General features: G+C 72.5%; 57 protein-coding genes and 1 pseudogene (1 of these 58 only partly in view). 25 read left to right on the forward strand and 33 right to left on the reverse strand.

Annotation, left to right across the window (positions count from 1 at the left end; genetic code table 11):
- A partial coding sequence (locus tag ACLQ22_RS20420; protein ID WP_425693689.1) for a HAMP domain-containing protein occupies positions 1 to 1,546 on the reverse strand: 1,546 nt, incomplete at its 3' end.
- Between the two features lie 300 nt (positions 1,547 to 1,846).
- On the opposite strand from ACLQ22_RS20420, the gene ACLQ22_RS20425 reads away from it, so the two are divergent.
- Positions 1,847 to 3,922 (forward strand): SpoIIE family protein phosphatase, encoded by a 2,076-nt coding sequence (locus tag ACLQ22_RS20425; protein ID WP_425693690.1) that lies wholly within the window; start codon positions 1,847 to 1,849, stop codon positions 3,920 to 3,922.
- A gap of 208 nt (positions 3,923 to 4,130) precedes the next feature.
- Positions 4,131 to 4,562 (forward strand): hypothetical protein, encoded by a 432-nt coding sequence (locus ACLQ22_RS20430; RefSeq protein ID WP_425693691.1) that lies wholly within the window; start codon positions 4,131 to 4,133, stop codon positions 4,560 to 4,562.
- Between the two features lie 57 nt (positions 4,563 to 4,619).
- On the opposite strand, the gene ACLQ22_RS20435 is transcribed toward ACLQ22_RS20430, so the two are convergent.
- Positions 4,620 to 5,969, reverse strand: a complete 1,350-nt coding sequence (locus ACLQ22_RS20435; RefSeq protein ID WP_425693692.1) for an FAD-binding oxidoreductase — start codon at positions 5,967 to 5,969, stop codon at positions 4,620 to 4,622.
- A 90-nt stretch (positions 5,970 to 6,059) separates the two neighbouring features.
- Between ACLQ22_RS20435 and ACLQ22_RS20440 the strand changes: the two genes are divergently transcribed.
- Positions 6,060 to 8,156 (forward strand): S9 family peptidase, encoded by a 2,097-nt coding sequence (locus tag ACLQ22_RS20440; protein WP_425693693.1) that lies wholly within the window; start codon positions 6,060 to 6,062, stop codon positions 8,154 to 8,156.
- A gap of 49 nt (positions 8,157 to 8,205) precedes the next feature.
- Here ACLQ22_RS20440 and ACLQ22_RS20445 read toward each other — a convergent pair whose 3' ends face one another.
- Positions 8,206 to 9,147, reverse strand: a complete 942-nt coding sequence (locus ACLQ22_RS20445) for a threonine ammonia-lyase (RefSeq protein WP_425693694.1) — start codon at positions 9,145 to 9,147, stop codon at positions 8,206 to 8,208.
- A 37-nt stretch (positions 9,148 to 9,184) separates the two neighbouring features.
- Complete coding sequence (locus ACLQ22_RS20450) at positions 9,185 to 10,405, reverse strand: alpha/beta hydrolase (protein ID WP_425693695.1); 1,221 nt, start codon at positions 10,403 to 10,405, stop codon at positions 9,185 to 9,187.
- Positions 10,406 to 10,562: 157 nt separating this feature from the next.
- Between ACLQ22_RS20450 and ACLQ22_RS20455 the strand changes: the two genes are divergently transcribed.
- Positions 10,563 to 10,754 (forward strand): hypothetical protein, encoded by a 192-nt coding sequence (locus ACLQ22_RS20455; protein WP_425693696.1) that lies wholly within the window; start codon positions 10,563 to 10,565, stop codon positions 10,752 to 10,754.
- A gap of 12 nt (positions 10,755 to 10,766) precedes the next feature.
- Here the strand turns inward: ACLQ22_RS20455 and ACLQ22_RS20460 are convergent, their stop codons facing one another.
- The 6 genes from ACLQ22_RS20460 to ACLQ22_RS20485 all read right to left on the reverse strand — a co-directional run bounded on the left by ACLQ22_RS20460 (position 10,767) and on the right by ACLQ22_RS20485 (position 16,875).
- Positions 10,767 to 12,902, reverse strand: coding sequence for a bifunctional polysaccharide deacetylase/glycosyltransferase family 2 protein (locus ACLQ22_RS20460; RefSeq protein WP_425693697.1), 2,136 nt, complete (start codon positions 12,900 to 12,902; stop codon positions 10,767 to 10,769).
- Between the two features lie 3 nt (positions 12,903 to 12,905).
- Entirely contained in the window at positions 12,906 to 13,334 is a 429-nt protein-coding gene (locus ACLQ22_RS20465; protein ID WP_425693698.1) for a hypothetical protein, read from the reverse strand.
- A 120-nt stretch (positions 13,335 to 13,454) separates the two neighbouring features.
- Positions 13,455 to 14,975 carry an FtsX-like permease family protein gene (locus tag ACLQ22_RS20470; protein ID WP_425693699.1) on the reverse strand — a complete coding sequence of 507 codons (1,521 nt, stop codon included), beginning with the start codon at positions 14,973 to 14,975 and terminating at the stop codon, positions 13,455 to 13,457.
- Positions 14,972 to 15,673 carry an ABC transporter ATP-binding protein gene (locus tag ACLQ22_RS20475; RefSeq protein WP_425693700.1) on the reverse strand — a complete coding sequence of 234 codons (702 nt, stop codon included), beginning with the start codon at positions 15,671 to 15,673 and terminating at the stop codon, positions 14,972 to 14,974. The genes ACLQ22_RS20470 and ACLQ22_RS20475 overlap by 4 nt, the downstream gene beginning before the upstream one ends.
- Positions 15,670 to 16,206: a PadR family transcriptional regulator gene (locus tag ACLQ22_RS20480; protein ID WP_425693701.1), complete on the reverse strand. Its 537-nt coding sequence runs from the start codon at positions 16,204 to 16,206 to the stop codon at positions 15,670 to 15,672. Before ACLQ22_RS20480 ends, ACLQ22_RS20475 begins: the two co-directional genes overlap by 4 nt.
- Before the next feature lie 93 nt (positions 16,207 to 16,299).
- Positions 16,300 to 16,875 carry a TIGR03086 family metal-binding protein gene (locus ACLQ22_RS20485; protein WP_425693702.1) on the reverse strand — a complete coding sequence of 192 codons (576 nt, stop codon included), beginning with the start codon at positions 16,873 to 16,875 and terminating at the stop codon, positions 16,300 to 16,302.
- 31 nt (positions 16,876 to 16,906) lie between these two features.
- On the opposite strand from ACLQ22_RS20485, the gene ACLQ22_RS20490 reads away from it, so the two are divergent.
- Entirely contained in the window at positions 16,907 to 17,740 is an 834-nt protein-coding gene (locus ACLQ22_RS20490) for a DUF6597 domain-containing transcriptional factor (RefSeq protein WP_425693703.1), read from the forward strand.
- A gap of 68 nt (positions 17,741 to 17,808) precedes the next feature.
- Here ACLQ22_RS20490 and ACLQ22_RS20495 read toward each other — a convergent pair whose 3' ends face one another.
- The 6 genes from ACLQ22_RS20495 to ACLQ22_RS20520 are packed head-to-tail and all read right to left on the reverse strand — an operon-like array spanning position 17,809 to position 23,409.
- Positions 17,809 to 19,347, reverse strand: coding sequence for a SpoIIE family protein phosphatase (locus ACLQ22_RS20495; RefSeq protein WP_425693704.1), 1,539 nt, complete (start codon positions 19,345 to 19,347; stop codon positions 17,809 to 17,811).
- A 1-nt stretch (position 19,348) separates the two neighbouring features.
- Positions 19,349 to 20,677, reverse strand: a complete 1,329-nt coding sequence (locus ACLQ22_RS20500) for an ATP-binding protein (RefSeq protein ID WP_425693771.1) — start codon at positions 20,675 to 20,677, stop codon at positions 19,349 to 19,351.
- A 29-nt stretch (positions 20,678 to 20,706) separates the two neighbouring features.
- Positions 20,707 to 21,735, reverse strand: coding sequence for a SpoIIE family protein phosphatase (locus tag ACLQ22_RS20505; RefSeq protein ID WP_425693705.1), 1,029 nt, complete (start codon positions 21,733 to 21,735; stop codon positions 20,707 to 20,709).
- A complete protein-coding gene (locus ACLQ22_RS20510; RefSeq protein WP_425693706.1) occupies positions 21,723 to 22,142 on the reverse strand; it encodes an ATP-binding protein in 420 nt (139 codons plus the stop codon). Before ACLQ22_RS20510 ends, ACLQ22_RS20505 begins: the two co-directional genes overlap by 13 nt.
- Positions 22,139 to 22,552 (reverse strand): STAS domain-containing protein, encoded by a 414-nt coding sequence (locus ACLQ22_RS20515; RefSeq protein WP_425693707.1) that lies wholly within the window; start codon positions 22,550 to 22,552, stop codon positions 22,139 to 22,141. Before ACLQ22_RS20515 ends, ACLQ22_RS20510 begins: the two co-directional genes overlap by 4 nt.
- Entirely contained in the window at positions 22,552 to 23,409 is an 858-nt protein-coding gene (locus ACLQ22_RS20520; RefSeq protein ID WP_425693708.1) for an STAS domain-containing protein, read from the reverse strand. The genes ACLQ22_RS20515 and ACLQ22_RS20520 overlap by 1 nt, the downstream gene beginning before the upstream one ends.
- Before the next feature lie 162 nt (positions 23,410 to 23,571).
- On the opposite strand from ACLQ22_RS20520, the gene ACLQ22_RS20525 reads away from it, so the two are divergent.
- Positions 23,572 to 23,928: an STAS domain-containing protein gene (locus ACLQ22_RS20525; RefSeq protein WP_091624489.1), complete on the forward strand. Its 357-nt coding sequence runs from the start codon at positions 23,572 to 23,574 to the stop codon at positions 23,926 to 23,928.
- A 10-nt stretch (positions 23,929 to 23,938) separates the two neighbouring features.
- Here the strand turns inward: ACLQ22_RS20525 and ACLQ22_RS20530 are convergent, their stop codons facing one another.
- The gene (locus ACLQ22_RS20530; protein ID WP_425693772.1) at positions 23,939 to 25,093 is read right to left on the reverse strand and encodes an MFS transporter; all 1,155 of its coding nucleotides are present in this window, start codon (positions 25,091 to 25,093) and stop codon (positions 23,939 to 23,941) included.
- A gap of 209 nt (positions 25,094 to 25,302) precedes the next feature.
- Here ACLQ22_RS20530 and ACLQ22_RS20535 point away from each other — a divergent pair, with 209 nt between their 5' ends.
- From ACLQ22_RS20535 to ACLQ22_RS20550, 4 genes are all read left to right on the forward strand, one after another.
- On the forward strand, positions 25,303 to 25,986 hold the full coding sequence (locus ACLQ22_RS20535; RefSeq protein ID WP_425693709.1) for a FadR/GntR family transcriptional regulator: 684 nt from the start codon (positions 25,303 to 25,305) through the stop codon (positions 25,984 to 25,986).
- Between the two features lie 39 nt (positions 25,987 to 26,025).
- The gene (gene mscL / locus ACLQ22_RS20540; protein ID WP_121397153.1) at positions 26,026 to 26,499 is read left to right on the forward strand and encodes a large conductance mechanosensitive channel protein MscL; all 474 of its coding nucleotides are present in this window, start codon (positions 26,026 to 26,028) and stop codon (positions 26,497 to 26,499) included.
- Between the two features lie 82 nt (positions 26,500 to 26,581).
- Positions 26,582 to 26,830: a hypothetical protein gene (locus ACLQ22_RS20545; protein ID WP_425693710.1), complete on the forward strand. Its 249-nt coding sequence runs from the start codon at positions 26,582 to 26,584 to the stop codon at positions 26,828 to 26,830.
- A 105-nt stretch (positions 26,831 to 26,935) separates the two neighbouring features.
- On the forward strand, positions 26,936 to 27,310 hold the full coding sequence (locus ACLQ22_RS20550; protein WP_425693711.1) for a hypothetical protein: 375 nt from the start codon (positions 26,936 to 26,938) through the stop codon (positions 27,308 to 27,310).
- 285 nt (positions 27,311 to 27,595) lie between these two features.
- On the opposite strand, the gene ACLQ22_RS20555 is transcribed toward ACLQ22_RS20550, so the two are convergent.
- Entirely contained in the window at positions 27,596 to 28,888 is a 1,293-nt protein-coding gene (locus ACLQ22_RS20555) for a benzoate/H(+) symporter BenE family transporter (protein ID WP_425693712.1), read from the reverse strand.
- 149 nt (positions 28,889 to 29,037) lie between these two features.
- On the opposite strand from ACLQ22_RS20555, the gene ACLQ22_RS20560 reads away from it, so the two are divergent.
- Complete coding sequence (locus tag ACLQ22_RS20560) at positions 29,038 to 29,505, forward strand: helix-turn-helix domain-containing protein (RefSeq protein ID WP_425693713.1); 468 nt, start codon at positions 29,038 to 29,040, stop codon at positions 29,503 to 29,505.
- Positions 29,506 to 29,551: 46 nt separating this feature from the next.
- Here the strand turns inward: ACLQ22_RS20560 and ACLQ22_RS20565 are convergent, their stop codons facing one another.
- A complete protein-coding gene (locus tag ACLQ22_RS20565) occupies positions 29,552 to 30,589 on the reverse strand; it encodes an AAA family ATPase (RefSeq protein ID WP_425693714.1) in 1,038 nt (345 codons plus the stop codon).
- A gap of 63 nt (positions 30,590 to 30,652) precedes the next feature.
- On the opposite strand from ACLQ22_RS20565, the gene ACLQ22_RS20570 reads away from it, so the two are divergent.
- The 5 genes from ACLQ22_RS20570 (at position 30,653) to ACLQ22_RS20590 (ending at position 34,561) form a co-directional block, all read left to right on the forward strand.
- Entirely contained in the window at positions 30,653 to 31,372 is a 720-nt protein-coding gene (locus ACLQ22_RS20570; protein ID WP_121397158.1) for a PP2C family protein-serine/threonine phosphatase, read from the forward strand.
- 80 nt (positions 31,373 to 31,452) lie between these two features.
- On the forward strand, positions 31,453 to 31,791 hold the full coding sequence (locus ACLQ22_RS20575) for a PadR family transcriptional regulator (protein ID WP_366641275.1): 339 nt from the start codon (positions 31,453 to 31,455) through the stop codon (positions 31,789 to 31,791).
- On the forward strand, positions 31,788 to 32,606 hold the full coding sequence (locus tag ACLQ22_RS20580; protein ID WP_425693715.1) for an ATP-binding cassette domain-containing protein: 819 nt from the start codon (positions 31,788 to 31,790) through the stop codon (positions 32,604 to 32,606). Before ACLQ22_RS20575 ends, ACLQ22_RS20580 begins: the two co-directional genes overlap by 4 nt.
- Entirely contained in the window at positions 32,603 to 33,295 is a 693-nt protein-coding gene (locus ACLQ22_RS20585; RefSeq protein ID WP_425693716.1) for a hypothetical protein, read from the forward strand. Before ACLQ22_RS20580 ends, ACLQ22_RS20585 begins: the two co-directional genes overlap by 4 nt.
- 81 nt (positions 33,296 to 33,376) lie before the next feature.
- A complete protein-coding gene (locus ACLQ22_RS20590; RefSeq protein ID WP_425693717.1) occupies positions 33,377 to 34,561 on the forward strand; it encodes a GNAT family N-acetyltransferase in 1,185 nt (394 codons plus the stop codon).
- Positions 34,562 to 34,722: 161 nt separating this feature from the next.
- Here ACLQ22_RS20590 and ACLQ22_RS20595 read toward each other — a convergent pair whose 3' ends face one another.
- The 3 genes from ACLQ22_RS20595 to ACLQ22_RS20605 form a co-directional block, all read right to left on the reverse strand.
- Positions 34,723 to 35,805 (reverse strand): NAD-dependent epimerase/dehydratase family protein, encoded by a 1,083-nt coding sequence (locus tag ACLQ22_RS20595; protein ID WP_425693718.1) that lies wholly within the window; start codon positions 35,803 to 35,805, stop codon positions 34,723 to 34,725.
- A 94-nt stretch (positions 35,806 to 35,899) separates the two neighbouring features.
- Complete coding sequence (locus tag ACLQ22_RS20600; RefSeq protein WP_425693719.1) at positions 35,900 to 36,202, reverse strand: hypothetical protein; 303 nt, start codon at positions 36,200 to 36,202, stop codon at positions 35,900 to 35,902.
- Between the two features lie 85 nt (positions 36,203 to 36,287).
- The gene (locus ACLQ22_RS20605) at positions 36,288 to 36,779 is read right to left on the reverse strand and encodes a DUF1772 domain-containing protein (RefSeq protein WP_425693720.1); all 492 of its coding nucleotides are present in this window, start codon (positions 36,777 to 36,779) and stop codon (positions 36,288 to 36,290) included.
- A gap of 235 nt (positions 36,780 to 37,014) precedes the next feature.
- Here ACLQ22_RS20605 and ACLQ22_RS20610 point away from each other — a divergent pair, with 235 nt between their 5' ends.
- A complete protein-coding gene (locus ACLQ22_RS20610; RefSeq protein WP_425693721.1) occupies positions 37,015 to 38,337 on the forward strand; it encodes a M23 family metallopeptidase in 1,323 nt (440 codons plus the stop codon).
- A gap of 30 nt (positions 38,338 to 38,367) precedes the next feature.
- Here the strand turns inward: ACLQ22_RS20610 and ACLQ22_RS20615 are convergent, their stop codons facing one another.
- Together ACLQ22_RS20615 and ACLQ22_RS20620 are read right to left on the reverse strand one after the other, a co-directional pair.
- Positions 38,368 to 38,622 (reverse strand): flavin reductase, encoded by a 255-nt coding sequence (locus tag ACLQ22_RS20615; RefSeq protein WP_425693722.1) that lies wholly within the window; start codon positions 38,620 to 38,622, stop codon positions 38,368 to 38,370.
- The gene (locus ACLQ22_RS20620) at positions 38,619 to 38,879 is read right to left on the reverse strand and encodes a hypothetical protein (RefSeq protein ID WP_425693723.1); all 261 of its coding nucleotides are present in this window, start codon (positions 38,877 to 38,879) and stop codon (positions 38,619 to 38,621) included. Before ACLQ22_RS20620 ends, ACLQ22_RS20615 begins: the two co-directional genes overlap by 4 nt.
- Before the next feature lie 240 nt (positions 38,880 to 39,119).
- On the opposite strand from ACLQ22_RS20620, the gene ACLQ22_RS20625 reads away from it, so the two are divergent.
- From ACLQ22_RS20625 to ACLQ22_RS20635, 3 genes are all read left to right on the forward strand, one after another.
- A complete protein-coding gene (locus tag ACLQ22_RS20625) occupies positions 39,120 to 39,647 on the forward strand; it encodes a helix-turn-helix domain-containing protein (protein WP_425693724.1) in 528 nt (175 codons plus the stop codon).
- 346 nt (positions 39,648 to 39,993) lie between these two features.
- Positions 39,994 to 40,695 (forward strand): hypothetical protein, encoded by a 702-nt coding sequence (locus tag ACLQ22_RS20630; RefSeq protein WP_425693725.1) that lies wholly within the window; start codon positions 39,994 to 39,996, stop codon positions 40,693 to 40,695.
- Positions 40,692 to 41,810, forward strand: a complete 1,119-nt coding sequence (locus ACLQ22_RS20635; RefSeq protein WP_425693726.1) for an XRE family transcriptional regulator — start codon at positions 40,692 to 40,694, stop codon at positions 41,808 to 41,810. Before ACLQ22_RS20630 ends, ACLQ22_RS20635 begins: the two co-directional genes overlap by 4 nt.
- Before the next feature lie 76 nt (positions 41,811 to 41,886).
- On the opposite strand, the gene ACLQ22_RS20640 is transcribed toward ACLQ22_RS20635, so the two are convergent.
- The 5 genes from ACLQ22_RS20640 to ACLQ22_RS20660 form a co-directional block, all read right to left on the reverse strand.
- Positions 41,887 to 42,729, reverse strand: a complete 843-nt coding sequence (locus tag ACLQ22_RS20640; protein WP_425693727.1) for a hypothetical protein — start codon at positions 42,727 to 42,729, stop codon at positions 41,887 to 41,889.
- Positions 42,730 to 43,062: 333 nt separating this feature from the next.
- On the reverse strand, positions 43,063 to 43,347 hold the full coding sequence (locus ACLQ22_RS20645) for a replication-relaxation family protein (RefSeq protein ID WP_425693728.1): 285 nt from the start codon (positions 43,345 to 43,347) through the stop codon (positions 43,063 to 43,065).
- A 273-nt stretch (positions 43,348 to 43,620) separates the two neighbouring features.
- A complete protein-coding gene (locus tag ACLQ22_RS20650; protein ID WP_425693729.1) occupies positions 43,621 to 43,755 on the reverse strand; it encodes a hypothetical protein in 135 nt (44 codons plus the stop codon).
- Complete coding sequence (locus ACLQ22_RS20655; protein ID WP_425693730.1) at positions 43,691 to 44,536, reverse strand: IS3 family transposase; 846 nt, start codon at positions 44,534 to 44,536, stop codon at positions 43,691 to 43,693. The genes ACLQ22_RS20650 and ACLQ22_RS20655 overlap by 65 nt, the downstream gene beginning before the upstream one ends.
- On the reverse strand, positions 44,523 to 44,825 hold the full coding sequence (locus ACLQ22_RS20660) for a transposase (RefSeq protein ID WP_425693731.1): 303 nt from the start codon (positions 44,823 to 44,825) through the stop codon (positions 44,523 to 44,525). The genes ACLQ22_RS20655 and ACLQ22_RS20660 overlap by 14 nt, the downstream gene beginning before the upstream one ends.
- A gap of 548 nt (positions 44,826 to 45,373) precedes the next feature.
- On the opposite strand from ACLQ22_RS20660, the pseudogene ACLQ22_RS20665 reads away from it, so the two are divergent.
- From ACLQ22_RS20665 to ACLQ22_RS20685, 5 genes and pseudogenes are all read left to right on the forward strand, one after another.
- Positions 45,374 to 45,818, forward strand: a pseudogene (locus ACLQ22_RS20665) (IS1380 family transposase); the annotation flags it as partial.
- A gap of 149 nt (positions 45,819 to 45,967) precedes the next feature.
- On the forward strand, positions 45,968 to 46,399 hold the full coding sequence (locus ACLQ22_RS20670; protein WP_425693732.1) for an HIT family protein: 432 nt from the start codon (positions 45,968 to 45,970) through the stop codon (positions 46,397 to 46,399).
- Between the two features lie 164 nt (positions 46,400 to 46,563).
- Positions 46,564 to 47,439 (forward strand): helix-turn-helix domain-containing protein, encoded by an 876-nt coding sequence (locus ACLQ22_RS20675; RefSeq protein WP_425693733.1) that lies wholly within the window; start codon positions 46,564 to 46,566, stop codon positions 47,437 to 47,439.
- Entirely contained in the window at positions 47,439 to 47,651 is a 213-nt protein-coding gene (locus ACLQ22_RS20680; RefSeq protein WP_425693734.1) for a DUF397 domain-containing protein, read from the forward strand. The genes ACLQ22_RS20675 and ACLQ22_RS20680 overlap by 1 nt, the downstream gene beginning before the upstream one ends.
- Positions 47,611 to 48,912 carry an MFS transporter gene (locus ACLQ22_RS20685; protein WP_425693735.1) on the forward strand — a complete coding sequence of 434 codons (1,302 nt, stop codon included), beginning with the start codon at positions 47,611 to 47,613 and terminating at the stop codon, positions 48,910 to 48,912. The genes ACLQ22_RS20680 and ACLQ22_RS20685 overlap by 41 nt, the downstream gene beginning before the upstream one ends.
- Here the strand turns inward: ACLQ22_RS20685 and ACLQ22_RS20690 are convergent.
- The 4 genes from ACLQ22_RS20690 to ACLQ22_RS20705 all read right to left on the reverse strand — a co-directional run.
- On the reverse strand, positions 48,905 to 50,248 hold the full coding sequence (locus ACLQ22_RS20690) for a hypothetical protein (protein WP_425693736.1): 1,344 nt from the start codon (positions 50,246 to 50,248) through the stop codon (positions 48,905 to 48,907). The two genes, ACLQ22_RS20685 and ACLQ22_RS20690, sit on opposite strands and share 8 nt — an antisense overlap.
- Positions 50,245 to 51,378: a 3-phosphoserine/phosphohydroxythreonine transaminase gene (serC, locus tag ACLQ22_RS20695; protein ID WP_425693737.1), complete on the reverse strand. Its 1,134-nt coding sequence runs from the start codon at positions 51,376 to 51,378 to the stop codon at positions 50,245 to 50,247. Before serC ends, ACLQ22_RS20690 begins: the two co-directional genes overlap by 4 nt.
- A gap of 99 nt (positions 51,379 to 51,477) precedes the next feature.
- Positions 51,478 to 53,940 carry a valine--tRNA ligase gene (locus ACLQ22_RS20700; protein ID WP_425693738.1) on the reverse strand — a complete coding sequence of 821 codons (2,463 nt, stop codon included), beginning with the start codon at positions 53,938 to 53,940 and terminating at the stop codon, positions 51,478 to 51,480.
- Positions 53,941 to 53,958: 18 nt separating this feature from the next.
- Positions 53,959 to 54,641 carry the 3' portion of an NUDIX domain-containing protein gene (locus tag ACLQ22_RS20705; RefSeq protein ID WP_425693739.1) on the reverse strand. 559 nt of this gene lie beyond the right edge of the window, so 683 of the gene's 1,242 nt are visible here — the last part of the coding sequence; its start codon lies beyond the right edge, outside the window — the gene reads right to left on this strand; it ends in the stop codon at positions 53,959 to 53,961.

Below are 54,641 nucleotides of genomic sequence, written 5' to 3' on the forward strand. Positions count from 1 at the left end.
TCAACTCCAGGATCTCGCCCCGGGCGTCCACGGTGATCTTCTGCGACAGGTCGCCCTTCGCCACCGCCGTGGTGACCGAGGCGATGTTGCGCACCTGCGACGTCAGGTTCGACGCCATCGAGTTCACGTTGTCCGTCAGGTCCCGCCACGTACCCGAGACGCCCTTGACCTGGGCCTGCCCGCCCAGCTTGCCCTCCGTGCCCACCTCGCGCGCGACGCGCGTCACCTCGTCGGCGAACGACGACAGCTGGTCCACCATCGTGTTGACGGTGTTCTTCAGCTCCAGGATCTCGCCCTGGGCGTCGACCGTGATCTTCTGCGACAGGTCGCCCTTCGCCACGGCGGTGGAGACCTGGGAGATGTTGCGCACCTGGCTGGTCAGGTTGCCGGCGAGCTGGTTGACGTTCTCGGTCAGGTCGCGCCAGGTGCCGGAGACGCCGCGCACCTGGGCCTGGCCGCCGAGCTTGCCCTCGATGCCGACCTCGCGGGCCACCCGGGTCACCTCGTCGGCGAACGACGACAGCTGGTCCACCATCGTGTTGACGGTGTCCTTCAGCTCCAGGATCTCGCCCTGCGCCGCCACGGTGATCTTCTGCGACAGGTCGCCCCGGGCCACCGCCGTGGAGACCTGGGCGATGTTACGGACCTGGGCGGTCAGGTTCGACGCCATCGAGTTGACGCTGTCGGTCAGGTCCTTCCAGGTGCCGGCCACGTTCGGCACCTCGGCCTGCCCGCCGAGCTTGCCCTCGGTGCCCACCTCCCGGGCCACCCGGGTGACCTGCTCGGCGAAGAGCCGCAGGGTGTCGGTGAGGTAGTTCATCGTGTCGGCCAGCTCGGCGACCTCGCCGCGTGCGCTGACCGTGATCTTCTGCGACAGGTCGCCCTTGGCCACCGCCGTCGCCACCTGGGAGATCGACCGCACCTGACCGGTCAGGTTCGACGCCATGGTGTTCACCGAGTCGGTGAGGTCCTTCCAGGTGCCGGCGACGCCGCGCACGTCGGCCTGGCCGCCGAGCTTGCCCTCGGTGCCCACCTCCCGGGCGACCCGAGTGACCTCGTTCGAGAAGGACGAGAGCTGGTCGACCATCGTGTTGACCGTGCGGCCGATCCGCAGGTACTCACCGCGCAGCGGCCGGCCGTCGATCTCCAGGGCCATGTGCTGCGAGAGGTCGCCGTCGGCCACCGCGACGATGACCCGGGCGATCTCGGTGGTCGGCCGGCCCAGGTCGTCGATCAGCGAGTTGACCGCCCGCTGCCCCTCGGCCCAGGAGCCGTCCAGGCCCTCGTCGTCCAGGCGCTCGGTGAGCCGGCCGTCCCGGCCGACGATCCGGCTGATCCGCCGCAGGTCGAGGTACTGCCGTTCCTGGAGCGACACGACCTCGTTGAAGGCGTCCGCGACCTCGCCGGCCCGGCCCGCCCGGCGGGGCAGCCGGACCTTCAGGTCGCCCCGACGCACCCGCCGCAGCGCCTCGGTCAGCTCGCCGAGGAGCGCCTCGTGGTCGGGCGCGGACTGGTCCACGGTCGCCGACTGTTTCGTGGTCATCATTCCTCGCTCAGCTCGGGGCCACCGGCTCCTGCCGACACCGGCCATCCCACCATTGTGCCCGTGGCCTCGTCCGCACCACGTCCACGCGCCCGACCCACCTCTCTCCGAACTACCCCCACCGTGCCGGGCCGGGCCACGCCCCGAGGGCCGATCATGCAGTCGTGATGCCCGACGAAACGGGTCGAACGTCGCCGACCGCCCACCACAACTGCAAGATCGACGAGGCGGGAGGGCGGGGGGCGGGGCGCCCGTACGGGGATCGGCTTGGCACCCGCGCGGGTGGCGGTGGAGGATACGGGGGTGTCAGCGGAGGCGGGGCCCGCGGCGACCAGGGGCCGAGACGAGCACGTCCGGCGCGTCCGGCTCCCCGCAGACCGGCGTACGCCAGCCGCGGCGCGGGCCCTCGTGCGGTCCGTCCTCACCGAGGCCCACCTGGACGAACTGGCCAACGAGGCCATGCTGCTCACCACCGAACTCTCCACCAACGCGGTGGAGCACGCCCGCACCGAGCTGGACGTCGAGGTGGTCGCCGACCCGGTCGGGATCACCGTCACCGTGTCCGACTTCGCTGCCGGCCCGGTGGAGGAGCTGACCGTCGGGGTACGCAACGACGCCACCGACATCGACGAGGTCTCCGAGCGCGGCCGAGGGCTGCTGCTGGTCGACCACTTCGCCAGCCGCTGGGGCACCACCTACCTGCCCACCGGCAAGGGGGTGTGGTTCCGGCTGGACCTGCCCGGCCCGGCCACGGCCGCCCGGCACCCCGGGGTGCCCGCCGCGGCGACCGCCGGGGGCGGGGCACCGGCGACCACGGAGAGTTCCGCGCCGAGCGCCGGGGCCATGAGCGAGCTGATGCAGACCACCCCCGACCCGTACGCCGAGGACCCGCTGCCCGACTTCGCGACCAGCCTGCTCACCCGGGTGGCGGAGATGGTCGGCGCGGCGGGCGGGGTCGTGCGGCTGGACCGGGGCGACGGGCAGGGCACCCAGGTGCTGGCCCGGTACGGTCGCCAGCCCCGGCCCGGCAACGAGCTGCTCCGGGTGGCGCTGGCCGTGCACCGGCCGTACGTCGGCGAACTGGAGCTGGACGCGGCACCGTCGGCGTACGCGCGACCGCTGGCCGTGCTGATGGCCGAGCGGCTCTCGCTGCACCTGGAGAACGACCGGCTGCGCCGGGCGGACGTCCGCCGGCAGGCCTGGCTGACCTTCCTCGCCGAGGCGAGCGAGCTGCTCGCGCAGTCGCTGGACGTCGAGTTGACCATGGCGCTCGTCCCCCAGCTCGTGGTGCCCCGGCTCGGGCAGTGGTGCGCGGTGCACACGACCGACGAGTGGGGCCGGCTCCGCCTCGCGGCGGCCAGCCACGCCGACGAGTCGGTGCTGCCCCAGCTGCACCAGGTGCTCGCGGAGACCGGCCCGGACTCGGTCCAGGCCCGGCTGCGTGAGGCGTCCCGCAACGGCACCCAGATGCCGCTCGGCGCGCCGATGGAGGGCTTCGCCGTCCCGTTGATCGCGCGGGGGCAGCGGCTGGGCACGCTGGCCGTCGGCCGGCACCAGCGGCACCGGCACGACCCGGACGAGGTCGCCGTGCTGGAGGACGTCGCCCGGCGGGCGGCGCTGGCGATCGAGAACGCCCGGATCCACGCCGAGCGCCGGCGCGTCGCGCACACCCTCCAGCAGTCGCTGCTGCCGCCGGTGCTGCCCGTGGTCGAGGGCATCGGCTTCGCCGCCGAGTACGTCCCGACCGGCGGCGACGTCGACGTCGGCGGCGACTTCTACGACGTGGTGCCCCTGCCGGACGGCCGCTGGCTGGTGGTGATCGGCGACGTCTCGGGCAAGGGGGTGCAGGCGGCGACGGTCACCGGCCTGGTCCGCGACGTCATCCGGGTGCTGGTGGGCGACGGCAAGCCGCTGCCGGAGGCGCTGGCCCGGGTCAACGAGACGCTGATCGAGCGGGGCGGTGGGCGCTACTGCACGCTGGCCCTGGCGGCGGTCGGCCCCGGCGACGGCGACCAGCTCGACGTCTCCCTGCACCTCGCCGGCCACGACCGGCCGGTGCTGCTGCCCGCCGGCGGCGGGGCGCGCTTCGTCGGCACCGGGGGCACCGCGCTCGGCCTGCTCGACTCGATCGCCTCCCCGACGGCGGAGGTGCCGCTCGACCCGGGCGACTCGCTGGTCTTCTACACCGACGGGGTCACCGAGCGGCGGCGCGGCCGGGAGCTGTTCGGCACCGACCGGCTGCGCGACGCCGCCGCCCCGCTGGCCGGCTACCCGGCCGACGTGATCGCGGCCCGGCTCCGCTCGACGGCGATCGGCTTCTCGATCGAGGCGCCCCGCGACGACATCGCCATCCTGGTGCTCCGCAACGACGTCACCTGAGGGCCGGTGTCAGCGCCGGCACGGGTCGCGGCACCGTGCGGCGTCGACGCCACAGGCCGACACGCGCGGGCCGGCTCCGACAGCTCGCCCCGGTGCCGCGCGATCCGGTCGGACGACCACGCCGGCGGGCACCGCTACGGACGGCCGGTCGAGCGGACACTTCTTCGGGCCGGCCGGCGCCACCGGGCCAGTTCGCTAGGTTGACCGCATGTCGAGCACCGTCCATGGAGCCGCCGAGCGTCCGCCGCTGCTGCGCAGCGTCGTCGCCGCCCAGTCGGCGCTCACCGCCGCCTTCGTCGTCGTCCTCACGCTCTGGATCGGCCGGATGGTCGCCGCCGGGGTCGGCCCCGAGGAGATGCGCAGCGGGGCGTACGACCCGAAGGATCTGGTGCCGTTCGGCCTGGGCGGGGCGAACCCCCTCACCTGGCTGTACGGCGCGGTGTCGCTGCTCTACCTCGCCGGCCTGGTCGCCGGGCCGCTGCTGGCGGTCCACGCCGTGGTGCTGCTGGCCCGGGACCGGTCGGCGATGTCCCGCCGCACGTGGCGGATGCTGCTCGCCCTGACCGTGGGCGCGGTGATCGTGGCCGCGAGCCGCTTCACGCCGATCGGCGCCGACCTGCACCGATGGTGGATGGACTGAGCCGCGCGCGACCCCGGCCGCTCCCCGCCGCGCTCGCGCCGCTAGCTGCCCGGACGGTCAGAGGCCGCCGGGCAGGCGGCCCGGGGCGAGGCGGTGGTGCGGGTCGAGGTGCTCCTTGGCCGCGCGCAGCCGGGCCAGCCCGGCCAGCTCGCCCCACAGGTCGACGGCCCGCCGGACGGCCGGCGGCGCGGAGACCACCACGCACCGGCCCTGCCGGGCGAGGAGCACGCCACGGACGGCGGCCAGGATCGACGCCACCCGGTCGGGCGACATGGCGCCGGGCAGGGCCGCGTGCACCACGCCGAGGCCGGCGGAGCCGCGCACCGGGACGGGGCCGCCGGCGGCGTCCCGCAGCGCGTAGACGGCGGCGTGCAGGTCGGCGATCGGCACCTCGATCCGCAGCGCCGTGTCGCCGGGGCCGAACGGGTAGCGCCGCCACCACTCGGGCGCGGCGTGGCTGACGGCCGTGCCCGGGCCGAGGAGCGCGACGAGCCGGTCGGCGCGCTCGGCGACGTCGGCCGGGCCGCCCTCCAGCAGCACCACCAGCCGCCCGGCACCGGCCGGGCCGCCGCGGACGCGCCCCGCCATGGACGGGTGCGCGGCCATCGCGGCGGCCCGGCTGCCCTGGCGCGGCCGGGGTCCCGCGCCGGCCGGCAGGTCCAGCTCGACCGCCGCCGGGTCGAGGCGCGCGGCGAGCACGGTGCGGATCAGGTCGTGCACCTCCAGCGGGGTCCACACCGGTCGGCTGACCCAGATCCGGCCGGCCGGGACGGCCTGCACCCGCAGGGTCGCGGAGACCAGCACGCCGAGCGCCCCCTGCGAGCCGCAGAGCAGCCGGGCCAGCTCCAGGCCGGCGGCGCCGCCCCCGGCGTCGACGAGTTCGCCGTCGGCGTCGAGGTAGCGCACCCGGACGAGCTGGTCGCAGGGGCTGCCGTGGCGGTGCCGCAGCGGCCCCGCCTCGCCGGCGGCGAGCACGCCGCCGAGGGTGGCGCCGGGCGAGGGGGCGTCGAGCGCCAGGCGCTGCCCGGTGCGGTCCAGAGTGGCCTGCACCGCGCGCAGCGGGGTGCCCGCCCCGACCTCGGTGGTGGGCGCGCCGACCGGCTCGTGCCCGATCCCGGCGAGCCGGCCGGTGTCGAGCATGATGTCGACCCGGTCGGGGGCGGCACCCCAGTCGATCTTCGTGCCGGCGCCGCGTGGCACCACCGTCAGGTCGTGCCGGGCGGCGAGCCGCAGCACCTCGGCCGCAGCGTGCGCACCGCCCGGGACGGCCACCCAGCGGGCCGGGCGGCCGGCCACCTCGTCGGCGGGGCCGGCGAAGCGGGCGAACGGCGGGCCGCAGATCTCGGTCAACCGCCGGGTGATGTCGAGGGCTCCGGGCCGGTCGGTGGAACTCGCTGCAGCCGCCATGCCGGCCATCGTACACATGTTCGAAAGGTGTGACGGCGGGTCGCCGACGAGGCCGCGCGTCGGGCGGCGCGCGGCCGGTAACGTGGCGCCGTGACCACCGAGACCCCCGCGCCCACGGCGAAGCGGGTGCCCAGCGAGCGCACCCACCACGGCGACACCGTCGTCGACGAGTACGCCTGGCTCACCGCCAAGGACGACCCGGAGACGATCGCCTACCTGACCGCCGAGAACGCGTACACCGCGGCCCGGACGGCGCATCTCGAAGGGCTGCGCGCCGACCTGTTCGAGGAGATCCGCCGGCGCACCCAGGAGACCGACCTGTCGGTCCCCGGCCGCAAGGGCGGCTACTGGTACTACACCAGAACGGTCGAGGGCCAGCAGTACGGCGTGCAGTGCCGCCGGGCGGTCCGGGACGGCGAGACCGAGCCGCCGGTCAGCGCGGACGGCGCGCCGCTCGACGGCGAGGAGGTGCTGCTCGACGGCAACCTGCTCGCCGAGGGGCACGACTTCTTCGCGCTCGGCGCGTTCGACGTCAGCCCGGACGGGCGGTGGCTGGCCTACTCCACGGACTTCTCCGGCGACGAGCGGTTCACGCTGCGGGTCAAGGACCTCTCCACCGGCGAGCTGCTGCCCGACGAGGTGCCCGACACGTTCTACGGCACCGCCTGGTCCGCCGACGCCTCCGTGCTGTTCTACGTGACGGTGGACGAGACGTGGCGCCCGAACCGGGTCTGGCGACACACCCTGGGCACGGCGTCCACCGAGGACGTGGTGGTCTACCAGGAGGACGACGAGCGGTTCTGGGTCGGCGTGGAGCTGACCCGTTCGGAGCGGTTCATCCTCATCGACGTGCACAGCAAGATCACCAGCGAGGTGCTGGTGATCCCGGCCGGCAACCCGACCGGCGCGCCGGCGTCCGTGGCGCCCCGGCGGCAGGGCGTGGAGTACACCGTCGAGCACCACGGGCACCGCTTCCTGATCCTGCACAACGACGGCGCGGAGGACTTCGCGCTGGCCTACACGTCGGCGGACGCGCCCGGCGACTGGGTGCCGCTCATCGAGCACTCGCCCGGCACCCGGCTGGAGGCGGTGGACGCCTTCGCCGACCACCTGGTCGTCTCGCTGCGCACCAACGGGCTGACCGGGCTGCGGGTGCTGCCCGTCGGCGGCGGCGACGCGTACGACATCGACTTCCCGGAGCCGCTCTACAGCGTCGGCCTGCAGGGCAACCCGGAGTACCGCACCGGGCAGATCCGGCTGGGCTACACCTCGCTGGTCACGCCCGACTCGGTCTACGACTACGACCTGGTCACCCGGCAGATGGTGCTGCGCCGGCAGAAGCCGGTGAAGCCCGGGCCGGACGGGCGGGCGTACGACCCGGGCGACTACGAGCAGCACCGCGACTGGGCGCTCGCCGACGACGGGACCCGGGTGCCGATCTCGCTGGTCTGCCGGGCCGGCACGCCGAAGGACGGCTCCGCCCCCTGCGTGATCTACGGCTACGGCTCGTACGAGGCGAGCATGGACCCGTGGTTCTCCGTCGCCCGGCTCTCCCTGCTGGACCGGGGCGTCATCTACGCCGTGGCGCACATCCGCGGCGGCGGCGAGCTGGGCCGCCGCTGGTACGACCAGGGCAAGCTGCTGGCCAAGAAGAACACGTTCACCGACTTCGTCGCCTGTGCCCGGCACCTGGTCAAGGCGGGCTGGACGACCAGCGACCGGCTCGTGGCCCGGGGCGCCTCGGCCGGCGGGCTGCTGATGGGCGCGGTCGCCAACATCGCCCCGGACGCGTTCGCCGGGATCGTCGCGCAGGTGCCCTTCGTGGACGCGCTCACCTCGATCCTCGACCCGTCGCTGCCGCTGACCGTCACCGAGTGGGAGGAGTGGGGCAACCCGCTGGCCGACCCGGAGGTCTACGCGTACATGAAGTCCTACACGCCGTACGAGAACGTGCGTGCGGTGGACTATCCGGCGATCCTCGCGGTGACCAGCCTCAACGACACCCGGGTGCTCTACCACGAGCCGGCGAAGTGGGTCGCCCGGCTGCGGGCGGTCGCCCCGCAGGGCGACTACCTGCTGAAGACCGAGATGGGCGCCGGCCACGGCGGCCCCAGCGGCCGTTACGACTCCTGGCGCGAGGAGGCGTTCGTCAACGCCTGGATCCTCGACCGCCTCGGCCGCGCCTGAACGGGGTCGGGAAGGGCCCTCGCCGACGAGGGTCCTTCCCGGCGCCCGTTCAGCCCAGCACGCCCGCCAGCACCGCCGGGTCGACGTTGCCGCCGGTGACGACGGCGACCGTACGGCCGGGCGGCAGCTCGGCGGCGCGGAACAGCCGGGCGGCCACGGCCACCGCGCCGCTCGGCTCCACCACCAGGCGGGCATCCCGGACCAGCCGGCCCATCGCGGCGCGGATCTCCTCCTCGGTCACCGTGACGATGCGGTCGAGCCGGGCCCGCAGGTGGGCGAGGGTCAGCTCGGACGGCGGCAGGCGCAGCCCGTCGGCCATCGTCCGGTAGGTGCGCTCCTCGCCCCAGACCACCACCGACCCGGCCGCCAGCGACTCCCGGGCGTCGGCGGCGAGTTCCGGCTCGACGCCGATCACCGTCGCCGCCGGCCGCAGCGCCGTCACGGCGGTCGCGACGCCGGAGGAGAGCCCGCCGCCGCCCACGGGCACCAGCACCACGTCGACGTCGGGCAGGTCCTCGACGATCTCCAGCCCGACCGTGCCCTGCCCGGCGACGATCCGCCGGTCGTCGAACGGCGGCACCAGCACCGCGCCCGTGGTCGCCGCGATGCGCTCCGCCTCCGGGCCGCGCTGCGGGGGCGGCACCAGCAGCACCTCGACGCCCAGCGCCCGGATCCGGTCCACCTTCGCCGCCGGGGCGCCCTCGGGCACCACGATCCGGCACGGCACGTCGGCCGCCCGGGCCGCGTACGCCAGCGCCAGGCCGTGGTTGCCCGACGAGTGGGTGACCACGCCGCGCGCCCGCTCCTCGGGCGTCAGCCGGGCGACCGCGTGGGTCGCGCCGCGCAGCTTGAAGGACCCCACCGGTTGCAGGCTCTCCGGTTTGAGCCACAGCTCCGCGTCCCAGCCGGTCCGCAGCAGCGGGGTACGCAGCACGGTGCCCGCGATGTCGGCGGCGGCGTTCCGGACGTCGGTGATCGAGACCAGCTCCATCGCCCCATCCTGCCCGACGCGCGGGGCGTCGCCGGTCCTACATCGGTTCGAGCGAGACGGCGAGCGGCTGCTCCGTCCGCCCTGACGTGTAGTCCATCTCGACCGGGTCGCCCTCCCACGGGATTACGAACGTCCCGGTGGTGTTGCCGTCGACGTTGTACGGCCGGTTCGGGTGCCGCGCGCTGCGCAGCCACTTCCTGGACAGTGTGTGCAACCACTTGCGCTGGCGCTCCCAGACGACAAGGTGCCCGGTGCCGTCCAGCCGGTACATCAGTTTGCGCCGGCCCTGGATGGCCCGGTAGAGCTCCGGGACCGAGAAGTTGAGTGGCGGGAAGTTGGCCGTCGCGTCCTTCTCCCCGTAAACGACGAGCACCGGCACCTCCTCGCCGAGGTTGGTGCGGTCGGCGGTCACCCGCTCCCGGTTCCAGCCCCACCAGTACGCGTTGCGGAACCGCGAGACGCCGGGCCCCCAGGTACGACCTACCTGGTCGTTGTCGAGGAAGGCGTCCCACACCACGTCGACGATGTCGTGGGCGTCGTCCCGCTGGCCCGGGTAGCGGGGGTCCACGTCGACCTCGCTGTCCCACGACTTCTTGAAGCCGGTCCTGTGCAGGATGTGCATCGGGAACCCGTACACCGGGCAGGGGGTGCTGACCGGCAGCGGCGTCGACGGCGCCGACGGGCCCGTCACCGCGAAGATCGGTGCGAGCAGCAGGAGGCTGGCCACCTTGGCGGGGTCGACCGTCATGGCGAACGGTCCCACCGCGTAGGCACCCGCCGAGTAGCCGATCAGATCGATCTTGGATGGCATGTCCGGCTGGCCCAGGATCCAGTTGACGACGCTACCGAGTTCCGCCCAGTCGCTCGCCGAGTTGGTGAGCTGCTTCGGATACTTTGCCGCGCACGGTTCCCGGGGCAGCAGGAGGTGCTGCTGGAGCGGGTTGATGTTGCACGGGTCGTTCATCTGCACCGGGCGGGTCGACCTTCCCATCCCCTGGAGGTCCATGACGAAGACGTCGAACCCGTCCTCCGCCAGTTCCCTCGCCCAGCTGTACCTGCCCTCTCCCGCGTCGTACCGCAGGTCGAACGAGACGAGCCCCGGGCTGCTGCGGCCGTGCACCATGAGCACCGGCTGGCGGTCCCGGCCCGGCGGGAGGTTGGGTTTGAACCAGCGGACGAACAACTGGATCACTGCGCCGTTGTTCGCGTCGAGGTTCGACGTGTGGCTGACCGTGAAGTCCTCGCTGGTGAACTGCATGAGCGGTACTCCGATACTCCGGCCCGGGCTGGCACGGACACGTCCCGGTGACGCCAGGATGGCCTGCCGCCCCGGGAGGCGCGGGTCGGCCGCTGCGCGTTCACCCGTCCGGGCGCCGGCGCCCGGCGGCCCGTCCGCCGGTGCCTAGACTGCCGGAGTGACCGGGGGCGACGGGGTGGACGACGACGAGCCGGCCGGGGACGTACCGGCGGCGGGGTGGCGGGCGGCGGCGCGCGACCGACGTGTCTGGGCGATCCTCGCGGTGGTCGCGTTCCTGCTGGTGTGCTGCTGTTCGGCCGCCGCCGGGACGCTGCTCGCGCTCTCCGCCGGCCTGTTCACCGCCGGCTGACATCGCCGGGCGTCAGAGGGGCGCCCGTCCCTGTGCCCCGACCAGCGCGGCCGCCTCCCCGGTACGCACCATCCGCTGCCAGCGCAGCCGGTTGCCCACCAGCGCGGTGACCACCGACTGCACCACCACCAGGTACATCACCTGCCGGTAGAGCAGTTGCTGGAACGGCAGGCTCCACAGCGGACCGAGCCGCTCACGGTCCAGCCGCAGCGCGTACGCGGCGGTGAACGCCTGGAGGAGCAGCAGCCCCGCCCAGGCCAGCACCAGCGTCGACCAGGGCAGGAAGATCAGGCCATAGACGGCGTAGACGTCCACCGCGGGGGCGGTCAGCGGCAGCACGATCTGGAACACCGTCAGGTACGGCAGCCCGCGCCGGCCGAGCTTGCCGCCGGCGCCCGACTCGCGCAGCGCGTGGCGGTGCTTCCACATCGCCTGCATGGTGCCGTAGCACCAGCGGTAGCGCTGCCGCCAGAGTTGCCGCAGCGACGAGGGCGCCTCCGTCCAGGCGATCGCCGCCTCCTCGTAGACCACCCGCCAGCCGGCCCGCAGCACCTTCATCGTGAGGTCGGTGTCCTCGGCGAGGGTGTCCGCGGGCACCCCGCCGACGGCGAGCAGCACCTCGCGGCGGAACGCGCCGATCGCGCCGGGAATGGTCGGCATGCACTCCAGCACGTCGTACATCCGGCGGTCGAGGTTGAAGCCGATCACGTACTCCAGGTGCTGCCAGCGGCCGAGCAGCCGGCGCCGGTTGGCGACCTTGGTGTTGCCGGAGATCGCACCCACCGTCGGATCGGCGAAGCCCTGTACCAGCCGGTGCACGGTGTCCGGCTGGAAGACCGTGTCCCCGTCGACCAGTACCAGCAGGTTGGCGCGGGCGGCCCGGATCCCGGTGTTCAGCGCCGCCGGCTTGCCGGCGTTGGCCTGCCGGATGACCCGCACCCCGCGCAGGCCGAGCCGCTCGACGATCCCGGCGGTGTCGTCGCTGGACCCGTCGTCGACCACGATCACCTCCAGCGCCGGGTAGTCGCTGGCCATCAGCGACCGGACCGTCGCGGCGATGTTCGCGGCCTCGTTGTAGGCCGGCACGATCACCGACACCGGGGCGGTGATCGTCGGCGGCGTCCGCCTCGCCCTGCGGACCCGCCGCACGTGCGACTGCGCGCAGCACACCTGCACGAGCAGCCGGGCCACGCCCAGCACCAGCGCGACCCCGAGCAGCAGGTCCATCGCCCCGGCGAGCCAGCCGGCACCGGCCTGGGTCCACCGCAGGGCGTGGCCGCTGAGCCTGCTCCCGCCGCTCGCCGGCACCATCGAGGCCGGCGCGTCGATCCCTTCGGAGACGGTGGTGAACCGGTATCCCTGCCGGGCCAGCCCGGGCAGCAGCCGGTCCAGGGCGGCGACCGTCTGGGCCCGGTCGCCACCGCCGTCGTGCATCAGCACCACCGCGCCGCGCCCCCGCTCGGGGCTGGCGGCCTTGACGATGGCCGGCACGCCCGGCCGCTGCCAGTCCCTGGTGTCCCGGTCGGCGAGCACCGCGACGTGTCCAGTGCCGGCGGCGGCGCGCAGTGCCGCGTACTCCGGACCGGTCAGCGCGGACGGGTGGGAGGAGAACGGCGGCCGCAGCAGGGTGACCTCGCGGCCCGTCGCCGCGGCGACCGCCTTGCGGGTCAGCGAGAGTTCCAGGTCCCGCCGCCAGCCCTGCGCGGCGGCGAGGTCGGTGTGGGTGAAGCTGTGGGAGCCGATCTCGTGGCCCTCGGCGAGGATCCGCCGGACCAGTTCGGGGTGCTCGTTGACGCGGGCGCCGACCACGAAGAAGGTGGCGCGAGCGTCGTGCCGGCGCAGCGCGTCGAGCACCTGCGGCGTCCATCGCGGGTCCGGCCCGTCGTCGAAGGTCAGCGCGATCGTCCGGTCGGGCATGAAGCGGCTGGCCGGCTGGTCCCGGTCCAGCCGCAGCACCGGCCCGCCCGCGACGACGTCCTTGGGCACGGCCACGGCCGCGCCGGGTGGTGGAGCCCCCGCCCTGCCGGAGCCGCCGGCCAGCCCGGTCACCACGCCGTTGACGGTGAGCGCGGCGAGCAGCAGCACCAGCCCGAGCAGCAGCAGGACCCAGTGCGCGCGCGGGTCACGCCGCGCGACGTGACGGGCCACCCGCTAACTCGGCTTTCCCGGGGACCTGCTGGGCTTCGCGCCGCGCCGCTCGTCGCCCTGTCCCGGTCGGTCGGACTGGTCGGGCCGGGCGGGACCGGTGGTGGCCGGGGCGGAGCCGTACCTGGATCCGGCGGACCGGGTGGCCGTCGGCGTCGGGGCCGAGGTGCTGGTCACCGTCGACCGACGCACACCGGTCGGGGCCGGGCGGTCGGCCCCGTCGCGGCCGTCGATCCCGGCTTCGAGCGGCGCCCGACGGTCGTCCGACCAGCCGGGTAGCGGCACCGACGTGTCCATGAACAGGCCGGCGGCGATCAGGCCGAGGCTCGTGAGCAGGCCGAGGCCCATCGCGGTGCCGGCGATGACGGCAAGCCGGCGCCGGCGCCCGGTCCGGTCGACGAAAACCGGCGATGACCCGCCGGACTGGTGGTGCATGTGATGGTCTCCCGCTGCTCAGCCACCTGGCACAGCCCCGGGCGTGGACGCGCCCGGCCCGGCCCGGTTGCGGGCCTCCGTCGCCTACAGCGCCGCCGACGGGATCCGCGTTACGCCGGCTCAGGTCGCGCGCAGCTCCTCTACGGCCGTGCCCGCGCGCAGGAAGAGCAGGCCCACGCCGACCGTCACCAGCACCCCCGCCAGGGCGCCGGCCCCGAGCAGGGCCAGCTGTTCCAGCGGTACGTCAGGCGGCACGGTCACCTTCGCGGTCTCCACGACCCGCGTGTAGCGCGCCCGGGTGGCGGGGTCGGCGCAGAGCTGCGCGGTGGCGTCGCAGACCTCGTCGTAGTTCGTGCTGGTCGGCGCGCGGAAGAGCCCCCGGGCCAGCAGCAGGCCCACGGCGAGCGCGACCGCCACCGCCGGCACGGCGGGGGCCAGCGACTGCCAGGCGATGGACCGGCCGAGCGTGGACCGGGGCACCCCGGTCGCCACCAGGGCCGCGTACGCGCGCCGCCGGGCGGTGATCCCCTCCACCACCGCGACGACCAGCCCACCGGCGGCGACCAGCACCGCCACCGCCACCGCCAGGTCGACCAGGTCCATGGTCCGCAGGTAGAAGTCGCCGTTGGTGCTTTCGGCCCCGTCGCGCCGGCTGAGCTCGGCCGACGCCACGAAGTACGCCCGCAGCCCGGCCGCGCCCGCGCCGAGGAGCACCGCCGCCAGCAGGGCGGCGAAGGTGCGGCTGCCCGCCCACGGGTCGGCCATCAGCCGGCGGGCGGCGAGCAGCGCGGCCGGCCCCCGGGCGTAGCGGTGCAGCGCCCGCCCGGTCATCCAGGAGATCCAGCCGGTGCCGACCACCACCCCGATCATCGCGGCCAGCCCGCCGCCGACGAGCAGCGCCGGCACCAGCCACGACGGTCCGTCGGCGCCGCGCCGGACGTACCAGCGGGTGACCGGTCCGACGGCGAGGAACGCGGCCAGTCCCGCGCCGATGAGGACGCCCGCCCAGGGCCGGGGGCCACGTTCCCGGCGGTGCGTACGCAGCACGCCGAACGGGGTCGTGCTCACCCGGCGCAGCATCAGCGCGGTGGCCAGCGCCGCCACGACCGGCAGCCCCGCCAGCACCGCCGCCAACACGCCCGCCGGGGGCAGCACGTCGGTGGGGAGGACGAGCCGGCCCCGGGCGTCGGGCCGGTCGAACAGCTCGCGGCCGGCGAAGTAGACCGACGCGCCGGCCAGCGTGCCGAGCAGGCTCGCCAGGCCGGTCTCCAGCACGGCGATCCGGGTCACCTGGCCCGGGGTGGCGCCGGCCAGCCGGAACGCGGCCAGCCGGCGGTCCCGTGCCGGGGCGCCGAGCCGGGCGCACTGCCCGGCCAACGCCAGCACGGGAATCATGAGCAGCAGCAGGGCGAAGGCCGTGCCGCCGCGCAGCCCCGGCTCGACGAGCAGCTGGTTGGCGTACTGCTGGGACCAGCGGCTGCCGTTGCCGTCGGTGACGGGCGGGGTGGGGATGGCCAGCACGGTGAGCGCGGCCAGGGCGGCGAGGGTGGCCAGGGCGGCGCTGAGCGCGGTCAGCGCCACCCGGACGGTGTCGGTGCGGGTGCCGGCCAGGACGAGGCGTACCAGCGTCGACGGTCTCACCGGCGGCTGCCCGGCAGCGGGGCGTCGAGGCCGAGCCCGGTGTGGTCGACCATGCCGTCGCGGAGGATGACCTCGCGGTCGGCGTACGCGGCGATCTGCGGCTCGTGGGTGACCAGGACGACCGTGGTCCGCTGGTCGCGGGCGAGCCGGACCAGCTGGACGAGCACCTGCTCGCCGGTGAGCGTGTCCAGCGCGCCGGTCGGCTCGTCGGCGAAGAGCACCCGGGGCTCGGTGACCAGGGCCCGCGCCGTCGCGCAGCGCTGCTGCTGCCCGCCGGACATCTCGCCCGGCCGGACGTCGGCCAGGTCGGCCACGCCGAGCCGGTCCATCCAGGACAGCGCCGCCGTCCGCGCCTCCCGCCGCCGGGTGCCGGCGAGGAGCAGCGGAAGGGCGACGTTCTCGGCGGCGGTCAGCTCGGCGACGAGCTGGCCGAACTGGAAGAGCACCCCGAACTCGGTGCGCCGCAACCTGGACCGTGCCGCCTCGGACCAGGTGTCGATCCGCTGCCCGTTCCAGCTCACCTCGCCGGCGTCCGGGCGCAGGATGCCGGCGAGGCAGTGCAGCAGGGTGGACTTGCCGCAGCCGCTCGGGCCGGTGACGGCGACGATCTCCCCCTCGGCGACGTCGAGCGTGACGCCGCGCAGCGCGGGTGTCCGCCCGTAGGCCTTGACCACGCCGCGAGCCTGAAGTCGCGTCACGAGTGCACCTCCCGGTGCCAGTCGGCGACCCGGCCCAGGGTGGTCTGCAACCACCGCAGGTCGGCGTCGAGATGGGCGATGGCGAAGTCGGCCGCGACGATGTCGTCGAGGCTGGCCGAGGGTGCCGTCTTCACCGCGGTCAGCTCGCGCAGCCGCTCGGTGTGGGCCTGCCGCTGGGCGACGAGGTAGGACCGGGCCCGGTCCGCGTCGGCCACCAGCAGCGCCACGACCACCTTGGCGAAGAGCGTGCTGGCGACGTACGGCATCGGCGGCTCGACCTCGGCGAGCCACCGCTCCAGCGCGGCCCGGCCGTCGGCGGTCAGCGAGTACGCGGTGCGGTCGGGACCGCCCTCACGTTCCTGCCCGGCGGGTGCCACCAGGCCGTCCCGCTGCAACCGGCCGAGGGTTGAGTAGACCTGCCCGAAGGCCAGTGGCCGGGCGCGGGGCAGGCGCTCGTCGTGGGCGCGCTTCAGCTCGTAGCCGTGCCGGTTGCCGGCGGCGAGGAGGCCGAGCAGCAGGTGCGGGGTGGACACCCGTGTCACTATTCACCGAGCGAATAGTGACCGTCAAGGAGGCCCGCGCGACGGGATGCCGCGCGGGCCTGCGAGAGGGAGAGGGCTGTCCGATCAGGCGCCGGCCGACCAGTCGGGGTGCCGACCGGTCAGGGCGAGGAGACGATCGATCTCCGAGGCGTCCGAGGTGGACGCGGCCACCGGCTCGGCGAAGCGGCCACGCTCGCGGGCCGTCGGGCCCTGCTGCTCCATGAACGCGTAGATCGGGGGCAGCGCCTCCGGCGCCGGCTGGAACGGCTGGCCGGTGGCGATGGCCAGGTCCCAACCGTGCACCGTGAGTTCGAGCAGCGCGATGCTGCCGACCGTCTCCTGCGGCATGCCCATCCCGGGCGAGTCACCCTCCAGCGCGGCCGGATCCGACCACGCCTCGATGAGTTTTCCGATCTCGCCCTCGAAGCGGTCGCGCCAGCCCTCGGTCAGGTGGTCGGGCTCCTCCACCCACTCCGGCTGCTGCTTCGCCGCGAGGACCCGGAGACTGACCACCGCCTGGTAGAAGTGGTTGAGCAGGTCGCGTACCGCGTATTCGCTACAGGGGGTCGGCAGGTCCAACTGGTCGTCGGAGATTCCCCGGATCACCGCGACGGTACGGGGCGCCGCGGCTGCCAACAGATCGCTAGTCTTTGTGGACATAGGGTCAGCGTATGAGGATCGTCTTGAAGAAATGCGACACCAGCCGCGCCGCGACAGCCGGGGAATTCTGGACCCCCACCGGTTGCTGCGGCGGGTCCGGCTCCGCCGCTGCCTGCCGGCCGCCGCGCTACTGCCCTATGTGGAGCACTACTGGCTCGTCGACTGGCGGCTGACCGAGCCGTTCGTGCAGCGGGTCGTGCCCCATCCCGCGGTGAACGTGGTCTTCGCCCGTCACGACGACGCCCCCGAGACCGCCGAGATCACCGGCGTCGGGCTGCGACTGCTCTCGATCACGCTGGCCGGCAGCGGCCAGGTCTGCGGCGTCCAGTTCCGCCCGGGCGGCTTCCGGCCCTACTGGCGGCGGTCGGTCGCCGAGCTGACCGGGCGGCGCCAGCCCCTCACCACCGGCCCCGGCGCCGCCGACCCGACCGGTGCCGGCGCACCCCCGCGGGCCGCCGTGGGCGGCGCGGTCTGCGAGGGCACGGACGACGAGCGCTGCGCCGCGCTGGACGCCTTCCTGACCGCCTGGGCGCCCGAGCCGGACCCGGTCGCCGACGAGGTCATCGCGCTGGTCGAGAAGATCCGCGCCGACCGGAACATCCTGCGGGTGAGCGACTTCGCCCGGCGACACGACAGCTCCGTCCGCCGGTTGCAGCGGCTCTTCCTGGAGTACGTCGGCGTCGGCCCCAAGTGGGTCATCCGGCGCTACCGGCTCCAGGAGGCGATCGAGCAGGCCGCCGGCGGGCCGCAGGACTGGGCGGCGCTCGCCTCCGACCTGGGCTACAGCGACCAGGCCCACCTGGTCCGGGAGTTCACCGCCGCCACCGGCGTCTCCCCGGCCGCGTACGCCCGCTCGCTCGGCTGACCGGCGCACCCGCGCGGCGACGCCGGCGCGCCCCTGGGGCCGCCGAGTTCCGCTGGAACGCCCGACGGTCAGCGGCGGCGGAGGGCCACCACGGCGACGTCGTCGTGGATCTCCGGCGGGGCCAGCTCGACCAGGAGCCGTTCGCAGAACTGGTCCAGGTCGTCCTCGACCCGGCCGGCGGCCACGGCCAGGGCGGCCAGCCCGTCGTCGATCGTGGTGTCCCGCCGCTCGATCAGCCCGTCGGTGTAGAACACCAGCGTCGCCCCGGCCGGCAGCACGAACTCCAGGTCGGGCGGCCGTTGCGCGCGGACCCCGAGCAGCGGGGCCGAGTGCTGCACGAACTCCACCTTGCCGTCCAGGCTGAGCGCCGGCGGCAGGTGACCGGCGCTGGCCAGCCGCACCCGGCCGCTGGGCGGGTGCAGCAGCAGCACGCAGATCGTGGCCAGCTCGTTGGGGAGCAGGGTGCGCATGAGCTCGTTGACCCGGTGGAGGATCTCGCCCGGCTGGTGCCCCTCCACCGCGTACGCCCGCACCGCGTGCCGCAGCTCGGCCATCACCGTCGCGGCGTGCAGCGAGTGCCCGGCCACGTCGCCGATGGCCAGCAGCAGGTGACCGTCGAGCATCACCAGCTCGTAGAAGTCGCCCCCCACCTCGGTCTGCGCGCTCGCCGGCTCGTACCGGACGGCCATGTCGAGCCCGTTGACCTGCGGTATCCGGCGGGGCAGCAGGCTGCGCTGGAGGGTGACCGCGATGCGGTGCTCCTCGTCGAAGGAGCGCTGCGCCTCCACGGCCGCCGCCACGGCCTGCGCGAGCTGCCGCAGCACCGGGGTGCGGGCGGTCTGCGTGGCGGTGGGCACCACGACGTAGAGCGGCGCGCGGTCCTCGCGCAGCCGGGCGGCGGCCACCGTGACCGTGTCGTCCGCCGGCCACCCGACGAGGCCCCAGGCGGCCGGCTCGTCCACCCGGACCGTCGTCCCGGTGGGCACCCCGGCGTCGTCGACGATCCACGGGACGATCGTGGGCGTGCCGCCGGGGCCGTCCGCGATCCCGGCGAGGCAGTCGCCCTCGAACGTCTCGGCGACCACGGCGGCCGGGCTCTTGAAGATCTGCGCGGCGCCGGCCGCCGCCGCCTCCAGCAGCCGCGCGAAGTTCGGGGCGGAGTGCACCGCCACGGTGGTGTCGGCCAGCCCGAGCAGCCGTTCGGCGAGCAGCTCCGCGCGCTGCCGGGCCCGGTAGTAGCGCAGCACCGCGTGGGAGGTCGCGACCAGTTCCTCCGGCTCGATCGGCTCGGCCAGGTACGCGTCCGCGCCCCGGGTCAGCCCCTGCGCCCGGTCCACCACGTCCACGGCGTGCGCGGACACGTGGATCACCGGCATCGCCGGGTGCGCCGCCTTGATCCGCTCGCAGACCTCGAAACCGTTGATGTCGGGCAGCCGCACGTCGAGCACCACGAGGTCGATCGGGTCCACCCCGACCCGGGTCAGTGCCTCGGCGCCGTTCTCGGCCTCCAGCACCGTGAAGCCCGCCCGGGAGAGCCAGCTGACCAGGAGGTAGCGCTTGGTGGGGCTGTCGTCGACCACCAGCACTGTCGCCGGGCCACCCTCCACGTCACGCTCCTCCCACGGGCAGGGTGACCGTGAACGTGCTGCCCCGGCCCGGCTCGCTGGACACCATCAGGCTGCCACCGAGCAGGTTCACCAACCGCCGCGCGTACGGCAGGCCGAGGCCCGTGCCGCCGACCCGGGTCGCGCCGGGCACCTGGTAGAACTCCTCGAAGATCCGCTCGTGCAGCTCCGGGGGGATGCCCGCGCCGGTGTCGGAGACGATGAGCGACCAGCGCTCGTCCCGCCGCTCCGCCCGCAGCCGGACCTCCCCGCGCTCGGTGAACTTGAGCCCGTTGTGCAGCAGGTTGCGCAGGACCTGGGCGAGCAGCACCTCGTCCGTACGCAGCGTCGCCGGGACGGGCGGCTCCTCCACCACCAGCTCCACGTCGGGGCGGGTGGCCAGGGCCCGTAGCGTGCCGCGCAACTGGCCGAAGACCGGTCGCAGGTCGACCTCGGCCCAGTCGGGCTCGATCCGGCCCGACTCGGCCTTGGCCAGGTCGAGCAGCTCGTTGACGAGCGTGAGGAGATCACCCGCCGAGGAACGGATCAGCCCGACCTGGCGGGCCTGCTCGGCCGTGAGCGGGTCGGAGGCGGAGTCGCCGAGCAGCCGGCCCAGGCCCATGATCGCGGTGACCGGCGCCCGCAGCTCGTGGCTGACGTTCGCCAGGAAGCGGCTCTTCGACTCGCTGGCCGCGCGCAGCTGGGCGGACTTCTCGTCCAGCTCGGCGTAGAGGGCCACCACGCCGCGGTTGGTCTCCTCCAGCTCCTCGGTGAGCTGGTTGTAGAGCGCCATCACCCCGCGGTTGGTCTCCTCCAGCTCCTCGTTCAGGACGGCCAGCTCGTCGCGCTGGCTGCGTACCTCGTCGAGGGCGGCGATCAGTTGGGCGTTCTGGGCGGTCAGCTCGTCCAGGGCGCTGCCCGGGGCGTTCCGGTCGAGCTCGGAGCGCAGCTCGGCGAGACGCTCGGGGGTCAGCACCTCTGCGGTGACCGGGACACGTCGGGACATCCTCACGACCGTAACCCCCTCCCCGGTCACCACGCCCAACTTGTCCACCAACCGCGCCACCGCGCCGGACTGCGGCTCGTACCGGCCGCCGGGCAGCGGGCGCACCGGGACGAGGTCCACCCGCAGGTGGCGCCTGCCGTCGACGGCGTCATCGACGAGGACGAATGCCACATCCGCCCCGCCGACCGAGTGCAGCAGGTCCCGGGCGACCTCGCTGAGCGCCGTGGCGATGCGTACCTGGTCCTGGTGCTCCAGGCCCACCGCGGCGGCTACCTCACGGCCCCGCTGCCGGACGACGAAGATGTCGTGTTCGACCCGCAGCGCCATCGTCAGCAGTGGCGCCCCGGTGGGTCCGGTCACGACCATGCCCGGACGGCCAGGACGCAGGCGTCGTCGCGGCGCGTGCCGGCGTCACGCAGCACCGTCGCGGCCACCACCAGGGGCGACCGGTCGACGAGACCGGGATAGTCGGCGATCTGCCAGCGGTCGACCACCCCGTCACTGTGCATGACCAGCAGGGCGTCGGCCTCGAAGGGGTAGTCGTACTCCCGGACCGAGGGGCGCTGGTGCCCGGCGATACCGGGCAGCGAGACCAGGCCCCGCCGCTTGCCGTCGGCGCCGATCACGGCGGCGGAGATGTTGCCCAGCCCCGAGTAGCGCAGCACCCCGGCCGACGGGTCCGGCTCGGCCACGGCCAGCGCCGCGCCCCGGGTGTGCGACATCGAGCGGTGCAGGTGCGCGACGACCACCGACGGCGCCCCCACCGGCGCCTTGCGGAACGCGTCGAGCGCGGCGTCGGTGGCGGCGGAGGCGAGCGGCCCGTGTCCCAGGCCGTCGCAGACCAGCACCTGGCGCCGGCCCTCGACGATCCGCCACGCGTACCCGTCGCCGCTGACCGACTCCCCGGCCAGTGGCCGGCTGAGCGCGCCGACCCAGGGCCGCTCGTGCCCGCCGTCGGGCTTCGGCCAGACCTGTACGGCGAGGACCGTGCCGCGCTCCGGCCGGGAGTAGCCGTCGAACCAGCTGGCCTGTCGGACGATCGCGCCGAGGCCGATGCCGAGGGTCCCGACGGTGGAGTGCCCGTCCTGGGAGGAGGCGGTGAGGTCGGCCATCCCCGGCCCGGTGTCGAGGGCGACCAGCTCCACGCCGGCCTCCCCGTCGCGCCGCACCGGCCGCAGCAGCAGGACACCGTCGTCGGCGTGCTTGACCAGGTTGCTGGTCAGCTCGGCGGCGACGATGGCCAGGTCGGCGGTGCGGGCGGCGCCCAGGTCGAGCTGGGCGCCGAGCCGTTCGGCGGCCCGACGCACCGTGCTGGCCGCGCTGCCGTTCTCGACCCGGTACCAGACTCCGCGGTCGGGGACCACGTCGTCGTTCATCGGGACCATTTGGTGATCGTGATCCGGGTTCCCTCACCCGGGGCGGTCTGGATGTCGAACTCGTCGACCAGCCGGCGGGCGCCGCTGAGCCCGAGGCCGAGCCCGCCGCCGGTGGTGTAGCCGTCGGTCAGCGCCAGGTCGAGGTCGGCGATGCCCGGGCCGGAGTCGGCGAAGACGATCCGCACACCCCGTCGCCGGCCGTTGTCCACCGTGGCCACCTCGACCGTGCCGCCGCCGCCGTACACCAGGGTGTTGCGGGCCAGTTCGCTCGCCGCGGTGACGATCTTGGTCTGGTCGACCAGCGAGAGCTTGACCGCCACCGACACCGTACGCACCAACTGCCGGACGCGTACCACGTCCTCGTCGCTGCGGATCGCCTGCGCCTGCGGCTGGCCCAGGTCGACTCCGGCGGTCATGACAACGCCGTCGTCTCGGCGTCCGGTTCGTCGTCGAACGCGATTTCGTGCTCGTCGGCGTGGGCCGCCGCGATCAGCTCCATGCCCCGCTCGACGTTGAGCGCCGTCCGGATGCCGTTGAGCGACAGGCCCAGCTCGACCAGGGTGATGGCGACGGCGGGACGCATCCCGACCACGACCGTCTCCGCGTCGAGCACCTTGGAGATCGACGCGATGGTCGACAGCATCCGCCCGACGAAGGAGTCGACGATGTCCAGGGCGGTGATGTCGATGATCACGCCATGGCAGCCGGTGGCGACGATCCGCTCCGCGAGGTCCTCCTGGAGCTGGACGGCCGTCTGGTCGGACATGTCGACCTGGATGGAGACCAGCAGGATGTCGCCGATCTTGAGGATCGGCACCCGCTCCATCAGGCCTCCCGGCGCTGGCGGCGGCCGGTCTCGACCCCGGTGAGCCGGAGCACGTGCCGCAGCGCGTCGGCGAGGCTGGCCTTGGTGGCGATGTCGCCGAACTCGATGCCCAGGGCCACGATGGTCTGCGCGATCTGAGGCCGGATGCCGGAGATGATGCAGTCGGCGCCCATCAGCCGGGCGGCCACCACAGTCTTGAGGATGTGCTGGGCGACCTGGGTGTCCACCGCCGGCACGCCGGTGATGTCGATGATCGCGTAGGGCGAGCCGGTGTCGACCAGGGTCTGGAGCAGCCGCTCCATCACCACCTGGGCCCGGGCCGAGTCGAGGGTGCCGACCAGCGGCACGGCGACCACGCCCTCCCAGAGCTTCACCACCGGGGTGGACAGCTCCAGCAGCTGCTCCGCCTGGTCGGCGATGAGGCTCTCGCGGGTGCGCACGAAGCTCTCGAAGGTGAACAGGCCCATCTGGTCGATCAGGCCGGAGAAGGCGACGTAGTCGCGGAGCGTGTCGGTGCCGCCCTCGGCCTCCAGCAGCTCCAGCAGCACCTCCTTGAGCGAGAACACGCTGACCGCGGTCTCGGAGGCGGAGAAGCCCTGCCGGGCGCGTCCCCGGGACAGCTCGGAAAGCACGGCGCGCAGCTCGGTGGCCTGCTCGGAGTCGAGGTCGACAGCCCCCTGCTCACTGGCAGTGATCATGCTGGAGTGCAGCTCCTGCATCTGCCGGCGCAGTTCGCCCTGACTGAGTCGCCCGCGCAGTGACCCGGCGGCGATCTCCGTCCAGCGTTGTATGATCCGCTCGGCGTGACCGGTCAGCAGACCGGCCAGCCGGCCGCTTTCCTCGGCGCTCAACGCCATGGTGGACCCCCTTCGACCTCGACGGCGGACTCTATCACCGGAGGTCGGAGCGCTACTTGTCGCAGGGCAAACGAATGAGGACGGCCACCGGATACCGCCTCCCGTTCTGCGTACCACCCCGATCGTGGGATACCGTTTCCCCGATAACAGGAGGTCTGGCGAATGTCCTTGACGGTGCACACGGAACAGCGCGGCGACGTGGTCGTCGTATCGGTCGCGGGCGAGCTGGACATGGCGACCGCACCGCAGCTTCAGGACCAGATCACCGACCTGCTCGACAAGGGCCGCAGCCGGCTCGTCTTCGACCTGGCGAACGTCTCGTTCTGCGACTCCACGGGGCTGTCGGTGTTCGTCCGGGCCAAGAACAGCTGCGACGAGGCCGGCGGCGTGGTGCGACTGGCCGCCCCGCAGCGCGGCGTGCTCCGCATCCTCGAGGTGAGCGGTCTCGTCGAGGTGCTGCACACCTACCCGACGGTCGACCAGGCCGTGGCCGGCGACCCCACGCCGGCCACCTCCTGACGGCCCCTCCTCACGCCTCGTCCTCGATGTGCCGGGGACGGGCGATCACCATGCCCGCGCCGGTCTGCACGGCGAGTGCCGCCAGCAGGAACCCGATCGGGACGGTCCAGCCGCCGGTCGTCCCGTAGAGGATGCCCACCAGCAGCGGCCCCAGCGCGGCGATGAGGTAGCCGACGCTCTGGCTGAAGGCGGAGAGCGCCACCGTTCCCTCGGTGGTCCGCGCGCGCAGCCCGATGGTGGCCAGGATCATCGGGAAGGCGCTCTGCCCGATGGCGAGCAGCACCACCCAGAGCAGCGCACCGTCGTGCGGCGCGACGGCCATCCCGACGTAGGCGAGGGCCATCGCGGCGGAGAGCGTCAGCACCAGCGGGTGCAGGGTGCGCAGCCGCCCGGCCAGGGTCGGCATCAGCAGGGCGATCGGCACGCCCAGCGCCGTCACCCCGGCGAGCAGCAGGCCGGCGTCCTGCGGCCGGTAGCCGGCGTCGCGGAAGAGCTGGGCCAGCCAGCCCATGATCGCGTAGGCGCCCAGCGACTGCGTCCCGAAGTAGACCGCCATCGCCCAGCCGAGCCGCGTCCGCCCGGGCCGGATCCGGCGGGGACGGGGCGCCACCGCCGCCGGGGTCGCCGCCCGTCGGGCCGCGCGCGCCCGCAGCGCCAGCGGCACCCACGGGAGTACGGCCACCAGGGCCAGCCCGGCCCACACGGCGAGCCCGGCCCGCCAGGTGCCGAAGACGTGCGCGACCGGCACCGCCGCCGCGGCGGCCACCGTCGCGCCCACCGTCAACGTCATCGAGTACGCCCCGGTGACCAGCCCGATGCGGTGCGGGAAGTACTGCTTGACCAGCAGCGGGAGCAGGACGTTCGCCACCGCGATCCCGGCCAGCGCGAGGGCGCTGCCGGCGATGAAGACCAGCGCGGAGTCCGTACCGACCCGGACGAGCTGCCCGGCGGCGAGGATCAGCATCGCCACCACCAGCACCCGGGCCGGGGAGTTCTTGCGGACCAGCCGGGGGGTGAGCGACCCGAAGACGGCGAAGGCCACCGCGGGCAGGGTGGTCACGACCCCGGCCAGCGCCCCGGAGAGGGCCAGGCCGCCGCGTACCTCGTCGAGCAGGGCGCCGAGGCTGGTGATCGCGGCCCGCAGGTTGAGCGCCACGAGCAGCATGCCGACGAGCACGAGCAGGCCACCGGCGACCGGACCGGCAGGCGCGGCGGCGCGGGACGACCGGGGGTCGGCACCCGGCGTACCCGGCGAGGCGCCGGCGTCGACGTCGACGTCGACGTCGACGGGTGCGGCCGGGGCGGCGGTGGTTGGCGGGGTCATGCGTCCGAACCTACAATCATGGGATGAATTCCGGGCAGGTGTTGTAACCAGTGCCACCGTCGGTTGATTCCGCCGCCGCACCACCGCGGGGACACCGGGTGCGGCAGACCATCGCCCAGCTCAGGGAGCGGATCCTCGGCGGCGAGTGGCCGGTCGGCGGGCGGATCCCCACCGAGCCGCAGCTCGTCGCGGCGCTCGGCGTGGGCCGCAACACGGTCCGCGAGGCGGTGCGGGCGCTGGTGCACGCCGGGGTGCTGGAGTGCCGGCAGGGCTCCGGGACGTACGTGGTGTCGACCGACGAGCTGGCCCCGGTGGTGGCCCGCCGGCTCACCGCCGACCGGATGGCCGAGGTGGTCGAGGTGCGCCGCGCCTTCGAGGTGGAGGCCGCCCGGCTCGCCGCGCTGCGGCGTACGACCGAGGACCTGGCGGCCCTGGACGGCGCGCTCGCCGCCCGCGAGGCGGCCTGGCGCGGCGGCCGGGTCGACGAGTTCGTGGAGGCCGACGCGGCGCTGCACACCGCCGTGGTCGCGGCGGCGCACAACGGCATGCTCGCCGAGCTGTACGCCTCGGTCGGCACCGCGCTGCGCAGCACGGTCGCCCAGTCGATGGGCGACGCGCTGGAGCCGGAGCGCTACGTCGACCACTCCCGGCTGGTCGAGGCGATCCGGGCCGGCGACCCGGACCGCGCGGCGATCGAGGCCGGCGCTTTTCTGGAGCCCGCGCCCGGGGCATAGGTTGTGCCGGACGGAAGACCGGACACCTCGGGAGTACGGATGCTCAAGGGCTTCAAAGACTTCATCATGCGCGGAAACGTCGTCGACCTGGCGGTCGGTGTCGTCATCGGTGCCGCGTTCACGGGCGTGGTCACCCAGCTCACCAAGTCGTTCCTGGAACCGCTGGTCCGGGTGCTCATCGCGCTGCTCACCGGCAGCAAGAACGGCCTCACGGGGTCCACACCGACGTTCCGCGAGATCCCGTTCGACTGGGTGGCCTTCGTCAACGCGCTGATCACCTTCCTGCTCACCGCGGCGGCGCTCTACTTCCTCGTGGTGTTCCCGATGAACAAGCTGGCCGAGCGGCGCAAGCGGGGCGAGGAGCCGCCGCCGAAGGCGCCGAGCGAGGAGGTCCGGCTGCTCACCGAGATCCGCGACGCCCTGGTCGCCGCCGGCCACACCACCCCCGGACAGCGGCGCGGCGCCCTCGACGAGGTGCTGGGCCGCCGGGAGGAACCGCCCACTCCGCGCTGAACCCGGCGCACGCACATCGGCCCCTGCGGGAATCCCGCAGGGGCCGCACATTTTCGTACGCCTGTTCGATAGAGTCCCCGCCATGGAGCAGCGGAAGCACTGGTGGAACGGGAAATGGGGCCGGCTGGCCCGGCGCGACGTCTTCCTCCGGGTGGACGCCGACCGGTGGCACGTCGAGCAGCGCGCCGGCGGTTCCGAGGGCGTCTCCCGGTTCTACGAGTACGACACCGCCGAGGACGCCGAGGAGACGGTCCGGGCGCTGCTCCAGGGCACCGACACGTGGCGCGAGCTCTCCCCCCGCCCCCCGACCGCCTGGTCCCCGGAGGCGTGATCGGGGCCCGTCGAGATCTTGGACGATTGCCGTTCGGCCCGAGCGACAACTGTCCAAGATCTCGACGATGGTTTAGCCGGAGCGGGGGCCGGGAACCGCCGCAGGATGGAGCAGCAGGGCACCGAGCGACAGGCGACAGTTTCCCGGGTCACCACGGGCATGCGGGTGGTCGACGTCGACGGCACCGAGGTCGGCACCGTCGACCTGGTCCAGCGGGGCGACCCGAACGCGGTGACCGTGCAGGCGCCGACCGCCGACCCGGGCAGCAGCCTGGACGAGCTGATCGAGTCGACGGCCGTCGAGGAGCCGGACGTACCGGCCGACCTGGCGGCCCGGCTGCTGCACAGCGGCTACCTGAAGGTCTCCACCGACCTGGTCCGCACCGGCGCGGTCTACGTGCTCGCCGAGCAGATCGCCGCCGTCACCGACGACCAGGTACGCCTCGACGTCCCGGCCCGCGACCTGCCGCCCGAGGAGTGACCGACGCACCGCCGGGGCGCACCCGCCCGAACGCACCGCCGGGGCGCGCCCGTCCAGCGTGGCACAGCGTCAGCACCGGACACATCCGCCGCACGCTGTCGAGCTGATGTCGTAGACGATTCAACTCCCGCGCTGCCGGCCCGAAGCGGGCTGCCGGACGTCCGGGTGCCGAACGACAGGTTCCGAAACGCCGGATTCCGGTCGCCGAGCCACGTGCCGATCGGCCAGCCAACAGTGGCGGGGCCGTGATGTCGTAAACGACTCAGCTCGACAGCGTGTGGAGGGTCAGGTGCCGCCGGCCCGGCCGCCACTCGGCGACGAGGCGACCGCGACGGAATCCGGTCCTGTCGAAGCCGGCCCGACCGCACCCGGCCCTGCCGGCTCGGGCGCGGGTCCGGATGGCGATTCCGGCGCGGCCGGCCCGCCGGAGCGGTGGCGGAAGAGCAGGAGCATCACCCCGCCCGCGACCAGGCCCCAGAACGCCCCGCCCACGCCGACCAGGGTCACCCCGGAGGCGGTGACCACGAAGGTGACCACTGCGGCCTCCCGGGCCGCCGGCTCCGCCAGCGCCGAGGTGAGCGCGGTGGCCAGCGCGCCGAGCAGCGCCAGCCCGGCGACCGCCTCGATCAGCACCGGCGGGGCGAGCGCGACCAGCGCGGTGGCCGCCCCGGCGCCGAGCCCCAGCAGGGCCAGCCCGAGCCCGGCGGTGACCGAGGCGATCCAGCGACGGTCCGGGTCCGGGTGGGCGTCCGGGCCGGCGGCCAGCGCGGCGGTGATCGCGGCGAGGTTGACCGCGTGCCCGCCGGCGGGCGCGGCGACCACGGTGGTCAGCCCCGTGGCGCGCAGCGCGGCGCCGAAGGGCGGCCGGTAGCCGTAGCCGACCAGCACCGCCATCCCCGGTACGTTTTGCGCGGCCATGGTGACCAGGAAGAGCGGCAACGCGAGGCCGACCATCGCGGAGAGGCTCCAGGCCGGCGCGGTCAGCTCGACAGCGGGCAGCAGGCGCGCGCCGCCGAGCCCGGAGACCGGCGTGGTCAGCGCGATCGCCGCCACCGCGACGACCAGCGCGCCCGGCACCGCCCACCGGCGGGCGAACCGGTGCAGCAGCAGCCAGGCCAGCACCACGGGGACGGCCAGCCGGGGCACCTCGACAAGCGCGCGGACGGGGGCGGTGCAGAGCGGCAGCAGGACGCCCGCGAGCATCGCGCCCGCGACCGGCCGGGGGATCGCCGCGACGGCCCGCCCGAGCGCGGGGAACAGCCCGGCGGCCACGATCAGCGCACCCGAGACGAGGAACGCCCCGACGGCGACGGGCCACCCGCCGGGCGCCGCACCGGTGGCGACGAGCAGCGCCGCGCCCGGGGTGGACCAGGCGATGCTCATCGGGATGCGGTGCCGCAGGCCCAGCCAGACGGCGGAGACACCGGAGGCCACGCACACCGCGAGCAGCCCCGAGGCGGCCTGCGCGTCCGAGGCGCCGACGGCCCGCAGGCCGGCCAGCACCACCGTGAACGAACTGGCGAAGCCGACCAGCGCGGTGACCACGCCCGCCAGCACCGGTTGCGACAGTCCCGCCATCCCGCCTCCCCCGATCGTTCCGTTTACGGAACAAGAACCTGTAGCACCATAGCGGGGTGCCGCAGACGTCACCAGTCCACCGATCGGCCCCCGATCCGGGCGCCGAGGCCGTCGGTCGCCGGATACGCGCCCTGCGCGAGGAGCGGGGGATGTCGCTGTCCACCCTCGCCCGGCTCGCCGGGGTGGGAAAGGCGACCCTCTCCGGCCTGGAGAACGGCACCCGCAACCCGACCCTGGAGACGCTCTACGCGATCACCGCGCAGCTCGGCGTACCGCTGACGGCCGTGCTCTCCGGCCCGGCCGCCGGGCCGACCGTCCGCGGCGCCGCGGTCAGCGCCATCCTGCTGGAGGTCTTCGAGGACACCGACGCCACCTACGAGCTGTACCGGATGCTGGTCGCGCCCGGTCCGGAGCAGCTCTCCCCCGCGCACCAACAGGGGGTCACCGAGCACGTCACCGTCTTCTCGGGCGTGCTGCGCGCCGGCCCGGTCAACGCGCCGCTGACCGCCGCCGCCGGCGGGCACCTGCGCTGGACGTCGGACGTGCCGCACGTGTACGCCGCCGTCGGCGACGAGGAGGTCGCCGCCAGCCTCCTGCTCCGCTACCCCCGCCGCTGAGCACCCGCCGGCGACGCGGACCCCGCCGGCCCGGTCAGGCGTCGGCTCAGCCGTCCACCGGTGTCGGCACCGGCAGCCGCCGCTGCACCGCCCAGATCGCCGCCTCGGTACGCGACGCCGACCCGGTCTTGCGCAGCAGGTTGGACACGTGCACGGTGACCGTCCGCACCGAGATGCCGAGGGCCCGCGCCGCCTGCTTGTTGGACATCCCGGCGACCAGGCAGCCCAGCACCTCGATCTCCCGCCCGGTCAGCTCGGCGTCCACCGGATCCGCCGGCCGCCGCGGCGCCACCCTCGGCGGGCGCGGGGCGGGCGGCGGCCGGAGCAGCGCCTCGGGCCCTCGGCCGGCGTGGGCGGCGAGCAGCTCGGTCAGCGCGTACGGGTTGCCGCCGGTGCGCTGCCAGACGGCGCGCACCAGCCGACCGGACGGGCGCGGGTCCGCGTACACCTGGGTCAGCACCTCGGCGACCTCGGCCGGGAGCAACGGTCCGAGGTGTTGGCGGACGGCGCCCCGGACGCCGCAGAGCCGGGCCAGGGCGCGGACCGCGAGGTCCGGCGCGACGGCGTCCTCGGCGGGCCGGCTCGCCACCACCAGCAGCGCCGGCAGGTCGGCGGCGGTCGCCAGCTCGCCCACCAGGTTCAGGCTGGCCGGGTCGAGGGCGTGCAGGTCCTCCACCACCAGCACGGCCGGGCCGGCGCCGACCAGCAGCCGGACGACCCGCACCGCGAGCCGGAGCAGGGTGCCCGGCGCGTAGCGCTCGCGCGGCGCGGTCGGCTGCTGGGCGAGCCAGGCCAGCGCGTCCGGCGGCAGGTCGAGCCGGCTCGTGTCCCGGCCCGTGAGAACGGCGGCCAACCAGTCGTACGGGGCGGGGCTGTGCACGCGGGCGGCGCCGGAGAGCACCACCGCCGGCCGGGGGGCGAACGCGTCCAGGGCGGCCGCGACCAGCAGGGACTTGCCCACCCCGGCGGCACCGGTGATCACCGCGACGGCCGGCGCGGACCGCCGGGAGGTGACCACGGTGGACCACGCGCGGTCGAGCTCGGCCAGCTCACCGGCGCGTCCGACCATGGACACCGGCATCATTCCCCAACCCTACGCAGTAGTGCGTAGAGACGGCGGCAGGGTGTTCTTGGCAAGCTTGACCCCATGACGCTGATCCTCCGCTCGGCCATCCTCAACGACATCGGCCTGGTCCGCACCAACAACGAGGACTCCGCCCTTGCCGGTGACCGCCTCGTCGCGGTCGCGGACGGCATGGGTGGCCTGCCCGCGGGCGAGGTGGCGAGCGAGATCGTCATCCGCATCCTGGACGAGCTGAGCCCGCCGACCACCCCCGACGAGGCGGCCGGAGCGCTGCGCGCCGTGGTGAGCACCGCGAACCGCCGCATCCACGCCGCGATCACCGTCGACCCGGCGCGCGACGGCATGGGTACGACGCTGACCGCCGCCCTGCTCGCCGGGGACGCGCTGGTGCTGGCCCAGGTGGGCGACTCCCGCTGCTACCTGCTGCGCGACGGGGAGCTGACCCAGCTCACCCGCGACGACACCTTCGTCCAGGCGCTGGTGGACCAGGGGGCGCTCTCGCCCGAGCAGGCGCGGCACCACCCGCAGCGGTCCCTGGTGACCCGGGCGGTGCAGGGCTCGGACACTCCCCCGGCGATCGGGGTGCTCACGGTGGTGGCCGGCGACCGGCTGCTGCTGTGCAGCGACGGGCTCTCCGACTACGTCGAGGACGGCACGATCGCCGCCGCGCTGCACACGTACGGCGACCGCCACCAGTGCGGCGAGCAGCTCGTCAAGCTCGCCCACCAGGCCGGCGCGCCGGACAACGTGACCGTCGTGGTCTCGGACGTCGTCGCCGTCTGAGCTGGTCCCGGCTCCTGTCGCGGCCAGCCGCGGTCGTCTAGGTAGTTGTGCCACCTAGGTAGTGCCGCTATGTTCGTCGGGTGGATTCCGACCGGCGCGGTCAGTGGCTGCGCGGGGTGCTCGACCTCTGCGTCCTGGCCCTGCTGCGCGAGGGCGAGTCCTACGGCTACCAGCTCGCCCAGGCGCTGGAGGCCGCCGGCATCGGGCCGATCCAGGGCGGCACGCTCTACCCGGTGCTGCTGCGCCTGCAACGCACCGGCCTGGTCACCGCCGAGTGGCGGGAGGGCGCGTCCGGGCCCGCCCGCAAGTACTACCGGCTCACCGACAGCGGGCGGGCGACCCTGCACGAGGGCGGCAGCGCCTGGCTCGCGTTCGTCGCCCCGGTGACCGGCCTCGTCACGAAGGAGGTCGACGGATGAACGCCGACGAGTGGCTGCGGGCGTTCGCGGCCGAGTTGGACCGGCGCCGGGTCCGGGCGGACGCCGCCCGGCACGTGGTCGCCGAGGCCGCCACGCACCTGCGGGACAGCGGGGGCGACCCGTGGGTCGTCTTCGGCCGGCCGCACGACTACGCCGCCGCGATCGTCGAGACCATCGGCACCTCGCCCGGTCCGCGTCCCGGACCGGTCCGGCTGCACGCCCGGGGCATCACCAAGCGGTACGGGCGACGCACCGTCCTGCGCGACGCGTCGCTGACCGTCCGGGCCGGGCAGATCGCCGCCGTGATCGGGGCGAACGGCAGCGGCAAGAGCACCTTCCTGCGCGTCTGCGCCGGGCTGGTCTCCCCCGACGCCGGGGAGGTGACCGTCTCCGGCCGGGTCGGCTACTGCCCCCAGCAGGGCGGCACCGCCGACTTCCTGCTGCCCGACGAGCACTTCGTGCTGATCGGCGCCGGCCGGGGCGTGTCCCGGGGGCCGGCCCGCCGCGCCGGCCGGGCGGCGGCCCGCCACCTCGGCTGGGAGACCGAGGGCGACGTCCTCGCCCGCGACCTCTCCGGCGGCACCCGGCAGAAGCTGAACCTGACGATGTCCACCCTCAGCGAGCCGGACGTGCTGCTGCTCGACGAGCCCTACCAGGGCTTCGACCGGGGCACGTACGTCAACTTCTGGGACCAGCTCGCCCGGCTACGCGACGAGGGACGGGCGATCGTCGTGGTGACCCACCTGCTCAACCAGCTCGACCGGGTCGACCTGGTGCTCGACCTGACCCCGGCCACCCAGGGAGGGCGTGCGTGAACCGCCTCATCACCGTCGCCGAGATGACCCTGCGGGAGCTGCTGCGCCGGCGGGGCGTGCTCCTGCTGCTGCTGTTGATGCCGCTGGCGTTCTGGCTGCTCCGGCGGGACTCCCACGTCGGGCAGTCGGTGCGTTCGCTGCTGCTCGGCATCAGCTGGGCCGTCAGCACCGCCGCCCTCTTCGCCACCGGCGCGGCCCGCGAGCTGGAGCCCCGGCTGCGGCTGGCCGGCTACCGCCCGCACGATCTCTACCTCGGCCGGATGCTCGGCCTGTGGGCGGCCGGGCTCATCCTGTCCGTGCCGTTCTTCGTGCTCACCGTCGTCGACGCGCCCGAGCTGCGGCACGGCGGGGTGGCGGTGGCGATGCTCTGCTGCGTGGGGGTGGCCGCGCCGTTCGGGATGCTGATCGGCGCGCTACTCCCCCGCGAGCTGGAGGGGACGCTGCTGCTGCTCACCGTGGTGGCGGTGCAGATGCTGATCGACCCGGCCGGCACCGGCGCCAAACTGACCCCGTTCTGGTCCAGCCGGGAGATCGCCACCTGGGCGGTGGACCACACCGACTCCGGCTACCTGACGCGGGGGTCGCTGCACGGGCTGGCCGTCACCGCGCTGCTGATCGCCACCGTGGCGGCCGTGTTCAGCGTCCGGCTGCGCCGCCGCCGGCACCTGCGACACCTGCCGATCGGCTGACCGCCCGCCGGTCGGTCACCGGCGATTGCGGTTGCGGCGACCGCCGGGGCGGGATGGGATGGGCGGATGACCGTCCGCCGGGTGAACGCCGAGGAAAGACTGTCCACCAGCTTCGCGCTCGGCGCGTACGCCTTCGAGGCGTCGCCGCGCAGCGCGGCCCGTGCGGAGGAGTTCCGCGGCTACCTGCCCTACAACGAGGGCAACCGGACGCTGGTCGTCGAGGAGGGGCGCACCACGCTGGCCGCCGCCTCGGCGATCCCGATGCGGCAGAACCTGCGCGGCGAGGTGCTGCCGATGGCCGGCGTCGCCGGGGTCGCAACCCACCCGCTGGCCCGCCGGCGCGGGCACGTACGCACCCTGCTGCACCAGCTCCTCGACGAGATGCGCGACGAGGGGCACCAGCTCAGCGCGCTCTACCCGTTCCGGCCGTCGTTCTACGCCCGGTTCGGCTACGTGGGGCTGCCGAAGCCGCGTACGGTCACGTTCTCGCCGGCCGACCTGGGCGAGCTGCTCAACGCCGACCTGCCCGGCGAGGTGGGCTGGGAGCGGATCGGCGAGGGCTACCGGGACTGGCGCGCGTTCACCGAGCGGTGCCTGAACGAGCGGCACGGCTTCGCGATCTTCCCCGGCTACCGGGACGTGGGCTTGCGCGACCGCGACGAGCACTGGCTGCTGACGGCCCGCACGGGCGGCACGGTCACCGGCGCGGTGCTCTACCGCATCGACGACCACGGCGGCACGCTCGCCGCCGGCGACCTGCTCGCCGCCGACCCGCTCGCCCGGGCGCTCATGTTGCAGTTCTTCGGCCGGCACGTCGACCAGGTGGAGCGGGTGACCGTCCAGGTGCCCGTCGACGAGGTGCCGGAGCTGTGGCTGACCGACCTGGCCGTGCACGTCGAGGCGCGGGTGGCCCGACCGAGCTACTCCGCGCCGATGGCCCGGCTGCTGTCGATCGACGCGCTGGCCGGGCTGCCCGTCGGGCCGGGCCGGGTGCGGGTGGAGCTGACCGGCGACCGGTGGCTGGCCGGGTCGTACCTGCTGGACGGCGCGACCGGCGTGCTGGAGCTGGTCACCGGTGCCGCCGCCACCGTCGGCTCGCCACCGACCGCCACGCTGACCGCCGCCGGCCTCTCCGCCCTGGCGTACGGGGTCCTGGACCCGGTCGAGGTGGGCCTGCGGGGACTGGGCGACGTGTCGACGGACGCGGCGGCGGAACTGCGCCGCCTCTTCCCCCGCCAGCACCCGTACGTCTTCGCCGACTTCTGACCCAGCCCGCGCTCCCACCCCCCGCCCCACCTCCCCCGCCTCCCGCCCCGCCTCGTTGATCAAGAGGTTTGCGTCCTCCGGGGCGCCGATCCAGGGCGCGAACTTCTTGATCGACGCGACCATCGACGCGAGCGTCGTCGGGAGGCGGTGGGCGTCGTGGGTCAGTAGGGGTTGCCGTGGCCGGCGGGGCGACCGCGTAGCAGGCCGGTGGGGCGGCCCGGGAGGTGGCGGGCCGCCGACATCGGCGGGCTGGCGGTGTGCGCGCCGTCAGCCATGCCGGCGAAGAGTTCCTTCAGCGCGCTGAGCGCGTCGTGGCGCGGGTGCCAGCCCAGCTCCGTCTCGGCGCGCTCGCTCGACATCAGCGGCGCGTGCAGCGCCAGCTCCACCCAGCCGGCGTCGATCGGTTGCAGCCGCGCCCGCCAGGTCAGGGCGGCGGCGACGCGCAGCACCGGGGCGGCGACGGGCACCGTCCAGCCGTGGAAGTGCCGGGCCACCAGCTCCGGGGTCAGCACCGGGTCCGCGGCGACGTTGAACGCGCCGCGCGCGTCACCGAGGACCGCCCGGGCGTACGCGTCGGCGACGTCGTCGGTGTGCACCGCCTGCATCCGCAGCCGCCGGTTCGTCGGCACCAGCGGGATCCGGCCGAAGCGCAGCAGCCGGACGGGCGCGAACGGGCCGAGAAAGTAGCGGGTGATCTCGGTGGCCGCCGCCCGCTGGAAGTTCAGGCCGGGTCGCAGCCGCACCACCCGCAGCCCCGGGTGCTCCCGCTCGGCGCGGTCGAGCAGCGCCTCCACCTCGGCCTTGTCCCGGCTGTACGACGAGCCGGGCACCCCGGTCGCCGGCCAGCGCTCGGAGACCGGGTGGTCCTTCGGGCCGGGCGCGTAGACGCCGACCGACGACGCGTACACCAGGGCCGGCACGCCGGCGCGGACCACGGCGTCGATCACGGCCGCGCTGCCGCCCACGTTGGTGCGGTGCAGCACCCGCTGGTCGTGGCTGGGCTGGATCTGCCAGGCCAGGTGCACCACCGCGTCGGCCCCGGCGAAGACCTCGGCGAGCTGGTCGGCCGCGCCGGGCAGGCCGACGTCGCAGGAGTGCCACTCCACCTGGTCGTACGGCTCGCCGCAGTCCGGCCCGGGCAGCCGGCGGGCCACCCCGGCGAGGTCCACTCCGCGTTCCCGCCGCAGCCGGCGCAACAGGGCGGTGCCCGCGTTGCCGGTCGCCCCCACCACCACGATCCGCATGCCCGTCCCGTACCCGGTCAGGCGCGAGTCAATCGCGGCGCGGCAGCGGACCCGTCCGTCGGCGCCTGCGGTTCCGCGCCGCCGATCGCCGCCGTCAGAGGCGGGGTGCGTGACGGACCCAGTTCTTCTGCCCGCCCCGGCGGCGGCCCTGCGAGGCGGCCAGGCAGCGCGGGCAGATCCGGCCGACCGGGTCCGCCTCGGTGAGCACGTCCGTCGAGGTGTACTCGAACCGCACGTGCGGGAAGCGGCGCAGCCGGGTCCGGCTGAGCGGGAGCCCGCAGACGGTCTGGTTCTGCCCGGGCAGCCAGGCGTGCACCTCGCCGGCCGGCTCCCGTACGCCCTCCGGGCCCATATCCTCGCTGGAGGCCGCCACGGCCGGGGTGCTGCTCATCCTCATGCGGGCACGCTTCCCCCACGCCGCCCCGCCCATGCCTGCCGCGTCGGTGATGGCGACGACACGGCCGGCCCGGCCCGGCCGGCGGTCAGCCGCGCCGGGCCAGCAGGGCGGCGATCAGGCAGGCGAACGCGGCCACCGAGGAGAGCGTGCGGACGAGGTTCCCGCGTACCCACGCCGCCTCGAACCAGGCCCGCACCTCGGCCAGGTCGGCGATCTGGTCCACCGGGCCGGCGGCCTCCAGCCGGTCGTTCAGCGGCACGTTGAGGCGCGCGGTGACCCCGACGGTGACCAGGTAGCAGGCCAGCGCGGCGACGGTCCAGACGAGGACCGGGCCGCCCCGGTCCAGGTGCGCGGCGGCGGCCACGGCGAGCAGCAGCGGCGCGCCGAGGAAGGCGCCCAGGAACCAGCCGTTGAGGATCCTCCGGTTGATCGACTGCATGGTGCCGACCAGCGTCCGGCCGTCGGTGGCGGCCAGGCCCGGCATGACCGCGCAGGTGAACGCGAAGAACAGCCCCGCCACCAGCCCGGTGGTCAGGGTCGCCCCGGCCAGGGCGGCGGTACGGATCGTCTCGGTCATCGGTGGTCCTCCCCCGTCGTCGTCCCACCAGTCAACCGGGCGCTGTCCCTCCCGCCCATGGTCGAGCCGCTCGCCCCCATAAGCGCCCGTCCACCGGGCTGTCACCCGAAGCGGGGCGTTCAACCGCTGCCGGTGCCCGGCCGAACGGACGCGGATTCGTCGACGCGACCTTGTGAACATCTGCGCGATGCCACACCATGCCGATGTTCATCGATATCGGCGAGAGGGCGGAGACGTGACCAGAGTGAGCGCGTGGGGTCGACTGCGGGCGATCGGAGTAGCGGCGGGAGTCCTGCTCGGGCTCGCGGTCGTTCCGGCGCAGCCGGCGTCCGCGCAGACCGGGGTGATGGTCCAGCCGGTGGGTGGGCGGGTCACGGGTGTGCTCGCGAACAGGTGTGGGGCCACCGACAGTGATCACTACGGGGTGGACATCGCGGGCAACAGCGGGATGGCGATCGGGGCGGCGTACCCGGGCACGGTGGCCTTCGCGGGTTGGACCTCGGGTGGGGGCAACATGGTGACGCTCTCGCACGCCGGTGGTTACCAGACCCGGTACCTGCACATGGTGGGGGCGGCTTCGGTCGCCGTGGGGCAGCAGGTCGGGCAGGGGCAGGTGCTCGGGTACGTCGGCAGCACGGGCAACTCCACGGGCCCGCACCTGCACTTCGAGATCCGCCGCCACGGCGCGGTGTACGACATCCGCCCGGCGTACGCCTGCGGCGGCACGGTCACCAAGGGCGCCCCGATCAACCTCCCGTTCGCCGACCTGACGCCGGTCAACGCCGTCCCCGACCGGGTCCTGGTGGTGCGCACCGACGGGACGCTCGCGGCCAAGGAGTCGCTGAACGGGACCGTGCACGAACTCAAGACCAACGTCACCAGGGTCGCCGCCGACCGCGACCGCGTCGCCGTGATCAGCACGAACGGGGCCGCCGAGGTGAAGGCCGGCGGCCTCACCGCCGGCTGGGTGACGCTGTTCCACAACGCCAGGGACGTCGTCGTCGACGGTGACCGCTACGTCGTGCTCGGCACCGACGGCAGGGCCTGGGCCAAGGACGGCCTCTACAGCGCGAACTGGGCCCACATCTCGAGCAACACGACCGTGATCGACGCGGCCGACGGTCGGATCGGGGTCATCGAGAACGGCGTCGCGAAGGTCAAGGAGGGGCCGATCAACGCGTCCTGGCACACCGTCGCGGCCAGCGCGACCGACCTGTCCCTCGACGGGGCCCGGATCGGCGTCGTCGAGGGCGGCACGGTCAAGGTCAAGGAAGGGCCGCTCAACGCGGCCTGGGTAAACCAGGCGGCGGGCCGGCAGGTCGTCGTCGAGGGCTACCGGATCGCGGTACGGGACGACGGCGGCAACGCCTACGTGAAGGCCGGCCCGCTCAACGGGAGCTGGGACCACGTCGCCACCGGCGCCACGGATCTCGACGTCGCCGGCAACCGGATCGCCGTGGTGTCCGGCGGCTGGGCCCGGGTGAAGGAACCGAATCTGAACTCGTACTGGGTGGACGTCGTCGTCAACGCCCGGCAGGTGGCCCTCGCCAACCAGTGACGCCCCACCCGAGGGAGAGCGCGCAGGTGGTCAGGAGGCGGGACGGGGGCGGGCCCAGGCGGTGAAGCGGTCGGCCAGGTCGACGCGGGAACCGCCGCCGTCCAGGTCGGCGAGTTGGGCGGCGGCCTCGACCTGGAGGGTGGCGAGGTGGACCAGCAGGGCGGTCCGGTCGGTCCGGTACTCGCCGAGCAGGCGCAGCTTCGCCGCCGAGCAGGGCCAGGCGATCCCGCAGGCCGCGCAGCGCCAGGTCGGGCGGGACGGTACGTGGTCGCGTCGCCGGGTCACCGCGACGGCACCCCGACGACGGTCGCCCGGTCCAGCCGGACGGAGGCGTACCGCTCGCGCGGTCGAAGCGTGCCGTCCGGGTTCAGCTCCCGGCCGCGCAGCTCGACCCACTCCGCGCCCTGGAACGGGCCCCGGTCGAGGACCTCGGTGACGTACATCGTGAGGACCCCGACCCCGAACCGGTAGGAGTCCTCCGGGACGCGGATCACCTCGCCCGGCGCGATCGCGCGCTCCCCGCGCGGCCTGTCGATCGTCACGTCTTCTCCCGCCCGTCGGCCGGCCGTCACGTGGAAGGGGGCCGCCCACGGATGCCCGCCCGGGGCGGCCCCGCGAGGACCGCCCCCGGCCAACGCTCCACGAGCGGCCCTCGCTGGTGACACTCTGCTGTGGAGGCGACTACGCTCGGAAGGCTCCGCGCGCGTCCGGGCCGGGTTGGCCGAGCCCACGCCCGACGGGTGGCGCCGCGGGTAGTCGATCTTCAAACTGGGAGGCCCTGAATGGCCGACGTGCCGAGCCCGCTCGCCGCCTTCATCGTGGGCGAGATCCGCCGCGCCCGGGGCGGCGCCGGCATGACCCAGGAGACCTTCGGCCGGGGCGCGGGCTTCAGCGCGTCGCACGTCAGCGCCGTCGAGGGCGGCACCCGGGCGCTGACGATGGACTTCATCAAGGGAGCCGACCGGGCCCTCAGGACCGGCGGGCTCTTCGAACGACTCGTCGCCAGCGTCGGCGCCCCGTCCTGGTTCCTCCCCTGGCTCGACGCCGAACGCGCCGCGCGGCAACTACGGCTGTTCGAGCCTCTGTTGGTTCCCGGACTGCTACAAACCGAGAACTACGCCCGCGTGGTCATGCGCCTCAACGACCTCATGTCAGCGACGGAGGTCGACCAGCAGGTCAGCGCCCGGATGGACCGGCAGAGCATCCTGACCGGCGAGAACCCGCCGCAACTGGTCGCGGTCCTGGACGAGTCCGCGCTGCGCCCTCAGGTCACGGCACCTCCCGCAGATGCGGTGATGTGGCGTCGGTGACGCGAACCGGATGGGGCGGGGGCAGAGGACACGACGCTGGGAGCGCCAAGCTACAGGCGTCGTTCGTGTACCAATAATCGGCATTCTGAGCGGGACGAGCGGATCGACTCGGCGTCCGGCGGCCCCCCGGGTCCTCCTTGCGAACAGCGAGGACAGTCGGTGGTGTCGGTTGCCACGGCGCCGGGCACGCCGCCCGCCCGGTAGCTGAAAAGGCCCGCGTCGGTGGAGGTTGAGTGTCTCCGTCTCGATCGCTGCGGACGCGTGAGGTTGAGTGAGGTTCGGGTTCCGGCGTGTTGCCTGCTTGATTTCCGCAACATCAACTGGGGCATCGGCTAGATTTCCTGGCATGGGTCTGTTGGGCGACGCGGTGGTGGTGCTGGACGAGCGGGGCGTGCTGGAGCCGCTGGGTGGGTTGATCCGGCAGGTGTATCGGCGGGCCGCGGACCGGCACGAGCCGGAGCTGGGCGACGACGCGATGAGTTTCGGCACCACCGTGTGGCGCAACCTGACCAACCTGGGCAAGGCGACGTTCGAGGGTGTCGACGGGGTGCGGGTGCGGCTGGAGGACAACTCCCTGGAGATCCTCTGCGCCGGGTACGTGGTGCGGCTCTACTCGTTGCAGGGTGGGATCGAGTCGATCCGGTGGGAGGGTAGCGAGGCCCGGCTGGGCGGGGCGGTGGAGAACAGCCGCGATGGCCAGCTGGCTTTCGACGACGACGAGCAGTTCCCGGAGGTCTTCGCCGGTGTGGTGCCGCCGAAGCGGCATCTGCGCGTCGCGCACACAGGGGACATCACGACGGGGGAGGCGACGGCGTATCTCGGGCTGCCCCGGGACAACCGCGAGGGTGGGTCGCCGTGGTTCGAGGTGATGCTGTGGTTCGGTGACGCGGTCACGGTGGGTACGCCGCTGCCGGTCGTCGGCGACGCCACCGGTGTGCCGGGGCAGCGGCACGACGAGCTGCCGGTTCCCGAGCTGCCGATCGAGACGCTGCTGCCCGGCCGCGCCGGTGGTCGTCCTCTCGGTGCTGTCGACGGCCGTTCGGCGTGACCGGGGGGACCCGTACGCCGGTCTCGGCCAGCGTGGCCGTCGCGGCGTTCGAGCCGCACGCTCTGGGGTTGGCCCGCCGGTGGCGGCGGATGCGCAAGAACGAGTTGGCCCGGCAGATCGGGGTCACGGCGGCGGCGGTCAGCCAGTACGAGCTAGGACAGGCCCGCCCGTCGGCGGCGGTGCTGGCCCGGTTGGCGTTGGCGTTGACGATGCCGGTCGAGTTCTTCGCCGCAGGTTTTCCCGCTCCGGCGTCGCCGGGGCGTGCGCACTTCCGTAGCCTGCGGGCCACCAGCCAGGCGGAGCGGGACCAGGCGGAGGCGTTCGGCGAGGTCGCCTGGCGGGTGGTCGAGGTGCTGAGCCGGCAGCTGCGGCTGCCCGAGCTGCGGCTGCCCCAACTCGACCTGCCGGAACCGGCGCGGGCCGAGGACATCCGCGCGGCCGCCGCGGCGGCGCGCCGGGAGTTCGGGCTCGACGACGGGCCGGTGCCACACACCGTACGGCTGCTGGAAGCGCACGGGGTGATCGTGCTGTCGCTGCCGGACGCCTCGGAGCGGGTCGACGCCTTCTCGCACTGGTACGGCCAGCGGCCGTTCGTCTTCCTGAACCCGGCCAAGAACGACAGGGCCCGCTCCCGGATGGACGCCGCCCACGAACTCGGTCATCTGCTGCTACACCACGACGCCGAGCCCGGCAGTCAGATCCTGGAACGGGAGGCCACCGCCTTCGCCTCCGAGTTCCTCGCTCCCAGCCCCGCGCTGGCCGCGGAGCTGCCGGCCCGCCTCGACTTCGACCGGCTGCACGAGTTGAAGCGCCGCTGGGGCATCAGCCTGAAGGCGCTCGTCTACCGGGGCCACGACCTGGGCGTGTACCGGGACCACACCTACCGGCGGGGCATGAGCCTGCTCGCCCAGTGGGGCCATCCCGAGCCGGGCGATCTCGGCCCCCGGGAGCAGCCGTCCCTGCTGGGCCGGGCCGTCGAACTCCTCGGCGAGCAGCGGGTGACGACGGAGAGCTTGGCGGCGCAGGCCGGTATTCCGGCGCCCCTCGCCCGTACGGTGATCGACGCCGCCACCGAACGCCTCCCCGAACTGCGACTGGCCACGGGAGGCTCCTGAGACGGCGGGAGGTGAGTCGGAGCCTGTCGGGGGCGGCCGGCTCCCGGGCACTGGCTTCCTGCTCGGAGCGGGTCGGTCAGCCCGGTACCGCAGGGGTGGGAACGATCGGCTCGACGTGGTGGCTGTCCCAGACCCACTGATCGTCGCCGTGGTCGACCAGGGTGCTGCATCGGTAGCGCAGCAGGTCCACGTCCATGTTCGGAGGTGGGCCGCCGGGGTGTGGCGGCGTTGCGTCCAGGGCGGCATCCGCGTTGTAGACGAACCGGTCCGGCAACCGGTAGTCACGGCGGAACTTCGTACGCCACTGCGAGTTGCCGCCCCAGCCGTGGGACAGGTCAGCCACCTGCCGGTACCGCCGCCGCCATGCCCAGTACAGGGTCGAGGTCGTGGCGAGTGCGGGATCCACGTAGTGAGCACCGGCGCGTACGCTCACGCCGCCCCTCACCAGCAGCAGCGATCCGATGAGACAACCCGGCCACCACTGCCCAACCAGCAGGGGAGCCTCCTGCGAGTCGGTGGCCGGCATCACCTCGACGATCTCGTGCAGGAACGGGTGGAACGCCTCTCTCTCCGGGAACGTGCCGTCGATCGCGGTGACGAACTGCCGGTACGCCGAGGGCGGAAGCCAGTCCGTGGGAGCGTCGGGGTCGGTGGCGGGCGGTTGGCTGGGCAGGATGAGCAACTCCGTCACCCGGCTCAGTGCGTACAACGCCCACCGGTCCTCCTGCCCGAGCGACACGGCGGCCATCTCCGCCTCGCCGACCTGGCGCAGTGCCGCCAAGATGGGCGAGTTGGCCGCAATCCAGGGCTCCAGGACGTCCCGGCCCCACCCGCTGCCGCTGTAGTCGAGAGTCGGCTCGTACAAGCCGAACCGGATCTCGTTCCACGCACCGCCCGGGAACACCATCTCGGCTGTCACGACCGACAGTCTGCCGGCCGACGGCGAGCGCGGCGAGTCAGATCCGATCCCCACGCGGTAGCGAAGCGGTGAGGAAGTCCGTCGCTGGTAAGCCAGCAACCACGGATCCAATTCCCTGATTCCGGGCATTCCGTCACGTCGGCCTATGCGGCCGTGGGCACTGGCATGGATGGTCGAGAAGTTCGCTGCGGCAGTGGGTCCGCCGCGGTCGCCGTCGGGGAGGGGGTGAACCAGCCGCGAACGGCACGGGCTTGTGTGCGGCTACGGTGGCGCGGCCGTGCCGTCGCTGCGTCGTGGGCGGGGTGGCGGCTGTCTTCGCTGGCCGCGCGAGGTTCATGGCTCGGCGGGCGGTGCGGGCAGCTGCGCACATGCCGCGCCGAACTGGTCCAGGACCCAGTGGTACGGGTAGGAGCCGCCGTCGGTCTTCAGCGGCCGGAACCGGTCGATGACGCCGACGTCGTGGAGCCGGCGCAGTCGGCGTTGGGCGAAGTCCAGAGACGTGAACAGGGCGTAGGCGATCTGCGGTGTGGTCAGCACGCCGTGGTCGGTCAGCCAGCCGAGCAGCACGTGGTCGCGGGCGGTCAGCATGGACTGGGCACGAAGCAGTTGATCGGACATGGTCTGTGTCTCCTGCGGGGGTGAGAAAGACCGAAAGGTCTCTCTGAGCTGGAAAAAATCTGGTCAGTGGCGGCGTGTGCTGCGGTGTGAGCGGAGCCGGGGGTCCGTTGCCGGGTCAGGTTCAAGGACGACCCCGCAACGGAGGCAGGCACTGACGCCGCAACTGACCTCGGCACGGTTCACCGAGCCGGACCTGCTGACAGACCGGCGAGGGAGAAGGCGCGCCGGCCACCGGCACGGGGAACGAGATGACGGCTCAGCGTGAAGTGACCCCTATTGCCCGGACACCTCGATGTCTGTCAGAGACTCTCGGTGGGTTTTTTTGTAGGTGTCGGGGCTGACGTTACCCAGACGGCTGTGCCGGCGGCGAGGGTTGTAGAAGCCCTCGATGTAGGAGAAGACCTCCATCTCCAGTTCGTGCCGGGATGGCCAGGCGCGGGTGTAGACCAGTTCGGTCTTTGAGGGTGGCGAAGAACGACTCGCTATGGCGTTGTCGTAGCAGTCGGCGACCGAACCCCATCGAGGCCAGGACGCCGCAGGAACGCAGGGTCCGGCCGAAATCGAACGACGTGTACTGGGTTCCGCGATCCGAATGGTGAACGAGCTGCTCACGGGCCGGTCGGCGGTGCTGGATGGCCATGCCGACCGCGTCGAGGATCAGCTCAGTGCGGAGGTCATCGGCCATCGCCCACCCGACGACTCGGCGGGAGTAGGCGTCGACCACGACCGCGAGGTAGAGGAACCCTTCCCATGTGCGCAGGTAGGAGATGTCCGCGACCCATAGCCGGTTCGGCGCGCTTGCGGTGAACTGTCGCTGCACCAGGTCCGGCGCGGTCGCCGTGGACGCGGCCTTGCGGCGGGGCTTGCCACGCCAGCGCCGGTGGGCGCCCTCAATCCCGGCCAGGCGCATCAGCCGGGCCACCGCCTTGCGGTTCCACCGGTGGCCGCGCTCGTGCAGTTCAGCGGTAAGCCGCCGGGCACCATAGACACTGCGATGCTCCGACCACGCCTGACGGGTTACCTCAACCCGGGCCTGGTCGTAGCGTTCCCTGTCGGCGGCACGTTCGCGGCCCGCTCGGAGCCACTGATAGAAGGCGCTGTGGCCGACGCCGAGAAGTCGGCAGAGCAGACGGACCGGATAGGTGGTCTTCTCCGCGTCGATGAACCGATACACATCAGTCCGGTTCACCGCTCCGTCTCGCGTGCGAAGAAGACCGCAGCTTTTCTAAGATCTCCTTCTCTAACTCCAACTGAGCGACCTGACGCCGCAACCGCAGCAGCTCAGCCCGCTCGTCAGCAGCCAGGTCACCGGGCTGGCCGCCGTCGCGCTCCTGCCGCAGCTGAGCGACCCAATTGCGCAGCGTCTCATGGTTGACGCCGAGTTCACGACCGACGTCACGGATCGTGCGACCGGAGTCGAGCACCAACGCCGCAGCCCGGCGGCGGAACTCCTCCGGGTACTTGCTCTGTCGAGCCACAGCGGTTTCCTCCTCCTCGGCAGGATGCCAAGTCAGGAGGTGTCCGGTCTCAGGGGGTCACTTCACTCGCCGGCACCACCTGGCCCGACACCGAACTCTTCTTCGTCCAACCCGACGGCCAACCCTGGCACCCCAACACCGTCACCGACCGATTCGAAGCGCTCGTCCGCGACGCTGACCTGCCCCCGATCCGACTGCACGACCTACGGCACTGCGCCGCCACCTAACTCAAGGCAGCCGGCGCCGACCTCAAGGACATCCAGGAACTCCTCGGCCACTCCTCCATCACCATGACCGACACCTACACCTCCTCATGGCCGAACTCGACGTCGAACGCGCCAAGGCCGAAGCCGCCGCCAAGCTGCTTCCCCGCCGCCGACGTCCGCCCGCCGCATAACCGGCAACGCCCGCCAGGCAGGGACGGCACCCCTTGGCTGCCGTCCCTGCCGCCTCGTCCCACACGCGGGTACCCGACTGCCTGCCGGTTCGGAAGGCGGTGCGGGGAGACCTACAGCGGCATCGCTGCAGGGCACCCCGGCCGACCTTACGGCTATAACCCGTTGCCCTGTTTCCTGGACAACACCGGCGAAGCCCTCGCCGGCATGCTGCGTCAGGACCGGGCCTCGAACACCACCGCCGACCACATCACCGCCCTGGAGCAGGCCCTCGCTCAGGACCCCGAAGCTCACGGCACCCCGATCCTGCCAACAGCGATGCGGCCGACTCCAGCCACGGGTTACACGCCACATCCGCTGTCTGCCTGAGCAGCACCACCTGGACATCCGACTGTCCGTCGGCGCCGGATCACCGAACCAGTCCGGGCCGCTTCCCCAGGCTCCCATCGACTGGATCCCCGCCATCGACCCGACGGGCACCTGCGGAAACACGCCGAGGTCTGCGAGATCACCGGCCTTTCGAGGCTGCGGCTGGCCGCAGGGCACTCGGTTCCTGGTCCGTCGCGAACGCCCACATACCGGCGCTGAGCTGTCACTGAGTCGATGCCGCCGCTCAGCAGGTTAAAGATCAAGCTAACCCTCGGGCGCCAAGACACGTGCATCCATCCGCCGCGTACGTCAGCCCATCGGGGAGGATGGTGCGAAACCCCGCTTCGGGAGGCGATCGCGATCTTGAATCTGTCGTGCGTGTTCTGCTCGGTGACGGCTGGCGTTATCGATCCTGGGGTCTGCCTTGCCGTCAACAACGAATTCGTTGTCTTTCCGGCGCTTCACCAGCGGCCGAACAACAAAGGTCACATGCTTCTCGTCCCGGCAGGTCACTTCGGCGGCATCGCCGACGTGCCGCCCGAGAAGGCAGCCCCCATGCTGGCCGCGCTTCAGGCAACGACGCAGGCGGTGAAGGCCGCGTTCGGTGCCAGCGGGACGACGGTGCGGCTCAACCTGGGACCTCCCGCTCAAGACATCTTCCATCTCCACTGGCACATCATCCCGCGGTACGTGGGCGACGACTTCAACAGCGCCAAGTCCTCCGAGGTGCCACTCAGCGAACGTTTGCAGCTCACGGCGAAGCTTGGCCGGCACCTTGCCAGACGGGCTTCGGCCCGGGTCCGCAAGTGATCAAACGCCGGCAAACAGCCCGCGCCCGGACGCTCTACCCGGGTCGACCGGTTCACGTCGCCTGAGTTCGCGCGATCTTGACAGAGAGCCGGCCCTGGTCCTCGGCGCTACCGGTGCTGTACTGTCCGAGGAGTTTATGCACGTGCGCATGGAGTCGCTGACGTATGGGTACTCGCGGGTCGCCTCAACGCTACCGAGTAGGCGCTGAGCTGCGTCGAGTACGCGAGAACCTGGGGTTGTCCGGGGAGCGCGTCGCGGATTCGCTCGAGTGGTCGCAGTCGAAGGTCTCCCGGATCGAGACCGGAACGACGGCATTCACCGTTCGGGACGTAGACCGGTTGCTCGGCCTTTACGGGGTCGATCCCGACATCCGTGCTGAACTGCTGGCGGCGACTGCGGAAGAGAACGGCGAGGGGTCCTGGATCACGAGTGCCGGCGGCTGGGGACGGAGACAGGGAGCGGTCGCGGCGCTGGAGTCGACAACGCGGGAGATCAGGCAGTATCAGCCGGTCGTGGTGCCGGGCCTGTTGCAGACCCGAGCCTACGCCCACGCGATGGCGGTCGCGGTCGGTGCGGGAAGCCCGGACTACATCGCCGACGTGCGTATGGCGCGACAGCAGACGCTGGAGGGACCTGACGGGCCTCGCTTCGTGGTCGTGGTGGACGCTCGAGCTCTGCTGTTCCGTGCGTTCCCGGTCGAGGTGTCCCGAGGTCAGATCCGGCATCTAACCGGCTTGGTGGGCCATCCCAACATCGAGCTCGGTGTCGTCCCAATCGGCGCGCAGCACACGGTCGTAGCAGCTCAGGGGTTCACCATTTTCGACTTCCGGTCCGGCCTCAGCCCTCGCACCGTATGGATCGAGTCGCCCGGAGGTGACTGCTATTTCAGCGAGGAGGCTGCCGTCACCCGGTTTGAGAAGGCGTTCATGGGGTTGAAGTCCGTTGCACTGCACGGCAATCGTGTCGTTGAATATCTTAATGCTCTCGATGTTGAGTTCGAGCGCTTCGACGCCATCGTTCCCGGAGTGGGAGGCAGCTGATGACATCAGTGAGGTTCGCAGGCGCGGCGTGGCGAAAGAGCAACGTGAGCGGTGACACGGGCTGCGTAGAGGCCGCGTTCGTCGAGGATGAGGTGGGGGTGCGGGACTCGAAACTGTCTGACGACAGCCCTGTCCTGGTCTTCACACGGCACGAGTGGGCGGCGTTCTTGCATGGCGTGGGCAACGGTGAGTTCGGCCTCCCCGCAGCCTGAAGGCACACCGCCAGCACCATCGGACCGGTCGGCTGCTGCACGGCGGCGTCAGATCCGCCCTCTGTTGGCCGCGGTAGCTGTCTCCGTCGCAGGCGACGGAGCGTTCATAGCCGCCGCACCGTTGCTGGCCTCGACCCTGACAGCCGATCCGCTGGCGATCTCCGCTGTGAGCGCGGCCTTCTACCTGCCGTGGCTGGCCCTCGGACTGCCCGCTGGAGCGCTCGCGGACAGGTGGCCACGCCGCCGAGTGCTCGTGATCGCCGACCTCGTCCGCGCGGCGCTAATCGGGCTGCTTGTCGCGGCGCTGGCGCTCCGCTGGGCGAGCATTCCGCTGCTGATCACGGTTGTCTTCGCGGTGGGTGTCGCCCAGTGCTTCTTCGACGCCGCGTCGCAGGCCGTGATCCCGATGATCATCGGCAGGGACGGGGATGACCTGAGCAAGGTCAACGGCCGGTACTGGGCGCTGGACACCGCGGGACGGTCGCTGGTGGGCCCGCCTCTCGGCTCGTTGACGTTCTCAGTCGGTCGGTCCCTGCCGTTCGCCGTCGACGCGGTCTCGTTCCTGGCCTCGGCGGCACTGGTGCGGATGGTGCCTGATGTGCGGTCTGATCAGCCGGACCGTCAGCCGTTGTGGGCGTCGATTCGTGAAGGCATGCGCCACCTGTTCAGAACACCGGACCTTCGTGTCCTCGCGGTCGCGATGGGCGTGTTTAACTTCGGCTACTTCATGGTCATGGGGACGTTCGTGCTCTATGCCCAACGCACACTCCACCTTCCAAATGCGGCCTACGGTGCTCTGCTGGCCGCGATGGCGGTAGGTGGGATCGTCGCTGCGGCCAATGCTCGCCGCCTGATCGCTGGTTTGGCGTACCGCAAGGTGCAGGCTGCCGCGATGATTGTCCAGGCGGGGGTGTGGCTGGTGGCCATGCTGGCGGGCAACGTCTGGGTGATAGCCGCGCTATTCGTCGTCTACGGCGCGGCGGCAAGTTCCGCGTCGGTCGCTGTCGGCTCAGCTCGACAGGCGCTGTCACCGGACGGCTTGATCGGCCGGGTGGTCGCGGCGTTCCGGATTCTGGGCCTGGGCGGGTCGGGACTCGGCGCTCTCGTCGGCGGCGCGGTGGCGAAGTCGGCCGGGCTGGATGCGACCTTCGTCGTCGCCGCGGTGGTGCTGGTCGTGGCCGCGTGTTTCACCTGGCCGAGGAGACGGCAGCCGCATCAGGCGGGCGACCACGAAGGGGCGCGGTCGGGCGCTCTCACCTGAGCTCTGTGCCGCCGTCCGCATCACGCAGCCTGAGACCGGCAGATATTCCAGGCAGCCGTGGGTCATCGCCGTAGAAAATGCTGTGCAGCGAGACGATGCGGCGGCAGGTCTCGGCGTGGGAGGCCATGCCCCGCCGCCGAATCATCGGGATCAGCGTGCTGGATACGGAGAGGATCGCGCGCTGGAAGCCCGCGTAGGCACGCGGAATGTCGAACGCCTTCAGCCGCGACTCGACCTCGCTGAGCAACTCGTCGCATGCGGCGTCCAAGTCGATGCCGCCGGTGCGGAGTCGCTGTAGACCGATGTACCGCAGACTGTTCAACACCTTTTCGCGCAGCCGTGAGGCACCCACGGTGGCCAGCGCGACAGCACGTAGATCCTTGCCGAGCGGTGACGACAGCAGCGCCGCGCGGACAAGGCACGGCTCTACGTCAGCCGGCGCGTCGGCGAGGGAGGCACCGGTGTAGCGCGAGAGCTTGCGCCCTGCCGTGTCCAGCAGCGTGCCGTGCTGAACGATCATGGCGGGCAACGCGTCGGGTCGATTGGCGGCCAGGAGCGTCAGCAGCCACTTGCGCTGGATATCGAATCCGGCCACGGCCACGATCGGGCCGTTAAGGCCGAGACGGCGCAGCAGGCTTGGCCCGAGAGCACCGACCAGCCGCGGATCGAGGATCTCGCCGTCATGTAGCGGGGAAGGGACGCCGAGATTCCGCTGAGGGTGACCGACCCGGATCAACGGATGGACGTCGGTGAGGCTGCGCAGACGGCGGATGCCGTAGCCGGGCACCCATTCGACGGTGGCCGCGCGACGGAACATCTCGTCAAGGTCGACGGGTAAGAACCAGTCCCGTGTGGTTCGCAGACGCAGCGGGCCGCCACAGGTGAAGCAGTGCTCGGCATCGACGCTTGGCGGGAGGGCGATCCGGCAGCTGAGGCACCACTTCTCCTCAGCGACCAGGTAGCGGACGACGTCGCTGTTGGCCAGATCGGTGATGACGGCCTGGACGTGTGCTCGTACGGACGCGTCGTCATCCCGTAGTGCGGCATGGGGCGACACCACGATGCCGAAGCCTTCCAACGCGGCGACGGCGCTGTCGACAGCAAGCCCGCAATAGCGGGCGAAACCCTCCGGATCGTGGCCGAACATCGGCTCCAGGCGGCGGCTCGACATGTTCCACGACTGCGGCAGGTGAGCATCACCGCCGAAATACTGGGCAGTCCGGCGAGCCGCGTCGAGCAGCACCCATGTGTAGATGCCGCCGAGGTGCGGCGCACCGGGCGGTGACGGCGGCGCCAACAGGACCGTACTCGGCTCGCGGTTTTCCCACACGATCATCGCGGCACCCGCGCTCCGCCGCCCGGCACGTGGCGGGGCAGCCGCCGCCGCTTGGCGCGGGCGAAGTGCGTCATGAATTCGACGAGTTCCCCGACCGCATCCAGGGAGATCGCGTTGAACAGCGAAGCACGCAGGTGTCCGACCTTGCGGTATCCCCACAGTCCGACGAGTCCCTGCCGCGCGGCGTCTGCCTGAAACTCGTCCTCCAACTCCAAGGTCGGCAGCGCGAACGTGACATTGACCTTCGACCGACTGTCGCGGTCGGCAAGGCCCGTGTAGAAGTCGCTGTCGTCGATCGTGCGGTAGAGCAGCTGGGACTTGGCGGTGGTGAGGGTGTCCATCGCCTCCACTCCGCCCTGCTGGATGGTCCACCCAGCCATGAGGCTCAGAACGAAGATCGCGCTGATCGGCGGGGTGTTGACACGCGATCCGGCTTGCGCGTGTGTGAGATAGCTGAGGAAAGGCGGGAGCTGGCGCACCGGGTCGAGGAGGTCGGCTCGGATCACGACAAGCGCGACGCCGGCGGTGCCGAGGTTCTTGTGAGAGGTCGCGTAGATCAGGCCGTGCCGGGCGACGTCAAACGGGCGGGTGAGGAGGTCGCTGGACGCGTCACAGGCGAGCCACGTGCCCGCCGGAATGTCGGGCGGCTGCTTGAACTGCGTGCCCATTTCGGTGTTGTTCGACGTGTAGTGCACGTACCGGGCGGTCGGCGTGAACGACGCTTCGGCGGGCGAAGGCAAGCGCAGGTAGCCGTTTGCGTGCGTAGAGGCGGCGATGTTGACGTAGCCGTAGGCCGCAGCCTCGGCGGCTGCTGCCGCCCCGAAGTGTCCCGTGACCAGGTAGTCCGCGACGGCGTCCGGGCCGAGGTGGTTGGCGGGCAGCATCGTGAACTGGAAGCGCGCGCCGCCGTGTAGTAGCAGCAGTTCGTATCCCGCCGGGACGCCGATGAGCGCGCGCAGGCGCTCGACCGTGGTGTTGTAGAGCTGCTCGAACTGTCCGCTGCGGTGGCTCAGTTCGAGGATGCCGAGCCCGGTGTCGGCGTAGTGCTCGACGCTTGCCTGGTACTCGGTCAGCACGTCGTCGGGGAGAATGGACGGCCCTGGTGCGAAGCTGCGTATTCGTGTGGGCATGGCGATGCCTCCGTAGCTGCTATGTACGGATCCGAGGGTTCGGGTAGGCGTACCCGGCTGGCCGCCCTGAGTCAGGTAGCGGGCCAGCCGGGCGGTGTGTCAGGCGATGATGGCGACCCTGATGCCGTTGACGCCGCTGTCGGTGTCCGCGTCACTGAAGACCGCTTCGTCGGCGCGGGCAGCCACGCGAAGCGGTTCGGCCAGTGCTCGGGCGGTTCGGTGGCCGTCGTTGGTGACGCCCTGCAGCACGACTTTGGCGATGCGGGTATTGCTGCCGAGGTTGAGGCCGCTGCGCAAGACGCGGATCTGGTCGAGGATCGTGGACATGTCGTCGATGAGCTTGCGGTCGGTTCGCCACTGCGGGTGCGGTGCCGGCCAGGACGTGAGGTGAAGGCTGACGGTGTTCTCGTGGGGCCGGAACATCTGCTGGTAGAGATAGTCCGTGATGAACGGGGCGAAGGGTGCGAACATGCCGAGGACGGCGCGGAAGCCAATGCCGAGCGCCGCGCGGGCGCTGGCGCGCTCGGCGTCGGTGTGGTTGCCGGGGTTGAGGAACCGTTCTTTGACCATCTCGATGTACCGGTCGCAGAAGACCGACCAGAAGAAGCGTGTCGCGGCCTGGTATCCCTGCATGAAGTCGTACTCGTCCATCGCCGCGGTGGTCTCGTCGATGGCGGACGCCAGGTGCGACAGCATCCACCGGTCCACGTCTGTGCACAGCACTGCGGGATCGGGTGCGGCTTGTGGGTCGAACCCGTACATGGTCATCAGCCGGGCGACGTTCCACATCTTTACGGTGAACTTGCGGCCGGTTTTGACGTCCTTCTCGTTGTAGCGCAGGTCGTTGCCGATGCGGGCCTTGGTGGCCCAGATGCGCAGCGCGTCGGCGCCGTACCGCTCGATGACGTGATCGGGAACGTAGCGGTTGAAGCCGTCCGGCGTGGTGGACTGGTCGAGGTCCCGCTTGGCGATCTTCTTGCCCTGCTCGTTCAGGCCCCAGCCGGAGATCATCACGGTCTGCCAGGGCAGCCGGTCGAAGTGGTACTGCGACTGCACGATGGTGTAAAACAGCCAGGTTCTGATGATCTCGAACGCCTGCACACGCAAACTCATGGAGGCCAGCAGCGGGTCGCTGATCAGCCCGTTGACCGCCCAGCCGTCGTTGATCTGCGGCGACAGGGAGGAGGTCATCCACGTGTCCATGACGTCGGGATCCGGGCTGAGGCGACCGGAGCAGGCCGGGCAGGCATCCACCGGTGGTGCGTCGGCGAGGGGGTCGACGGGCAGCGCGCTCAGATCGGCGGTGACCGCGTGGCCGCAGTCATCGCAGAACCACACGGGAAACGGCACACCATAGTGCCGCTGGCGGCTGATGTTCCAGTCCCACCTCAGACCCTCGATCCAGTCCTCGAGGCGGTGCCGCATGTGGGTGGGCATCCAGGTCAGCTCCTTGGCGCGGGCCAGGAACGTGTCCTGGTGTTCGCGCACGCGGATGAACCACTGCGCCCGGATCTGGTACTCCACCGGCGTCAGACACCGCTCGTGCACCCCGACGTTCTGCTTGAGCGGGCGGCTTGTGGTCAACGCGCCCATCTCTGCGAGCTGGGCCACGATCGCCGCTCGCGCCTGGATCAGTTGCAGACCCGCGAGCTGCCCGGCGAGCTCTGACAGCCGGCCGTCGGGGGTGACGGCGAGCCGCAGGTCGAGCCCGTCGCGTCGCCACTTCAGGACGTCTTCGCCGTCGCCGAAGGTGCAGACCATCATCAGCCCCGTGCCGAAGGCGGGATCCACGGACTCATCGGCCTTGATCGGGACCTGATAGCCGAACAGCGGTACGGTCGCCTTGGTCCCGAGCAGGTACCGGTACCGCTCGTCTTCCGGATGGAAGTACAGCGCCACGCAGGCGGGCAGTAGCTCGGGGCGGGTCGTTGCGATGACCAGCGCCTGACCGTCCGCCGCCGTGAAAGCGATGTCGTGGATCTTCCCATTGCGGTCGAGGTCTTCGACGTCGGCTTGCGCCAGGGCTGTCCGACACTCGGTACACCAGATGATCGGATCCTCCACCCGGCGCAGATGGCCCGCCTCGTGGAGCTTGATGAAGCTGGTTTGCGCGGTGAGCTGGCACCGCTTGTCAATGGTCGAGTAGAGCAGATCCCAGTCGACCGACAGACCCACCCGGCGCCACAGATCCTCGTATCGGGCCGCCGTCTTGCGGGTTTCGGCCAGGCACAGGGCCACGAACTCCGACCGCGGCATGTCGACGGCTTTGACCCCGTAGGTCTTCTCGACGTAGCGCTCGGTGGGGAGACCGTTGTCGTCGAAACCCATCGGGTAGAAAACACGATCGCCTTGCATCCTCCGGTACCGGGCCACGAAGTCGGGCTGCGAGTAGCTCATGGCGTGGCCGACGTGCAGGTGGGACGCCGACACGTACGGAGGAGGCGTATCGATGCTGAACACCGGGCCGACCGCCGAGCGGTCGAACCGGTAGATGTCGTGCTCCTCCCAGAGCGCCCGCACCGTCGTTTCGACGGCGAGGTGGTCGTATTCAGTGGCATCCATACCGCGGCATCCTCACTCTTACGCTGGCCGGTTTCGTTGGGCGTGTGTCTGGCTGAGGCGACGCTCGAAGATCAGGCGGGCCTCGGGAGTGAGGTCCATCGACAGCACCTCGCTCGCGTCGACGAACCGGTAGTTCGAGTGCTCGGTCAGGCGGGGTGCGGCGCTGTCGGGCAACTCGACCTCGAACGAGAACGCGGCCAGTCGGTCACTCACGACGGGCTGGCCGTCGAACAGGCAACTGACGGCGAGGTAGCTGCCTGTCTCTTCCCACACCTCGCGGGCTGCTCCGTCGCGGGGATCCTCGCCGGCCTGGAGGTAGCCGCCCGGGATCGTCCATTGGCCGGGGTAGAGGTAGTCGTCGGGGTGTCGCTGCACGAGCAGTGCCTTGTGCCCAGCCCACAGGATGCTCATCGCTGCCGCCTGCGGTAGCGCGATGTCCCAGCGGACCGCGCTGTCCTGCCCGTTCCATCGCACGTCGCTGACGCCCCGACGGCGGAAGTCGTCGAGCATGCGGCCATGGACGGCGTCCAGGAAGGTCGCCCCGCGAAGCGCGAAGGCCGCGCCCACCTTCTCGTAATGCGAAGTGGCCTTACGGTTGGCGCACTCCTCCAGAAACGCGATCTCCTCAGCGGTCAGCCGCCCGGTCGCGGTCAGATGATCCAGGCCATCGCGATAGCCCATGCTGAGGTAGCCGTAGAACG

Source organism: Micromonospora sp. DT178 (assembly GCF_049841695.1).
Lineage (GTDB): Bacteria > Actinomycetota > Actinomycetes > Mycobacteriales > Micromonosporaceae > Micromonospora.

What these genes read in the sequence shown, in the direction of transcription:
- mscL (WP_121397153.1), top strand. Translation starts at nt 26,026, where the DNA reads ATGCTCAAGGGCTTCAAAGACTTCATCATGCGCGGAAACGTCGTCGAC.
- ACLQ22_RS20525 (WP_091624489.1), top strand. Translation starts at nt 23,572, where the DNA reads ATGTCCTTGACGGTGCACACGGAACAGCGCGGCGACGTGGTCGTCGTA.
- ACLQ22_RS20485 (WP_425693702.1), bottom strand. Translation starts at nt 16,875, where the DNA reads ATGTCCACAAAGACTAGCGATCTGTTGGCAGCCGCGGCGCCCCGTACC.
- ACLQ22_RS20510 (WP_425693706.1), bottom strand. Translation starts at nt 22,142, where the DNA reads ATGACCGCCGGAGTCGACCTGGGCCAGCCGCAGGCGCAGGCGATCCGC.
- ACLQ22_RS20605 (WP_425693720.1), bottom strand. Translation starts at nt 36,779, where the DNA reads ATGACCGAGACGATCCGTACCGCCGCCCTGGCCGGGGCGACCCTGACC.
- ACLQ22_RS20690 (WP_425693736.1), bottom strand. Translation starts at nt 50,248, where the DNA reads ATGATCGTGTGGGAAAACCGCGAGCCGAGTACGGTCCTGTTGGCGCCG.
- ACLQ22_RS20490 (WP_425693703.1), top strand. Translation starts at nt 16,907, where the DNA reads ATGCGACACCAGCCGCGCCGCGACAGCCGGGGAATTCTGGACCCCCAC.
- ACLQ22_RS20450 (WP_425693695.1), bottom strand. Translation starts at nt 10,405, where the DNA reads ATGCAGTTCACCAGCGAGGACTTCACGGTCAGCCACACGTCGAACCTC.
- ACLQ22_RS20595 (WP_425693718.1), bottom strand. Translation starts at nt 35,805, where the DNA reads ATGCGGATCGTGGTGGTGGGGGCGACCGGCAACGCGGGCACCGCCCTG.
- ACLQ22_RS20465 (WP_425693698.1), bottom strand. Translation starts at nt 13,334, where the DNA reads ATGCACCACCAGTCCGGCGGGTCATCGCCGGTTTTCGTCGACCGGACC.
- ACLQ22_RS20445 (WP_425693694.1), bottom strand. Translation starts at nt 9,147, where the DNA reads ATGGAGCTGGTCTCGATCACCGACGTCCGGAACGCCGCCGCCGACATC.
- ACLQ22_RS20505 (WP_425693705.1), bottom strand. Translation starts at nt 21,735, where the DNA reads ATGGTCCCGATGAACGACGACGTGGTCCCCGACCGCGGAGTCTGGTAC.
- ACLQ22_RS20685 (WP_425693735.1), top strand. Translation starts at nt 47,611, where the DNA reads ATGGCGTGGGCAACGGTGAGTTCGGCCTCCCCGCAGCCTGAAGGCACA.
- ACLQ22_RS20630 (WP_425693725.1), top strand. Translation starts at nt 39,994, where the DNA reads ATGGGTCTGTTGGGCGACGCGGTGGTGGTGCTGGACGAGCGGGGCGTG.
- ACLQ22_RS20560 (WP_425693713.1), top strand. Translation starts at nt 29,038, where the DNA reads ATGTCGCTGTCCACCCTCGCCCGGCTCGCCGGGGTGGGAAAGGCGACC.
- ACLQ22_RS20650 (WP_425693729.1), bottom strand. Translation starts at nt 43,755, where the DNA reads ATGGAGGTCTTCTCCTACATCGAGGGCTTCTACAACCCTCGCCGCCGG.
- ACLQ22_RS20700 (WP_425693738.1), bottom strand. Translation starts at nt 53,940, where the DNA reads ATGGATGCCACTGAATACGACCACCTCGCCGTCGAAACGACGGTGCGG.
- ACLQ22_RS20520 (WP_425693708.1), bottom strand. Translation starts at nt 23,409, where the DNA reads ATGGCGTTGAGCGCCGAGGAAAGCGGCCGGCTGGCCGGTCTGCTGACC.
- ACLQ22_RS20600 (WP_425693719.1), bottom strand. Translation starts at nt 36,202, where the DNA reads ATGAGGATGAGCAGCACCCCGGCCGTGGCGGCCTCCAGCGAGGATATG.
- ACLQ22_RS20500 (WP_425693771.1), bottom strand. Translation starts at nt 20,677, where the DNA reads ATGGCGCTGCGGGTCGAACACGACATCTTCGTCGTCCGGCAGCGGGGC.
- ACLQ22_RS20645 (WP_425693728.1), bottom strand. Translation starts at nt 43,347, where the DNA reads ATGTCCGATCAACTGCTTCGTGCCCAGTCCATGCTGACCGCCCGCGAC.
- ACLQ22_RS20545 (WP_425693710.1), top strand. Translation starts at nt 26,582, where the DNA reads ATGGAGCAGCGGAAGCACTGGTGGAACGGGAAATGGGGCCGGCTGGCC.
- ACLQ22_RS20625 (WP_425693724.1), top strand. Translation starts at nt 39,120, where the DNA reads ATGGCCGACGTGCCGAGCCCGCTCGCCGCCTTCATCGTGGGCGAGATC.
- ACLQ22_RS20515 (WP_425693707.1), bottom strand. Translation starts at nt 22,552, where the DNA reads ATGGAGCGGGTGCCGATCCTCAAGATCGGCGACATCCTGCTGGTCTCC.
- ACLQ22_RS20570 (WP_121397158.1), top strand. Translation starts at nt 30,653, where the DNA reads ATGACGCTGATCCTCCGCTCGGCCATCCTCAACGACATCGGCCTGGTC.
- ACLQ22_RS20680 (WP_425693734.1), top strand. Translation starts at nt 47,439, where the DNA reads ATGACATCAGTGAGGTTCGCAGGCGCGGCGTGGCGAAAGAGCAACGTG.
- ACLQ22_RS20565 (WP_425693714.1), bottom strand. Translation starts at nt 30,589, where the DNA reads ATGATGCCGGTGTCCATGGTCGGACGCGCCGGTGAGCTGGCCGAGCTC.
- ACLQ22_RS20580 (WP_425693715.1), top strand. Translation starts at nt 31,788, where the DNA reads ATGAACGCCGACGAGTGGCTGCGGGCGTTCGCGGCCGAGTTGGACCGG.
- ACLQ22_RS20430 (WP_425693691.1), top strand. Translation starts at nt 4,131, where the DNA reads ATGTCGAGCACCGTCCATGGAGCCGCCGAGCGTCCGCCGCTGCTGCGC.
- ACLQ22_RS20550 (WP_425693711.1), top strand. Translation starts at nt 26,936, where the DNA reads ATGGAGCAGCAGGGCACCGAGCGACAGGCGACAGTTTCCCGGGTCACC.
- ACLQ22_RS20435 (WP_425693692.1), bottom strand. Translation starts at nt 5,969, where the DNA reads ATGGCGGCTGCAGCGAGTTCCACCGACCGGCCCGGAGCCCTCGACATC.
- serC (WP_425693737.1), bottom strand. Translation starts at nt 51,378, where the DNA reads ATGCCCACACGAATACGCAGCTTCGCACCAGGGCCGTCCATTCTCCCC.
- ACLQ22_RS20555 (WP_425693712.1), bottom strand. Translation starts at nt 28,888, where the DNA reads ATGGCGGGACTGTCGCAACCGGTGCTGGCGGGCGTGGTCACCGCGCTG.
- ACLQ22_RS20530 (WP_425693772.1), bottom strand. Translation starts at nt 25,093, where the DNA reads ATGCTGCTCGTGGCGCTCAACCTGCGGGCCGCGATCACCAGCCTCGGC.
- ACLQ22_RS20675 (WP_425693733.1), top strand. Translation starts at nt 46,564, where the DNA reads ATGGGTACTCGCGGGTCGCCTCAACGCTACCGAGTAGGCGCTGAGCTG.